Origin of the sequence: Shinella yambaruensis (assembly GCF_050859155.1) — a bacterium.
GTDB lineage: Bacteria > Pseudomonadota > Alphaproteobacteria > Rhizobiales > Rhizobiaceae > Shinella > Shinella yambaruensis.
On sequence record NZ_CP150638.1, the window covers coordinates 3,940,203 to 3,995,501 of the forward strand.

A 55,299-nucleotide genomic window follows, 5' to 3' on the forward strand; every position below is an offset into this window, starting at 1 on the left:
TGGGCCTGCGAGGGCATGGCGAACAGAACGATGCCGGCGCCGCGGATCGCTTCCGCATCGGCGCTGAAGGAAAGGGTCGGCGGCAGGTCGATGCCGGGAAGCGCCTTTTCGTTGCGCCGCGAGGCGCGCATCAGGTCGACAGCCGTCGCATCGCGGCCGATCAGCGTGACATCGCCGCCGCTTGCCGCGGCCACGCTCGCCAGCGCCGTGCCGAAGGCACCCGCGCCGATGACGGCGATCCTCGGAGTGGTGCTCATGCCTTGGCTCCCCGCTTGCCGGATCCCAGAACCGTCGCCGCCTCGCGGTCGAGCGGCCAGCGCGAGCGCGGCGCGACGGCAAGGTCATCGGGCGCAAAGCCGGCCGCCATGCGCTCCAGCCCCGCCCAGGCGATCATGGACGCATTGTCGGTGCACAGCGCCAGCGGCGGAGCGATGAAGCGGAATTTCTGCTTGTCGCACAGCACCTGCAGGATCGCGCGCAGCTCCGCATTGGCCGCCACCCCGCCGGCAACGACCAGCGCCGGCGTCTCGACATCCGGGAAAAGCGTGCGGAACCGTTCGAGGCCGCGGCCGATGCGATCCTTCAGCGTGCGAGAGACGGCGCGCTGGAAGGAGGCGCAGATATCGGCGATGTCCTGCTCCGTCACCGGCTCGATCGACTGCGCGGCCTGCCGCACCGCCGTCTTGAGGCCGGAAAAGGAGAAATCGAGCCGCGCCTCGCCGACGAGCGGCCGCGGGAAGGTGAACCGCTCGGGGTTGCCCGTCTTCGCCATGCGCTCCACCGCCGGGCCGCCGGGATAGGGCAGGCCGAGCAGCTTGGCCGTCTTGTCGAAGGCTTCGCCAAGGGCGTCGTCGATCGTCGTGCCCCAGCGCTCGTAGTCGTCGATGCCGCGCACCAGGACGAGCTGGGTATGGCCGCCGGAGACGAGCAGCATGAGATAGGGAAAGGAGAGCCCGTCCGTCAGCCGCGCCGTCAGCGCATGGCCTTCCAGATGGTTGACGGCATAGAGCGGCTTGCCCGTCGCCCGGGCGATCGCCTTGCCGGTCATCAGCCCGACGATGAGCCCGCCGATCAGCCCCGGCCCGCTCGTCGCGGCAATGGCATCGACATCGTCAAGTGAGCGCCCCGCCCGCAGCAGCGCCTCGGAAATCAGGCTGTCGAGCGCTTCCACATGGGCGCGTGCGGCGATCTCCGGCACCACGCCGCCATAGGCGCTGTGCTCTTCGAGCTGGCTCAGCACCACCTCGCCGAGGATCTCGCCCCGGCCCTCCGCATCGCGCGCGACCACGGCCGCGGCGGTCTCGTCGCAGCTCGTTTCGATGCCCAGGATGGTCAGATGGGACGACATGTAGCACTTGGGAATTGATTGCGATGGGCCGGAAACCCGGTTACGAGACATCCCGGTAACAACGGATCAAGGCGGATGCAAACAAAACCTTTCAGGATCGGCACGCGGGGCAGCCCGCTGGCGCTCGCCCAGGCCTACGAGACCCGTTCGCGCCTGATGGCGGCGCATGGCCTGCCGGAAGACATGTTCGAGATTGTCGTGCTCTCGACCAAGGGCGACCGCATCACCGACCGCTCGCTGGCGCTGATCGGCGGCAAGGGCCTGTTCACCGAGGAGATCGAGGCGCAGCTTTCCTCCGGCGAGCTCGATTTTGCCGTGCACTCCTCAAAGGACATGCCGACGAAGCTGCCGGAAGGTCTGCACCTCTCCGCCTTCCTGCCGCGCGAGGACGTGCGCGACGCGTTCATCGGCCGCAGCGTCGCCCGCCTCCTTGACCTGCCGCAGGGCGCGACCGTCGGCTCCGCCTCGCTGCGTCGCCAGGCACTCATCCGGCGTCTTCGGCCCGATCTCAACGTCATCGTCTTCCGCGGCCAGGTCGATACCCGCCTTGGCAAGCTCGCCGAGGGCCAGGCGGATGCGACGCTGCTCGCCTATGCCGGCCTGAAGCGCCTCGGCAAGCTCGACGTGCCGACGGAAATCCTCGATCCCGTCTCCTTCCCGCCCGCCCCGGCGCAGGGCGCGATCTGTATCGAGAGCCGCGTCGGCGACAAGGGCACGCAAGACCTGCTCGCCGCCATCGACGACCGGGTGACGCGCGCGGCGGTCACTTGCGAGCGCGGCTTCCTTGCCACGCTCGACGGCTCCTGTCGCACGCCGATCGCCGGCTATGCGACGGTCGAGGGTAAGCATCTCCAGTTCCACGGCATGATCCTGACGCCGGACGGGAGCCGGTTCCACGAGATCGAGGCGAGCGGCCCGGCAGGCGAGGCCGGCCGGCTCGGCAAGGCGGCGGGACAGGCGATCCGCGAGAAGGCGGGAGCGGGCTTCTTCGAAAGCTGGGGCTGAACCGCGTGCGTGTCCTCATCCTTCGCCCGGAACAGACGGCGGCCCGCACCGCCCGCAAGCTCGCGGCGCTGGGCCACGAGACCGCCCGCCTGCCGCTGTCGAGGCCCCAGCACGATCTTGACGCGGTGAAGGCGGCGCTCGCGGAGCGGCATTCGGCCATCGCCATCACCAGTGCGGAGGTGGCGCGTCTCTTCGGCCATCTTGGCGATACGCTCGACCGCCACCTCCTGACCACGGTCTTCTCGGTCGGACAGGCCTCGGCGAACGCCGCCAGTGCGGCAGGCTTCCGCACCGTGCTCACCCCGGGCGGCAACGGCAGGGACCTCGCCGACATGATCGTGGCGCATTGCCGGGATTTCGGCATGCCGGCCGAACCGATCCTCTATCTCGCCGGCGTGCCGCGTGCGCGCGGCTTCGAAACGCGCCTCGCCGAAGCCGGCATTCCGCTGCGCACAGTGGAAGCCTACCGCATGGTGCCCGTCGTTCCCCGGCGCACGGAGACGGAGACCGCGCTTCTCAAGCCGGTGCCGGACGCCGTGCTGTTCTATTCCGGCGAAAGCGCGCGGGCCTTCTTCAAGCTTTCCCCGCTCGTGGAGATTCCCGAGCGCTTCCTGTCGACGCTGATGCTCTGCATGAGCGCGAATGTCGCCAAAGCCGTGCCGCAGCGCTTTGCCGCATCCACCGTCGTCGCCTCCGCCCCCAACGAGGAAAGCCTGCTGGACCTGCTCTAGGGGCAGGCTACGGCGGATGAATTTGCCGCAAGGGTCTTTCCCTCGCTGGCTTCGCTGTCTAGGTTTAGTGCAATGCACATGAATGCGAGGAGGTCGCCATGGAACCGGAAACCCCGTCCCGTCGCAAGAAGACCGGTGAAGAACCCGTGACGATCGACCTGGAGGCGACCCCCGCCTCCGTCAGCGACGAGGCGCTGGCGACCGAGGAAGCGGCAAAAGCCGAAACGCCGGAAAGCCAGGCCTCGGAAGCCTCCGAAACCGTGACGGCGGAACCCGCGGCAGCCGAAACCGCCGCCGAGCCCGCCGAGGAAAAGGCCGAGCCGGTCGAGCCCGCACGCACGACCTATGAGGAACCGGTGCGCGCCGAAACGCCGCCGGCACCGCAACGCAGCAATGCGGGTACGCTGGCGGCCGGCATCCTTGGCGGCCTGATCGCGCTCCTGGGCGCCGGAAGCCTGCAATATGGCGGCTACCTGCCGACGCTGGGGCCTGACCGCGCGGGCGAATCCGACGCCGTTTCCACCCTGACGAACGAGGTGGAGGCGTTGAAGACGCGGCTGTCCGAGACCTTGGCCGAAACCCCGGCCGCAAGCCCGGTCGACCTCCAGCCGATCGAGACGCGGATCGCCGCGCTGGAAAAATCGGCAGGCGAAAGCGCGGGCGCCACCGCTGCAAACCCGGAAGCCGTCAGCAAGCTCGAAGGCGACGTGGCGCGACTGACCACGGAACTTGCGGCGCTGCGCGAGGCCATCGCGCGCACCACCGAGGCGGTCAGCACGACGGAAAGCCAGCTCACCGAGCGCATTGCCGCCGCCGAGCAGAAGCTCGACGAGCCGCGCAGCGACATCGAAATGGCGCGGGCCGTGGCCGCCAGCGCGCTGAAGACGGCGATCGACCGCGGCGGCCCCTATCTCGCCGAACTGGAAGCCTTTGCCAGCATTTCGCCGGAGGATCCTTCCCTCCCGGGCCTGCGGGAACACGCCGCCGTCGGCGTGCCGTCGCGCTCCGATCTCGTGCGCGATTTCCAGGCGACGGCCGACGCCATTCTCGACGCCGTGCACCAGCCGGAGGGCGACCAGGGCATCTTCAACCGCCTGATGGCGAGCGCCGCCTCGGCGATCCGCGTGCGCCCTGTCGGCAGCATCGAGGGCGATACGCCGGAAGCGGTGGTCGCGCGCATCGAGAACAAGCTGCAGAACGGCGATTTCAAGGGCGCGCAGATCGAATGGCAGACCCTGCCGGAGAAAGGCCAGGCCGCCGCGGCGGACTACAAGCGCAAGCTCGACGAACGTGTCAGCGTGGAAGACCTGATCGGCGCCGTCGTTTCCGGCGCCTTGAGCGGCCCGACCGGCGGCACCACGACCGGCACCGCCGGCAACCAGGGCTGAGGAGAGAGGCTTCATGATTCGCATACTGGTCTTCGCCCTCTTCGTCCTCGCGCTTGCCGCCGGCTTCGCCTGGCTTGCCGATCGTCCCGGCGAGCTCTCCATCATCTGGCAGGGCCAGCGGGCCGACATGAGCCTGATGGTCGCCGCCACGCTCGTCGTCTCGCTGGTCGCCGCCGTGATGTTCTCCTGGTGGATCGTGCGCGTCGTCTGGACCTCGCCGCACTCGATCCAGCGCTATTTCCGCGCCCGCAAGCGCGACCGCGGCTACCAGGCGCTCTCCACCGGCCTGATCGCCGCCGGCGCCGGCGATGCCGCCGGCGCGCGGAAGATGCTGGGCCGCACCAAGGGGCTTCTGAGCGCCGACCAGGAGCCGCTCATCCACCTGCTCGAAGCGCAGGCGGCGATGATCGAGGGCCGCTACGACGACGCGCGCCGGAAATTCGAGCTGATGGCGGACGATCCGGAAACGCGCGAACTCGGCCTGCGCGGCCTCTATCTGGAGGCCCGCCGGCTCGGCGCCAACGAGGCGGCCCGGCAATATGCCGAACGCGCAGCGGAAAAAGCGCCGCAGCTTCCCTGGGCAGCGGAAGCCGCATTGGAATACCGCTCCGAGGCCGGAGACTGGGACGAGGCGCTGAAGCTTCTCGGCGACGGCCGCTCCGGCTCGACCGAGGAGAAGAAGACGCATGCCCGCCGCAAGGTCGTGCTGCTCACCGCCCGCGCCGCCGCAAGGCTCGACGCCGACCCGAAGGGCGCGCGCGAGGACGCCCAGCAGGCGCTGAAGCTCGACGAGACCTTCGTGCCCGCCGGCCTCATCGCGGCCAAGGCCTATCTGCGCGAGGACAACCTGCGCAAGGCCGCCGCCATCCTGGAAAAACTCTGGAAGGCGACCGCCCATGGCGATGTCGCGAAGCTCTATGTCCGCGCGCGCAGCGGCGATTCGGCGACCGACCGCCTGAAGCGGGCGGAAAAGCTCGAGGCGATGCGCCCGAACAATGCCGAAGCGCTCTATGCCGTGGCGGAAGCCGCACTGGAAACGCGCGACTTCGCGCTTGCCCGCAGCAAGGCCGAGGCCGCCGCGCGCCTGTCGCCCCGCGAAAGCACGTTCCTGCTGCTCGCCGACGTCGAGGATGCCGAGACGGGCGACCAGGGCCGCATCCGCCACTGGATGAACCAGGCGCTGAAGGCACCGCGCGATCCGGCCTGGACGGCCGACGGCATCACGGCGCCGGAATGGCGGGCCGTCTCGCCGGTCACCGGCCGTCTCGACGCCTTCGAGTGGAAGACGCCCGTCAGCCCGCTCGACGGGCCGATCGAGGAAGGCTCGACCGCCGCCGTCGACGAGGCCATCCGCACCCTGCCGCCGCTCGCCATCGAAAGCAGGCCCGCCACGCCGGTTGAAGAGGTGGCCAAGGTCGAGACGGTGGAAGTCGCGCAAAAGCCCGTTGTCGTCGCCACGGTGGTGGAGGCCGCGCCGGTGAAGGACGTAACGCCGGAAACGATCAAGGAGGCGGTGGTCCCGGAGGAAGAGGAGCGTCCCTTCTTCGGCCTGCCCGACGATCCGGGCGTCAAGGAAGGCGCGGTCAAACGGGACGGGACAAGCGGCTTCCGCTTGTTCTAGAGCATTTCCAGCTGAAGCGAAGTCGCTTCGGCGTCGGTTTCAAAGATCGGAAAGAAACGGCAATATTCCAGGGCTTGAGGAACGGGGCGACACTGAATGTTCGAACGCTTGCAGCAGTTTCTGGCGAGCCTTTCCGGTGGTGACAGACCGGCCTTTGCCGCCGACGATCCGCGGGTCGCCGTCATGGCGCTCTGCATCCAGGTGATGGAAGCGGACGGCAAGATCCTCGACGTCGAGAAGAAGGCGCTGCGGGTCCGCCTGAAGGATTTCTACGGTCTCGACGAGACCGAGCTCGAGGCGCTGGTCGCCGCCGGCACCGATGCGGAGAGCGAGGCGATCGATTTCTTCCGCTTCACCTCGGAGCTGAAGCGCCAGCTTTCGGAGGAGCAGCGCGTCGATCTGATCGGCCTGCTCTGGGAGATCGTCTATGCGGACGGCGAGCGCAGCGAGATGGAGGACCACGCCATCTGGCGCATCGCGGACCTGCTCGGCGTCTCCGGCCGGGAGCGCATCATGAAGCGGCAGGAAGTGGCCGAGCGGGTGGGCGCCGCAACGGGCCCGGAGGAACCGGACGAAGGCTGAGCCATGCTCGATTTTCCCCGCAAGCCGCGCCTCAAGCGCCCCGTCCTGATCGTCCTGCACCAGGAGACCTCCAGTCCCGGCCGCGTCGGGCAGATCCTCCAGGCGATGGGCCATGCGCTGGATATCCGCCGTCCCGTGCTCGGCGATCCGCTGCCCGCCACGCTGTCCCACCATGCGGGCGCGGTCGTCTTCGGCGGGCCGATGAGCGCCAATGACGACGAGGCCTATGTGCGCGCGGAGATCGACTGGCTCTCCGTGCCGCTTTCCGAGAACCGCCCCTTCCTCGGCATCTGCCTCGGCGCGCAGATGCTGGTGAAGAACCTCGGCGGCACGGTTTTCGGCCATGCGGAGGGCTGGACGGAGATCGGCTGGTATCCGCTGACGGCGACGAAGGCAGGCACGGCGCTGATGCCCTGGCCGGACATGGTCTACCAGTTCCATCGCGAAGGCTTCGACCTGCCGCGGGACGCGACGCTGCTCGCCACCGGCCATCACTACGAGAACCAGGCCTTCCGCTACGGCGACAATGCCTGGGGCATCCAGTTCCACGGCGAACTGACGCTCGCCATGATGCACCGCTGGGTGGTGCGCGGCGCGCACCGTTTCGAATTGCCGGGCGCGCAGGTCGGCCGTGCCCATCTCGACGGGCGCCTCCTGCACGATGCGGCGCTCCGTCTCTGGATGACGTCCTTCCTCGAGCGCATCTTCCAAGAGGCGTAAGGACGCTTGCCGCGGCGGCGTCAGGCCCCGCGCCATTAAACATGTTGCGGCACCGCCCGGCGCCCGGCCTTGCTGGCAGGGCGCGCAATGGCTACATGTCGAGACGAAACCAATTGGAGACATCAATGATAGCGGTCATCAACACCCTATTGTTCATCATCAGCATAGCGTGGTTCCTGGTAATCGCCTCGGCGATCTTCTCCTGGCTCTATGCCTTCAACGTCATCAACGCGAACAATCAGGTGATCGCCACCATCGGCCGCTCGCTCTACCAGCTGACCGAGCCGATCTACCGCCCGATCCGCCGCGTCCTGCCGAATTTCGGCGGCGTCGACCTTTCGCCGCTCGTCGTGCTCGTCATCCTGTTCTTCCTGGAGCAGGTGATCCGCAGCGTGCTGGCACCGGCCCTCCTGGCGCCGTGACCGAGCAGGCAGGCGCCGCGCTCCGCCGCCATGGCGACCATGTGCGCCTGACGATGCGGCTGACGCCGAACGGCGGCCGCGATGCGATCGACGGCTGGGAAACCGGCGCCGACGGCGAACGCTACCTCAAGGCCCGCGTCAGCGACCCGCCGGACAAGGGCAAGGCGAACAAGGCGCTGGTGGCGCTGATCGCCAAGGCTGCCGGCGTTGCAAAGTCCGCCGTGAGCCTTGTCAGCGGCGACACCCAGAGAAAGAAAATCCTCCGGATCGACGGCGACCCGGAGGATATCGTTTCAAGGCTCGAGCGCGCCGGAGCGCATTGAAGCGCCTACTTCTTGCTCGCCTGATAGCGCTCGACGGCCTCCAGGATCATCTTCTTGGCAACGGTAACGTCCTGCCAGCCGGCGATCTTCACCCACTTTCCGGGCTCCAGATCCTTGTAGTGCTCGAAGAAGTGCTCGATCTGCTTCAGCGTGATCTCCGGCAGGTCGGTGTAGTTCTCGACCTTGTCGTAGCGGCGCGTCAGCTTCGGCACCGGAACGGCGATGATCTTCTCGTCCTTGCCGCCATCGTCTTCCATGACCATGACGCCGATCGGGCGCACATTGATGACGCAGCCCGGAACGAGCGGGCGGGTGTTGGCGATCAGGACGTCGATCGGGTCGCCGTCTTCCGAGAGCGTGTGCGGCACGAAGCCGTAGTTGCCGGGATAGGTCATCGGCGTGTAGAGGAAACGGTCGACGACGAGCGCGCCGGCTTCCTTGTCCATCTCGTACTTGATCGGATGGCCGCCGACCGGCACCTCGACAATGACGTTCACGTCATCCGGCGGGTTCTTGCCAACGGAAATCGCATCGATACGCATGGGGGGCTCCCTCAGGTGGAATGGTTCTGTTCGCGGGCTTCCTAATGCGAATCCCATTGCAGCGCAACATGACTTTCGCCGGAGGCGAATAGACGGCGCGCCTTCCCCGTCTCCTTGAAGACCGGAGGATGATCATGCGCCTGATGCCCCTTCTCTTTGCCGCCGCCCTCGCCGCCTCGGCCGCCAAGGCCAACGAGAGCGCCTATTCCGAGCGTAACCTCGATGCCTGCAAGACGCTTTCGCAGGAGGACGAGGGCCCGAGCGTCACCCTTGAATGCGCCGGCTACAAGGATCTCGCGGTCTATTTCAAGGAAGGCGACCTCCGCCAGAGCCAGGCCTACGGCCCGATCAGCAAGGCCTGGCTCGACGAGGCCTTCGAGAGCTTCGGCCCGTTCAACCACACCAACGCCAAGATCGAATGGCGCATCGCGGCGGGAAAGCCGGTGGCGACCATCGTGCGCTGGTTCGTCTCCGACCCGGAAACGACGAGCGACACCGACACGCGCTACGGCCAGGTCCTTGTCGTCTCGACGATCGCGACGGCGGAAAACCCGACGAGCTGCGTCGTCGGCTATATCGACGCCCTGGAGAACAAGGACGCCAACACGCTCGCCCGCAAGGTGGCGGACGAAGAGGCACACGATTTCGCCTGCGGCCTGAACGAGCCGCAATGGCATGGACTGCGGGGGAAACTGGCCGGCGAGCCGGTGCGCCACCTGCCTGCCGCTGTCGAATAGGCGTGCACGAAATCCGCTAAGGCCAGATGAAGCCGAGCTTCTTCAGCTCCTTGTCGCCGAAATTCTCCATGCCCTCGGCAATGTCGCGCCCGCCGGCGGAGCGGAAGAAGCGTTCGGCGTGCTCGCTGTCCTCCAGGCACCAGACGATCAGGCCCTCGCAGCCGAGCGACTTCAGGAGCCGCCGCGCCTCGCCGAAGAGCAGGCGGCCAAGACCGATGCCCTGGTATTCCGGGCGCAGGTACAGTTCGTAGATCTCGCCCTCCTGCGGCAGCGCCCGGGCGCGGTTGAGGCCGAGCGTGGCATAACCCGCCACCGTGCCGGCGACGTCGAGCACCAGCAAGGTCGCGGGACCGCGCGTTGCCTTGCGCCACCAGCTCTCGCCCCGGCGGTCGACCATCTGGATAAGCGGCTTGTGCGGAATGAGGCCGCCATAGGCCTGCAGCCACGATACCCGATGCGTCTCGGATATCGCGCGTGCGTCCTGCGGCTCGGCGCGCCGCACATCGATCGACAGTGTCTTCATAACACGACTCATATTCCGGCGCCGATTCCACCGGAATCCCGCAAGGGCGCGGAGGCTTCCCTTGCCCACAGGCGAGTTCCGGGCGGCGCACGGAAAAGTTAACGCTTTTTTAACAAACGTCACAAGTCGTAAAACGATGACACACACATGAAAAACCCCGGCGCCCATTGTGAGGGGACCGGGGTTCGAAAATATTCCGCTTCGGATGCGTTTCGCTTATGCCGCGCCGGCCGAGCGCTGCTTTTCGAATCGCTTGCGGTCGTTCGGGTCGAGATAGAGCTTGCGCAGGCGGATGGACTTCGGCGTGACTTCGACGAGTTCGTCGTCCTGGATCCAGGAGAGCGCGCGCTCCAGCGTCATCTTGATCGGCGGCGTCAGGCGGACGGCTTCGTCCTTGCCGGCGGCGCGGATGTTGGTGAGCTTCTTGCCCTTCAGCACGTTCACTTCAAGGTCGTTGTCGCGCGTGTGGATGCCGACGATCATGCCCATATAGACCTTCTCGCCCGCGTCGATGACCATCGGGCCGCGGTCTTCGAGGTTGAACAGCGCGTAGGCGACGGCCTCGCCCGCTTCGTTGGCGAGCAGCACGCCGTTGACGCGGCCGCCGATCTCGCCCTTGTAGGGCTGGTAGTCGTGGAACAGGCGGTTCATGATCGCCGTACCGCGCGTGTCGGTCAGAAGCTCCGACTGGTAGCCGATAAGGCCGCGGGTCGGCGCGAAGAAGACGAGGCGGACGCGGTTGCCGCCGGAGGGGCGCAGTTCGACCATCTCGGCCTTGCGCTCCGACATCTTCTGCACGACGACACCGGAATGCTCTTCATCGACGTCGATGACGACTTCCTCGATCGGCTCCAGCATCTGGCCGGTCGCCTCGTCCTTGTGCATGACGACGCGCGGACGCGACACGGCAAGCTCGAAGCCTTCGCGGCGCATGGTCTCGATGAGCACGGCAAGCTGCAATTCGCCGCGGCCGGAGACGAAGAACGAATCCTTGTCGCCCGACTCTTCGATCTTCAGCGCGACATTGCCTTCGGCTTCCTTGAACAGGCGGTCGCGGATGACGCGGCTCGTCACCTTGTCGCCCTCGGTGCCGGCGAGCGGCGAATCGTTGACGATGAAGGACATGGTGACGGTCGGCGGGTCGATCGGCTGCGCCTTCAAGGCTTCGGAAACCGAGGGATCGCAGAACGTGTCGGCGACGGTGCCCTTGGTGAGGCCGGCGATGGCGACGATATCGCCGGCATGGGCTTCTTCGATCGCCGTGCGCTCGATGCCGCGGAAGGCGAGGATCTTCGAGATGCGGCCGTTTTCGATGAGCTGGCCGTCCTGGCCGAGAACCTTGACGGTCTGGTTCGGCTTGATCGAGCCCGAATGGATGCGGCCGGTGATGATGCGGCCGAGGAAGGGGTTGGCTTCGAGGATCGTGCCGATCATGCGGAACGGGCCTTCGGCGACCGTCGGCTCCGGCACATGCTTCAGGACGAGGTCGAGCAGCGGGGCCATGCCTTCGTCGGTCGGGCCCTCCGGGTTGACGTTCATCCAGCCGTTGCGGCCCGAACCGTAGAGGATCGGGAAGTCGAGCTGCTCGTCGGTGGCGTCGAGATTGGCGAAGAGGTCGAACACCTCGTTCAGCACTTCCTCGTGGCGGCCGTCCGGGCGGTCGATCTTGTTGATCGCGACGATCGGCTTGAGGCCAACCTTGAGAGCCTTGCCGACGACGAACTTCGTCTGCGGCATCGGGCCTTCCGACGAGTCGACGAGGACGATCGCGCCGTCCACCATCGAGAGGATTCGTTCCACCTCGCCGCCGAAGTCGGCGTGGCCGGGTGTGTCGACGATGTTGATGCGGTGACCTTTCCACTCGACCGAGGTGGCCTTGGCGAGAATGGTGATGCCGCGTTCCTTTTCGAGATCGTTCGAGTCCATCACGCGTTCGGCGACGCGCTGGTTTTCACGGAACGAGCCGGACTGTTTCAGGAGCTCGTCGACAAGCGTGGTCTTGCCATGGTCGACGTGCGCGATGATCGCGATATTGCGGATGGACATGGTTTAATCTCTGAGGTTCGGGGCGCGCGGTATAGGGGGGCGCCGTCTTCAATGGCCGGGCTCTTACATGTTTTTCCGCAAATGCGAAAGAGGCGGGGCGCAACTCTGTTGCCCGCGCCGCACAGGGCCCGGCCTCACGAGGCGCGCACCGGCGGCAGCGTGATGTTCCAGAGTTCCTGGTCCTCCCTGTCCATCAGGCGCACTGTCATCTCCTCGCTCGTCCCGTTGATGTCGACGAGGCCGAAGAATTGCAGGCCGGCCGAGGGCGGCAGGTTGCTGTCGATGCCGCCCTTGGACGACTTGATGAACCGCACCTCCGGCCCGAAGGTCATGTCGAGCGGTTTCGGCCCGTAGGTGCCGGAATGCAGCGGCCCCGAGACGAATTCCCAGAACGGATGGAACTCCTGGAATTTCGCCCGCGACGGATCGTAGTGGTGCGCGGCCGTATAGTGCACGTCCGCCGTCAGCCAGACGACATTGTGGACCGCATTGTCGCGCAGGAAGGAGAGGAGGTCGGCGATTTCCCGCTCGCGCGCTGCCGGCGGGCCGTTGAGGCCGTCGGCGACACCCTCGTAACCGAGGCTGTTGGCATAGTCGTCCCAGATGACGAGGCCGAGCGGCATGTCGCAGGCGATGACCTTCCACACGGCGCGCGAAGCCGCCAGTTCCCGCCGCAGCCAATCCGCCTGCCGCCAGCCGAACAGGCCGTTTTCCGTGCCGCCCTGGTTCGGGCTGCGATAGGAGCGCAGGTCGACGAAGAAGACATCGAGCAGCGGCCCGTAGGCGATCTTGCGGAAGATGCGGCCGGGCTCGGTAGGAAAATAGCGGATCGGCGTCATCTCGTGGAAGGCGCGCCGGGCGCGGGCCTCGTAGACGCCGATCTCCTTTTCCGGATAACGCCGGTCGCCGGAAAGGTTACTCGATTCCGACCAGTTGTTGAGCACCTCGTGGTCATCCCACTGGAAAAAGGTCGGGCATTGCGTGTTGAAAGACAGAAGGTGCTCGTCGAGCAGGTTGTATTTCCACTGGCCGCGAAACTCGTCCAGCGTGCGCGCCACGTTGCGCTTCTCGTCGGTGACGATGCGGTTCTTCCAGATCCCGCCATCCCGCAGCCGGATCTCGTCGGGGATCGGGCCGTCGGCATAGACAGTGTCGCCGGAATGGATGAAGAAATCCGGCTCGTGCCGCAGCATGGTCGAATAGGTCTTCATGCCGACATCGTCGATGCCCCAGCCCTGCCCGGCGGTGTCGCCCGACCAGACGAAACGCACCGAGCGCCTGCGCATCGGCGCGGTGCGGAAGCGCCCGACGACCGGCTCGGAGACGAGATGGCTGGAATAGGGATCGCTGGCGGTGAAGCGATAGAAGATGTCCTGGTCCGGCAAGAGACCCTGCAGCATCGCCTTGACCGTGTTGTCGGACGCGATCGTCGCCTTCCCGACAGGCAGGCGGGAGGCATTCAGGAAGCTCTCGGTGGTCGAATATTCCAGCGTCACCTCGGCCGGCCGGTCCACCCGCGCCCAGACCATGCCGGAGGAGCAATCGACATCGCCCGACTGCACGCCGTGCGAAAAGACCGGGCTGCCATGGCGCCGCGCATAGTAGGGAACGGCCAGCGCCGAGGAGGCCGCGAGCGCGCCTGCCCCTGCGGTGAGAAGGAACGAGCGCCGTGTCAGCGTCTCGGGAACAATCGCCATGCCACCTCCGGCCAAGCCCGCGAATCGACGGGCAGACCATGAGTCCCGGGCATGTCAGTCCGGTAACGGGAGGATGACGGTTCACCCAAGATTCGGTGACAGGACGATGACGCGCCTCAGGGCACCTTGCCCTCTTCCGGCTGCTCGACGGAGTGGCGCATGATCAGCGGCATCTGCGACAGCGTGAAGAGAATGGTGATGGGCATGGTGCCCCAGACCTTGAAGGCCACCCAGAAATCCGTCGAGAAGGAGCGCCACACCACCTCGTTCAGCACCGCGAGGAAGACGAAGAACAGGCCCCAGCGCAGCGTGAGCTTGCGCCAGCCCTCGTCGGTGAGCCTGAAGGCGGCGTGGAAGACGTAGCCGAGCAGCGACTTGCCGAAGAGAAGGCCGCCGAGCAGGATCACGCCGAACAGCGAATTGACGATGGTCGGCTTCATCTTGATGAAGGTATCGTTCTGCAGCCAGAGCGTCAGCGCGCCGAAGACGAAGACGACGATGCCGGAGATCAGCGGCATCATCGGCAGGGTGCGCGTCAGGATCCAGGAGACGACGAGGGCGATCGCCGTCGCCGCCATGAAGAGGCCCGTAGCGATGAAGATCGGTCCGCCCATTTCGGCCAGAACCGGAAACTGCGCGGCCAGCCACTCGCCGCGGGAATTGGCGAAGAAAAAGACGACGAGGGGCCCGAGCTCCAGCACCATCTTGAGGAGCGGGCTGATCTTCTCCTCCGCCTTGGCCGGGGCGTCCAGCGTTGCCTTGCTCATGCCTCAACTCCTGCGATCGCTTCCGCGAAATCCTTCGCCTCGAAGGGTTCGAGATCGTCGATCCCCTCCCCGACGCCGATGAAATAGACCGGCAGCTTGTGCTTGGCGGCAATCGCCACAAGGATGCCGCCGCGGGCCGTACCGTCCAATTTTGTCATGATCAGGCCGGTCACGCCCGCGACATTGCGGAAAATCTCCACCTGGTTCATGGCATTCTGCCCGGTCGTCGCATCGAGCGTCTGGAGCACCGTGTGCGGGGCATCCGGATCGAGCTTGCCGAGCACGCGCACGATCTTCTCCAGCTCCGCCATCAGCTCCGTCTTGTTCTGCAGGCGGCCGGCCGTGTCGATGATCAAGACGTCGCTCTTCTTCAGCTTCGCCTGCTCATAGGCTTCATAGGCGAGCCCCGCCGCATCCGCGCCGAGCTTCGAGGAGACGATGTCGGAGCCCGTGCGCTCCGCCCAGATCTTCAGCTGCTCGATGGCCGCCGCACGGAACGTATCGCCCGCCGCCATCATCACCTTCAGGCCCGCGCCCGAGAGCTTGGCCGCGAGCTTGCCGATCGTCGTCGTCTTGCCGGTGCCGTTGACGCCGACGACGAGGATGACATGCGGCTTGTGGTTGAGGTCGAGCGCCAGCGGCTTGGCGACGGGACCGAGGACCTTGGTGATCTCGCTCGCCATGATGCGCGACACATCCGCGCCCGTGACGTCCTTGCCATAGCGCTCGGAGGCGAGCGTGTCGGTGATGCGCAGCGCCGTCTCCACGCCGAGATCGGCCTGGATCAGCAGGTCCTCGAGGTCCTGCAGCGTATCGTCGTCGAGCTTGCGCTTGGTGAAGAGGCTGGTGATCTGGCCGGTGAGCTGCGAGGAGGTGCGGGCAAGCCCCTCGCGCAGGCGCTGGAACCAGGTGCGCTTGACCTGCGGCGCCGGGACGTCCAAGACAGGTTCGCGCGCTGCCGTCGCAAACCCTTTCGGCAGGGCGGGCGCCTCGGCCTTCGGCTCGCTGCGGATCGCCTCTTCGAGGACCGGGTCCTCCGCCTCGGCAGGCGCCGCTTCTTCGGCCGGAACGAATTCGTCCTCCGGCTCGGCAACCTCTTCCACCGCCGCTACGGGCTGCGCCTCGACGATCTCCTCGACGGGAGCGGCGGGCTCTTCCTCGACAACATCCTCCGCCATCTCGGACGCCGGCACGTCATCCGCCGGACCACCGGCAGTCTCCATCTCGGCGGGCGCGACCGGGTCTTCCGCAACGGGCAGATCCGGAGCGTGCGGCAGCGGATAGATGTCCGGCTCGGCTTCGTCGGGCACATGTTGCGCGGCTTCGGGATTGGCGGCCTCCGCCTCGTCGAGCAGCGCGTCCCGCTCCCCCACGACGGCAGGTTCCGGGCTTTCCGCGACCGGTTCAGGCACGACCTCGGCGACCTTCGGCTCGACGGCCGGCGCTTCCGCCTCCGGCTTCTGCTCGGGGGCGGTGTCTTTTCCGAAGGTGAAGATCTTCTTGATGAAGCCGAGGGCCATGAAGGATGTGTCCGCTAGTTATGCGAGAGGGCGGTTTCGGGCCGCATCGTCAGGTGTTTTCCATTGTGGCCGGTGATCGTGACCGGCACAAGGTCGCGGGGCTTGAGGCCCGCGGCATCGACGAGCGTGAAGTTTTCCGTGTGGGCAAGGCCGTTGTTCTCGACGAGGATCATCTCCCGCTTTCCGATCATGGAATCGAGATGGGCCTCGGCGAGCCGTTTTCCAGTCTCGCGCAGGCGGCTGGCGCGGTCCTTGACCAAAGCGCGATCGAGCTGCGGCATGCGCGCGGCCGGCGTGCCGGGGCGCGGGCTGTAGGGAAAGACGTGCAGATGGGCGATGCCGCAGTCTTCCGCAAGCCGCGCCGCATTGGCGAACATGTCTTCCGTCTCGGTCGGGAAACCGGCGATCATGTCCGCGCCGAAACTGGCATCCGGGCGAAGCGCGCGCGCCCGCCCGCAGAAGGCCCGCGCGTCGGCGCTGGAATGGCGGCGCTTCATGCGCTTGAGGATCAGGTCGTCGCCATGCTGGAGCGACAGATGCAGATGCGGCATGAAGCGCGGCTCGTCGGCGACGAGGTCCCAGAGGTGGTCGTCCGCCTCGATGCTGTCGATCGAGGAGAGGCGAAGACGCCGGATGTCCGGCACCTGCTTCAGCAGCGTCTTGGCGAGAGAGCCGAGGCTCGGCCGGCCCGGCAGGTCCGCGCCGTAGCTGGTGGCGTCGACGCCGGTCAGCACGATCTCGCAGTAGCCGCTCTCGGTGAGTTTTCGCGCCTGTTCGACCACCGCGCCCATCGGCACGGAGCGGGAATTGCCCCGGCCATAGGGGATGATGCAGAAGGTGCAGCGGTGGTCGCAGCCGTTCTGCACCTGCACGAAGGCGCGCACATGGCCGTCGATCAGCTTCACCATCTGCGGCGCGGTCTCGCGCACGCTCATGATGTCGTTGACGCGCAGCTTCTCTTCCGCCGAAACGCCGAAATCCGGCAGCGCGCGGTAGGCGGCGCTTTTCAGCTTCTCCTCATTGCCGAGCACCGCATCGACTTCCGGCATGTCGGCAAAGGTGTGCTTCTCCGTCTGCGCCGCGCAGCCGGTGACGATGATGCGGGCATGCGGATTGTCCCGCCGGGCCCGGCGGATCGCCTGGCGCGCCTGGCGCACGGCCTCGCCCGTCACGGCGCAGGTGTTCACCAGTACGGCGTTGTTCAGCCCCGCCTTCTCGGCCTCGGCGCGCATCACTTCCGATTCGTAGGTGTTGAGCCGACAGCCGAAGGTTATGACCGCAACGCCGCTCAAAGGGCGGCCGCCTCGGCGTCATCCCGGCGGAAGGCGCCGGTCGAAGGATCGAGCATGCCCGACCACTCCCATTCGGCCGGCCCGGTCATGACGACGTGATCGTCCCCGCGCCATTCGATGGTGAGCACGCCGCGGTTCGGGCTGCTGGCGACGGTTATCGCGACCTTGCGACCCGTGCGGCCCGTGCGCGCGCCGGAAACGCCGGCAGCACAGGCGGCCGAGCCGCAGGCGAGCGTCAGGCCGGCGCCGCGCTCCCAGGTGCGGGTCGTCATGGCAGTGGGGGACGTCACCTGCGCCAGCGTGATATTCGCCTTTTCGGGGAACATCGGATGGTTTTCCAGCAGGGGGCCGAAGCGTTCGAGTTCGAAGCTCATCGGATCGCGGTCGACCCAGAAGACGGCATGCGGATTGCCCATCGACATGGCGGCCGGCGAATGCAGCACGGGCGCATCGATCGGCCCGATCTGCAGTTCGATCCGGCTCGTTTCGAAGAATTCTTCAGCGAGCGGGATGCGGTTCCAGTCGAAGACCGGCCTGCCCATGTCGACGGAAATCGTGCCGTCCTCGTGCTCTACGGCATTCAGGATGCCGGCGACGGTCTGGAAGGTGAAGACCTTCTTGCCCGTTTCGGCGGCGAGCGCCTGCACGACGCAGCGCGTACCGTTGCCGCAGGCCTGCGCCTTGGAGCCATCGCAATTGAGGATGTCGATGAAGGCATCCGTTCCATCGACCCGCGGATCGTGGATCGCCATGATCTGGTCGAAGCGGGTGGCGGGATCGGCGTTGAGCGCGATCGCCGCTTCCGGCGTCACGACGTCGCTGCGGCCGCGCATGTCCACGACCAGGATCATGTTTCCCAGTCCGTTCATCTTCGCGAAATCGACCGTCTTTGTCATTACACTCTGCCCATCCGGGCCGAACGCGCCCGTTGCGGCCGTATATGGCGGAAAGTCCCACGGATTTCCAGTGCCTTGCTCAGACCGCGACAGCGGGAACATCGAACACTTCGCCCGGCCGCAGCGCGCGAAACCGTTCGCGGGCGATGCCGGCCGCATCGAGCGCCGTTTCCAGCGCGGCGAGCGGTTCGTCGATCGCCTCGTTCGTCAGCCGGAAGGTGCCCCAATGGTGGCCGGCCACATAGGCCGCACCGGAGGCCACCATGCCCTGAACCGCCTCGTCCGGGTTCTGGTGTTGCGGACGCATGAACCAGCGCGGCTCATAGGCACCGAACGGCAGGTTGGCGAGGCGGATCGGCCCATGTTTCTCGCGGATTGCCCGGTAGTTGATGCCCTGGTGAAAACCCGTATCGCCGACATGGTAGATCTTTCCGCCCGGCGTCTCGATGAGAAAGGCGGACCAGAGCGCCAAGCGCCGGTCGCCGAGCCCGCGCGCCGACCAGTGGTGGCAGGGCTCGCAATGGAGCGTCACCCCGTCAGCCACCGTCAGCGCGCTACCCCAGTCCATGGTCGTTATGCGCGCCCTGTCGACCGTCGGCACGATGATGCGATCATTGCCGAGCGGCGTGACGATCCGGCAATCGTCCCGTTCGGCGAGCGCTTTCAGCGTCGCAAGGTCAAGATGGTCGTAATGATTGTGCGTGACGAGCACGAGGTCGATCTTCGGCAGGTCGACAAGGCGGATGCCCGGTGGATTGACCCGCTTGGGCCCGGCGAAGGTGAACGGGCTTGCGCGGTCGCTCCAGACCGGATCGGTCAGGATATTGAGGCCGGCGGTCTGGATGAGCAGCGCCGCATGGCCCGCCAGCGTGACGACGAGGCGATCGCCGGCGATACGCGGTTCCGGCACGGCTGATGGAAAGGGGCTCGGCCAGTCGAGCGGCCAGGCGGAGCGCCCGCCCCCGAACTGCCAGCGCATCAGCTCGAAAAAGCTGTTCGGCTCCTCGCCGCTCGGGTTGAAGAAATGCGTGCCGTCGAAATGGTCGCTGAGCGGCCCGTCATAATAGCGCTTGGCCGCAAGGCTGCGGCTCGCAAAGCCCCCGCCGGCGAGCGTCGCCAGCGCACCGATGCCCGACCATTTGAGGAACGTCCGACGGTTCATCGGTGAAAGATAGGTCGCGCCCCGTCGCACTGCAATGCGCCGGCGCAGACTCGCGTGAATTTTACGTCCGGCCCATCGTATGGATCGGCGCAAAGCAGCCGAGGATCAGGCGCCTTGAATCGAAGGGAACGTCCGCCGGTATCGCTTTCGTACGCGGGTCGGTGCGCATCCTCGCCTCGGCGGCATCGAGCGTCGCCTTGTCGGGCCAGACCTGCCAGGTGAAGACGATCTCTTCGCCCGGCTTCGCGTCGACGGCGCGGCGGAAATCGGTGTGAGCGCCATCGGGCACGTTGTCCTCCCAGGATTCGACGATCTCCAGGCATCCATAATCCTTGAGGATCGCCGCGCTGTTTTCCGCCCACCGGAGATAGGCCTGCCTGTTTTCCGCGGGCACGGGGATTACCAAGCCTGCAATGTACATGAGCGAAACTCCTCTCGAGCACTGCACGCCGGCATGATCCGGTGCGTCCTTGACTTTCCGGCCCCTTTGCTGTTTAAGCCGCCGCATCCGCGACAAGTTACGATGCTTGAAGCCGCCGACCGGGACCCATTGAGGTATAAAGAGATCCCGGAGGTCAACACCCGACAGCGCGATGCGCCCTCGGGTGCTTTTCGGCTTTGCGTCTTGTTTTTGGCGCGGATGGAACCGATGTTTCCGCCAGACGTGGAAACAAGAAGGAAGACGTGATGTTTGAAACACTCCAGGACCGCCTTGGCTCCATTCTCAATGGACTGACAGGCCGTGGCGCGCTCTCCGAGGCCGATGTCTCGGCGGCGCTGCGCGAGGTCCGCCGTGCGCTTCTCGAAGCGGACGTGGCGCTGGAAGTGGTGCGCTCCTTCACCGATGCCGTGCGCGAAAAGGCCGTCGGCGCGGAAATCCTGAAGTCGATCAAGCCCGGCCAGATGGTCGTCAAGCTCGTGCATGACGAGCTGGTCTCGATGCTCGGCTCCGAAGGCGTCTCCATCGACCTCAACGCCGCCGCCCCCGTCGTCATCATGATGGTGGGCCTGCAGGGCTCCGGCAAGACGACGACGTCCGGCAAGATCGCCAACCGGCTGAAGACGCGCGACAAGAAGAAGGTCCTGATGGCCTCGCTCGACACGCGCCGCCCGGCCGCGCAGGAGCAGCTTCGCCAGCTCGGCGTACAGACCGGCATCGATACCCTGCCGATCATCGCCGGCCAGTCGCCGACCGATATCGCCGCCCGCGCCGTGCAGGCCGCAAAGCTCGGCGGCCATGACGTCGTCATCCTCGACACCGCTGGCCGCACCCATATCGACGAGCCGCTGATGATCGAGATGGCGGAGATCAAGCGGAAGTCCAATCCGCACGAGATCCTGCTCGTCGCCGACGCGCTGACCGGCCAGGACGCCGTCAACCTCGCCCGCAATTTCGACGACCGGGTCGGCATCACCGGCCTCGTCCTCACCCGCATGGACGGCGACGGCCGCGGCGGCGCGGCGCTTTCCATGCGCGCCGTCACCGGCAAGCCGATCAAGTTGATCGGCGTCGGCGAGAAGATGGGCGAGCTGGAGGAATTCCACCCCCGCCGCGTCGCCGACCGCATCCTCGGCATGGGCGACATCGTCTCGCTCGTCGAGAAGGCGGCGGAGAACATCGACGCCGAGAAGGCGGCCGCCATGGCCGCCAAGATGGCCAAGGGCAAGTTCGACCTCAACGACCTTGCCGACCAGCTGCGCCAGATGCAGAAGATGGGCGGCATGGGCGGCATCATGGGGCTGATGCCCGGCATGGCCGGCATGAAGGACAAGATGTCCGCCGCCGGTCTCGACGACAAGCTTTTCGGCCGCCAGATCGCCATCATCAACTCGATGACCAAGGCCGAGCGCGCCAATCCCGACATGCTCAAGCATTCCCGCAAGAAGCGCATCGCCGCCGGCTCCGGCACCGATGCCAGCGACATCAACAAGCTTCTGAAGATGCACCGCCAGATGGCGGACATGATGAAGATGATGGGCGGCAAGAAGGGCGGCATGATGAAGCAGATGATGGGCGGCCTTGCCAGCAAGATGGGCCTTGGCGGCGGCATGCCCGACCTGTCCAAGATGGATCCGAAGCAGCTCGAGGCGCTCGCCAAGCAGGCGGAAGCGGCCGGCATCAAGCCGGGCAGTCTGCCGGGCCTTGGCGGTGGCGGCCTTCCGGGCCTCGGTGGCGGACTCCTGCCCGGTCTCGGCGGCCTTCCGGGTCTTCCCGGCCTGCCGAAGAAGAAGTGAGGGGACGCGGCATGACGATCGATCCGAAGGTCAAGCAGCAATTGGGGGAATACCGGCAGTCGATCGACAATATCGACGCTGCCCTTGTGCATATGCTCGCCGAACGCTTCCGCTGTACCCAGGCGGTGGGCGTTCTCAAGGCGACGCATGAACTGCCGCCGGCCGACCCGGCGCGCGAGGAATACCAGATCGAACGCCTTCGCCGCCTGGCGAAGGATGCCAATCTGGATCCGGATTTCGCGGAGAAGTTCCTGAACTTCATCATCCGCGAGGTGATCCGGCACCATGAAGCCATTGCCGCTGAGCACAGCGGCGCAAACCAGAACACCGCTTGAAAGAAGCGGCTCACGTCACATCCAAGGAGTAATGACATGTCCCTGAAAATCCGTCTCGCCCGCGGTGGCTCCAAGAAGCGCCCGTACTACCAGATCGTCGTTGCCGACGCCCGTTCGCCGCGTGACGGCCGCTTTCTGGAAAAGCTCGGTTCCTGGAACCCGATGCTCGGCAAGGACGACGCGGGCCGCGTCCAGATCGACGCCGACCGCGCCAAGGAATGGCTCGCCAAGGGCGCCCAGCCGACCGACCGCGTTGCCCGCTTCCTCGATGAGGCCGGCGTCGTGAAGCGCGAAGCCCGCAACAACCCGGACAAGGCAAAGCCGGGCAAGAAGGCGCTCGAACGCGCTGCCGAGAAGAAGCAGAAGGAAGAAGACGCCGCTGCTGCTGCCGCCGGCGAATAATCCTTCGCGGCTTTTCCAGAAAACGGGCGGCGTGCTTCATGCCGCCCGTTTTCATTTGGAGCCTTGGCATGAACATAATAAAGCCTAGGCGTCCCGAAACACACGGAACCGAACCATGGCGAAACTGGAAAATCCCGTCCTCATGGGCACCGTCGGCGCGGCACAGGGCCTGCGCGGCGAGGTCCGCGTGAAATCCTATACGATCGACCCGACGGCGATCGGCGACTATGGCCATCTCCATACCGAGGACGGCCGCTCCTTCGAGGTGCTCGAAGTGCGCGAGGCGAAGAATGTCGTCGTGGTGCGCTTTCGCGGCATCAACGACCGCAATGCCGCCGAGGCGCTTACCGGCACCGACCTCTATATCGAGCGTGACAACCTGCCGGACGAGGAACTGGACGAGGACGAATTCTTCTATGCCGACCTCGAAGGGCTGGAAGCGGTCGATACCGCCGGCCGCAGCCACGGCAAGGTGACGGGCATCTTCGATTTCGGCGCGGGCGACCTTCTCGAACTCAAGGGGCCGGGCAAGCGGCCCGTGCTCATTCCCTTCTCCGAAGCGGCCGTGCTGGAGATCGACCTCGAAGGCGGGCGCCTTCTGATCGACGCCGTCGCCGCCGGCCTGGAGGATGACGGGAACGACGGCCCGGGCAGCCGGCGCCGCCGTCCGCCGCAAGACGACGACGGAGAGTGACGTGGCTTTCCGCGCCACCATCCTGACGCTCTATCCGGAGATGTTCCCGGGGTTTCTCGGGCAGTCGCTCTCCGGCAAGGCGCTCGCGCGCGGCGACTGGACGCTCGACTGCGTGCAGATCCGCGATTTCACCACCGATCGCCACCGCACGGTGGACGACACGCCGGCCGGCGGCGGCGCCGGCATGGTGCTGAAGCCGGACGTGCTTGCCCGCGCCATCGACCACGCGTCTGAAGGCGACAGCCGCCCGCGCCTCCTGATGAGCCCACGCGGCCGCCCGTTGACGCAGGCCCGCGTCCGGGAGCTGGCGGCAGGCGACGGCGCCGTCATCGTCTGCGGCCGCTTCGAGGGCGTCGACCAGCGCGTCATCGACGGGCGGCAGCTCGAAGAGGTCTCGATTGGCGATTACATCCTCTCCGGCGGCGAGCCGGCGGCGATGATCCTGCTCGACGCCGTGGTGCGCATCTTGCCGGGCGTCATGGGCAATGCGCTTTCGGGCGAGCATGAGAGCTTCGAGGGCGGGCTGCTGGAGCACCCGCACTATACCCGCCCGCAGGTCTGGGAAGGCATGGAGATCCCTGGCATTCTCACCTCCGGCCACCACGCGGCGATCGAGAAATGGCGGCGCGAGGAGGCGGAACAGTTGACGCGCGCGCGTCGGCCCGACCTTCTCCCCGCTCAGCCCGTCACGAAATAATAGACCGTCAGCGCGAGGCCGACCGCGACCACTAGGCCGCGGATGACCGGCTGCGGCACGCGCCGCGCCGCCCAGACGCCGGCATAGCCGCCGATCGCGCCCGCCGGCACCATGACCGCCGCCTGCGGCCAGCCGACCACGCCGCCGCTGGCGAAGACGACGATCGCCATGGCCGCGATGACGACGGCGACGAAATTCTTCAGCGCGTTCAGCCGGTGATAGTCGCCGCCCTTGGTGAGGCCCAGCACGGCGAGCGTCATGATGCCCATGCCCGCACCGAAAAAGCCGCCATAGATCGAGGTGATGCACTGGAGGGCAAGGCCGAGCGGCGAGATCGGCTTTTCCGGGCTCAGCGTCTTGGGCTTGAGATAGGGTCCGGCCGCGAAGATCGCGGTCGCCGCCAGCAGGAGCCACGGCACCAGCGCGCGAAACGAGGGATTGGAGAGCGAGAGCAGCAGCATGGCCCCGGCAAGGCCGCCGACAAGCGACAGCGCGCCGAGCAGCAGCGCTTCCTTCCAGTCGGCGCGGATTTCCTTGGCATAGGCGAGCGTCGAGGTGACGTAGCCGGGAAACTGGGTGATCGAGGAGGTGGCGTTGGCAACGATCGGCGGCAGGCCGGTCAGAGTCATCGCGCCGAAGGTCAGGAACGTGCCGCCGCCGGCGATGGCGTTTACCACGCCGGAGAGGAAGCCCGCGATGAACAGAAAGATGGCGTCGACAACGGTCATGATGCTCCCCCGGCACGGCGGCTCTGGCCGCGCCCTCCTCAAGCGCGTGATAGCGTGGCGCCGGAAGGGCGGCAAGGCCCGAAGAACCGCCCTTCCGGCACGGTTTCTTTTGCCGCTGCGGCATGTCGCGCAAAATGCGCAGCGGTTTTGCGACATCGGCATGCGCAAAACCAGCGCTTTGAAGCACAAGGAGGGCATCGGAAAGCTCGCGATGTGCTTTAGGGGATGACAAGCCGGTTCGTTTGGTGTATTGGCCCGCACGGATTTGGGATTACTCCCGCCGACCTGCAATCAAAGAATGGCGAATCCGCTCCGTCCGGCAACGGACTAACCTTAGAGGCCATGGCCCAGAAGGTGACCGTCGAGCGCTCTGGCTGTTTCAGAAGAACCAGAAGGTTAGACCGATGAACATCATCCAGCAGCTCGAAGCCGAACAGGCCGCGAAGATCGAAGCCAAGCGCACCCTCCCGGAATTCTCCCCGGGCGACACCGTCCGCGTCAACGTGCGCGTCACGGAAGGTTCGCGTACCCGCGTGCAGGCCTATGAAGGCGTCTGCATCGCCCGTTCCGGCGGCGGCCTCAACGAGAGCTTCACCGTTCGCAAGATCTCCTACGGCGAAGGCGTCGAGCGCGTCTTCCCGGTTTACTCGCCGCTCGTCGAAAGCGTCGACGTCGTGCGCCGCGGCAAGGTCCGCCGCGCCAAGCTCTACTACCTGCGCGATCGCCGCGGCAAGTCGGCTCGTATCGTCGAGAACACCGGCACGCGCGCCCGCAAGCTGAACGACGCCGAGCGCCAGGCCATTGCCGAGGAAAAGGCACGTCTCGAGGCCGAGAAGGTGGCAGCCGCCCAGGCGCTCGCCGCTGAGAAGGCCGCAGCAGAAGCTGCCGAAGCCGCGAAGGCCGCGGAAGCCGCCGCCGAATAATCCGGCAGCCGCATCCATTGGAAGGAGCCGTCGGCCTTGCCGGCGGCTTTTTTGTTTTACGGAAAAGCCTTTGCACGCAAGCGCCGTGCTTGCCTCCCTGCCTGAACCTGTGAGAGTGTTCCGCCGCCACAATTTCAGGAGCCTGTTTCGATGTTTTCCCGCCGCGCCGTTCTCGCAGGCCTTGCCGCCGCCGCCCTCATGCCCGCTCTCGCCTTCGCCACGGACCTGCCCGACCTCGGCGGCAAGACCGTCGTCGTCGTCACGGAGAACGCTTACCCGCCGCTGCAGTTCGTCGATCCGAAGTCGGGCGAGCAGATCGGCTGGGAATATGACGCGATGAACGAGATCGCCAAGCGGCTGAACTTCAAGGTCGAATACCAGAACGCCAGCTGGGACACGATGATCCAGGCGGTCTCCGACAACCAGTACAATATCGGCATGACCGGCATCACCATCAAGGACGACCGCAAGGAGAAGGTCGACTTCTCCGACCCCTACATGCGTTCGCAGCAGTTCATGCTGGTGCGTGGCGACGAGGAACGCTTCAACGACGCGAAATCCTTCGCGGCGCTAAACGACGGCCTGATCGCCGCCCAGCCCGGCACCTCGCCCTTCTACACCGCCGTCTATGAAATCCTCGACGGCAACGAGCAGAACCCGCGCATCAAGCTGTTCGAGACCTTCGGCGCGACCGTGCAGGCGCTGCAGGCCGGCGATGTCGACCTGGTGCTTACCGACAGCGTCGCGGCCAAGGGCTATGTCGACGCCTCGGGCGGCAAGCTCAAGGTGGTCGGCGGGCCGCTCGGCACCGAGGACTTCGGCTTCATCTTCCCGAAGGGCTCCGATCTCGTCGCCCCGGTCAACGCGGCGATCGCGGCATTGACGGCGGACGGCACGCTGGAAAGCCTCAACAAGAAGTGGTTCCTCGACTACAAGATGGGTGAGTGACGGGCAGCCATGGCTCCCGCTTCCCCTGATACGGCGAAGGGCGACTATCCCTGGTGGCTGGTCGCCCTCGGTGTCATCGCGCTGGCGCTTGCCGGCGTCATCATTGCCAATGACCTCTACAGCCAGGTGTTCAGCGTCGTGCTGAAGGGACTGTGGGTGACGATCTTCGTGACCCTCGTCGCCTTCCTGCTCGCCACCCTGCTCGGCCTCGCCGTCGCCCTGATGGCGCTCTCCGAAAGCAAGGTGCTGCGCCAGATCGCGCGCTTCTACACGGAGGTGATCCGGGGCGTGCCGGTGCTCGTCCTGCTCTTCTACATCGCCTTCGTCGGCGCCCCGGCGCTGGTGGCGGTGATCAACTTCGCGATCGGCCCGCTCCTTGCCGCCGGCTACCTGGAGCCGGTGCAGGTGCGCGACCTCTCGCTGATGTGGCGGGCGATCATCGCGCTGATGATCGGCTATTCCGCCTTCATCGCCGAGGTCTTTCGCGCGGGCATCCAGTCTGTCGACAAGGGGCAGATCGAGGCCGCGAAGGCGCTTGGCCTGTCGCGTTTCCAGCGCTTCCGGCTCGTCGTCTTTCCGCAGGCCGTGCGCGTCATCCTGCCGCCGCTCGGCAATGACTTCGTGGCGATGGTGAAGGATTCCTCGCTCGTCTCCGTGCTCGGCGTCGCGGACATCACCCAGATGGGCAAGGTCTACGCGTCGGGCTCGTTCCGCTTCTTCGAGACCTATTCCATCGTCGCCTATGTCTACCTCATCCTGACCATCGGCCTTTCCCTGGCCCTGCGGGCGCTGGAAAGACGTCTCCGGCGGACATGATCCCTGCGCGCGCGGATGATCAGACGGTCGCCGCGCATCAACTTGCCGTGCCGTCAAAAAATCGTTATATGCGGGGCATGGAATCCAAGTTCGGATGCACGGAAAAGCATGTCGTCGTGCTGCAGGATCACAAGCGCCTGCCGGCACGCTTCTTTGCGCGTGTCTTCGGCGCGCTTATCAGCCGCCTATCCTGATCGCTCTCGATCCTGCGAGCCACCGGCTCGCCAAATTCCTGTACCCTAAACATGCCAAGCGGATGAAGAGCCATGAGCGCACCCCGTACCCTCTATGACAAGATTTTCGACGACCATATCGTCAGCCGCCAGGAAGACGGAACCTGTCTTCTCTACATCGACCGTCACCTCGTTCACGAAGTGACGTCGCCGCAGGCCTTCGAGGGCCTGCGCATGGCCGGGCGCAAGGTGCGCGCGCCGGAAAAGACGCTCGCCGTCGTCGACCACAACGTTCCCACCTCGCCGGATCGCCACCAGGGCATCAAGAACGAGGAAAGCCGGATCCAGGTCGAGGCGCTCGCCAAGAACGCCGCCGATTTCGGCGTGGAATACTATTCCGAAAAGGACGTGCGCCAGGGCATCGTGCACATCGTCGGCCCCGAGCAGGGCTTTACCCTGCCGGGCATGACCATCGTCTGCGGCGACAGCCACACCTCCACGCACGGCGCGTTCGGCGCCCTGGCGCACGGTATCGGCACCTCCGAGGTGGAGCATGTCCTCGCCACCCAGACGCTGATCCAGAAGAAGGCGAAGAACATGCTGGTGCGCGTCGACGGGAAGCTTCCCGAAGGCGTGACGGCCAAGGACATCATCCTTGCCATCATCGGCGAGATCGGCACCGCCGGCGGCACCGGCCACGTCATCGAGTTCGCCGGCGAGGCGATCCGCTCGCTCTCGATGGAAGGCCGCATGACGATCTGCAACATGACGATCGAAGGCGGCGCCCGCGCCGGCCTCATCGCGCCGGACGAGACCACCTTCGAATACATCAAGGACAAGCCGCGCGCGCCCAAGGGCAAGGCGCTGGAAATGGCGCTCGACTACTGGAAGACGCTCTACACCGAGGAAGGCGCGCATTTCGACCGCGTCGTCGTGCTCGACGCCGCCAACCTGCCGCCGATCGTCTCCTGGGGCTCCTCGCCGGAGGACGTCGTCTCCGTCGAAGGCGTCGTGCCGAACCCCGATGATATCGAGGACGAGACCAAGCGCTCCTCCAAGTGGCGCGCGCTCGACTATATGGGCCTGAAGCCGGGCACGAAGATCACCGACATCGCCATCGACCGTGTCTTCATCGGCTCGTGCACCAACGGCCGCATCGAGGACCTGCGCGCCGTCGCCGCCGTCGTCGAGGGCAGGAAGGTCGCCTCCACCGTCGACGCCATGATCGTCCCGGGCTCCGGCCTCGTGAAGGAGCAGGCGGAAGCCGAAGGCCTCGACAAGATCTTCAAGGAAGCCGGTTTCGACTGGCGCGAGCCGGGCTGCTCCATGTGCCTCGCCATGAACGACGACCGCCTGAAGCCGGGCGAGCGCTGCGCCTCCACCTCGAACCGCAACTTCGAGGGCCGCCAAGGCTTCAAGGGCCGCACGCATCTCGTCTCGCCCGCCATGGCCGCGGCAGCCGCGATCGCCGGCCACTTCGTCGACATCCGCGACTGGAAGTGATCACGGCTTCATCGCCATCGTGATAGAAGGCCGGGAGCATGCTCCCGGCCTTCTCGTTTGAAGGAGAGATTCCCGTGAAACGCCTCCTCCTCCTCCGCCACGCCAAGTCCGCCTGGCCCGAGGGCGTCGAAGACCACGCCCGCCCCCTCGCCGATCGCGGCCGCCGCGGTGCCCCGCGCATGGGGGCCTATATTGCGTCGGAAGGCCTCGAGCCGGATTTCGCGCTGGTCTCCTCGGCCCGGCGCACGCAGGAAACCTGGGCCCTCGTCTCGCCGGCCCTCGCAAAGCCTTGCCCGTCCCGCACGGTGGCGTCGATCTACGAAGCCGAACCGGCGGCCATCCTCGCGGCGATCCGGCAAGCGCCGCCGGAGAGCGAGACGCTGCTCGTCATCGGTCACAATCCGGGTTTCGAGGATGTGGCGGCCTTGCTCGCACCACAGGGCGAGGCAACGGCACTGGCGCGGCTACGGACAAAATTCCCGACGGCGGGGCTTGCCGTTGTCGCTTTCGACATCGAGACATGGACGGACATTGCGCCCGGAGCAGGCCGGCTCGAAAGCTTCGTGACGCCGAGGACGCTGCCATAGACGAAACGGGCGGCCAAGCCGCCCCAATGCAGCCATCAGCGCGTATCAGCGACGCCCGTCACCCCACCCTCCACGTCATGCTCGGGTCAAGCCCGAGCATGACGGAGGAGAGGTTTTGCGGTTTGGCTGGCTTAGAACGTCGCCGTCATCGGATCGGGACCGATGCGCTTGCCGTCCTTTTCGAGGCTCGCGAAGGTCGCCATGTCCTCGTCGTCAAGCTTGAAGTCGAACACCTTGAAATTCTCCACGATGCGCGACGGCGTCACGGACTTCGGGATCACCACCAGCCCGTTGTCGATGTGCCAGCGGGTGATGGCCTGCGCCGGCGTGCGGCCGTGTTTTGCCGCGACCTTGGCGACGACCGGGTTTTCCAGCAGCGTGCCCTGGCCGAGCGGGCTCCAGGACTGGGTGACGATCCGGTGCTTGTCGTGATAGGCGCGGGCCTCCTTCTGGGGGAAGTCCGGATGCAACTCGATCTGGTTGATCACCGGGGTGATGCCGGTCTCGTCGATCAGGCGCTGCAGGTGCTCCGGATAGAAGTTGGACACGCCGATCGAGCGGGCGCGGCCTTCCTTCTGGAGCTGGATGAAGGCCTTCCAGCTGTCGACATACTGATCGCGCTTCGGCGCCGGCCAGTGGATGAGGTAGAGATCGACATAGTCGGTGCCGAGCCGCTTCAGGCTGGCGTCGAAGGCCTTCAGCGTCGCATCGTAGCCCTGATCGGAATTCCAGAGCTTCGTGGTGAGAAAGATCTCCGAACGGGCAATGCCGGAGGCGCGGATGCCCTCGCCGACGCCCGCTTCGTTCTCATAGATCGCGGCCGTGTCGATATGGCGATAGCCGGCGTCAAGCGCGGCCTTGACCGCGGTCACGGCCGTGTCGTTCGGGGTCTGCCAGACGCCGAGGCCGACCTGGGGAATGCTGTTGCCATCGTGAAACAGGATTGTCGGTTGATCGCTCATCAGAATCTCTCCGTGAAAAAATGGCGTGCTTGAACCCGGGCGGGTTTCCCGTGGCGCCTTGAAGCCCGGCGACGGTCGAGGCTGATATAGGTTCCGCATCGCAGCATTTCAGCCTCCCTCGGTAAAATCCTCAGAGCACCCGCACGACCGTGCCGCGCCGCAGATGCGGCAGGATGCGCAGCATGTCACGTTGTGCAAGGGCGATGCAGCCGGCCGTCGGCTCATAGCCGGGGCGGATGAGGTGGAAGAAGATCGCCGAGCCGGCATGGCGGCGGCGCGCGGTCACGTTCCAGTCGAGCACCAGGCAGATGTCATAGAGCTCGTCCTTGCGCTGCATTTCCTCATGGCTCGGCTTGAAGGGCGCGCGGACGAGACGGTTGTAGGACGGATGCTTCGGCGCGTCGCACCACAGCATGGCGGGCCGGATGCGCCGGAGCGGCAAGGCGCTTTGCGGCTGGGGCAGCCGGTCGCCGCGCAGGAAGCCGGAGAGAAGCGGCATGGCGGCGATCGGCGTCGCGCCGTCGCCCTCGCGCTTGCGGCTGGTCCGCCCGGAGCGGCCGATGGCGGCGGGCAGGCGCAGGGGGCCGACCTGGACGATGGCGCGGCTCTTCCTGCCTGGCGCCGGGCGCACCAGGATCGTCTTCACGCAATGTTCAGCAGATGTGATCCGGCTCATGTCGCTCCGCCATATTCGCGCCTTGTGGTAACCTGACTGGCTAAGCCATGGGCGGGCTTGCCAAAAGTCCCAATTCCCTTACTTTCCAGAGGAATGCCGAGAGGTAAAGCATGACATCCCGCACAATCCTTCTTGTCGATGACGACAACGACCTGCGCGAGACGCTTGTCGAGCAGCTTTCGCTCTACGAGGAGTTCTCCACGCTCGAGGAAACCACCGCCGGCAAGGGCATCCAGACCGCCCGCGCCAATCAGATCGACCTCCTGATCATGGATGTCGGCCTGCCGGACATGGACGGTCGCGAAGCCGTGAAGCTGCTGCGCAAGGGCGGCTTCAAGGCGCCGATCATCATGCTGACCGGGCACGACACCGATTCGGACACGATCCTCGGCCTCGAGGCCGGGGCGAACGACTACGTGACCAAGCCCTTCCGCTTTGCCGTGCTGCTTGCGCGCATCCGCGCCCAGCTGCGCCAGCACGAGAGCAGCGAGGACGCCACCTTCACCGTCGGCCCCTATACGTTCAAGCCCGGCCAGAAGCTGCTGACGCTGGAAAACGGCCAGAAGATCCGCCTGACGGAGAAGGAGGCGGCGATCATCCGCTACCTCTACCGCGCCGACCAGAAGGTGGTGACGCGCGACGTGCTGCTCGAAGAGGTCTGGGGCTACAATTCCGGCGTCACGACCCACACGCTGGAGACCCATGTCTATCGCCTGCGCCAGAAGATCGAGCGGGACCCTTCCAATGCGGAGATTCTCGTGACAGAGAACGGCGGTTACAAGATCGTACCTTAGCTTTTCACGCAACTCCGGACGGAAAACCGCTTTACACTTTTCCTGGACGTGCTTTTGAGGAACGCCCGCCGTGGGTCTCAGCGACGACATCGCCCTTCTTTCCCGCGTGCCGCTCTTCGCCGGCCTCGCCGACGACAAGCTGCGGCTGATGGCCTTCGGCGCCGAGCGCCGGCGGCTGGTGGAGGGGCAGACGCTGTTTCGCGAGGGCACCTCGGCCGATTGCGGCTTCGTCGTCGCCTATGGGTCGTTCCGGCTCACCTCGACGCTCCGGGACGGAACGACGCGCGACGAAGGCACGGCCGGCGCCGGCACGCTGCTTTCCGAACTCGCGATGATTTCCGCCGTGGAGCGCAAATATACGGCCGTGGCGACGGAAGACAGCGAGGTCATCCGTATCAACCGCCCGCTCTTCCGCCGCATGCTGGAGGAATATCCCGACGTTGCCGTTCTCGTGGACGCGCGCATCCGCGAAAACCTTTCGGCGATGATCAGCCAGATGCGGGGGCTTGCCGGGCGGTTTGCCTGAGGCAGACCCCTCATCCGGCCTGCCGGCCACCTTCTCCCCGTAAACGGGGCGAAGGAGATATGCCGCGCGCTTTTCCCCAACCAGAAGCCGTTCGCGGGGCACGTCCCCTCTCCCCGCCTGCGGGGAGAGGGTGAGGGGCAATCCCTTAAAAATCGAATTCCGCAATCACCGGCACATGGTCGGACGGCCGTTCCCAGCCGCGGGCTTCGCGGATGACCGCGATGTTGCTGAGATGCGGCTCCAGATCGGCGGAAGACCAGATGTGGTCGAGGCGGCGTCCCTTGTTGGCGGCGACCCAGTCGGCCGAGCGGTAGCTCCACCACGTATAGAGCTTTTCGTGGGCCGGCACCTTGCGGCGCATGAGGTCGACCCAGGCACCCTTGGTCATGACGTCGATGAGGCCTTCCGTCTCGATCGGCGTGTGGCTGACGATCCTGAGAAGCTGCTTGTGCGACCAGACGTCGTGCTCCAGCGGGGCGATGTTGAGGTCGCCGACGAGGATCGAGGAAATGCCGGCCTCGGCCTCAGCGTGCAGCAGTTTCATCTCCTCGATAAAATCGAGCTTGTGGCCGAATTTCGGGTTGATCAAACGATCCGGCTCGTCGCCGCCAGCCGGCACATAGAAATTGTGAAGGCGGATCGACTTGCCCCGGTGATGGAAGAGCACCGAGACATGGCGTGCATCGCCGACGCCGCAATAGTCGCGCCGCTCGACGAGTTCGGTCAGCGGCAGGCGGGAGACGGTAGCGACGCCGTGATAGCCCTTCTGGCCATGCATGACGATATGCTCGTAGCCCAGCGCCTTCAGCGGCTTGGACGGAAAGAGATCGTTCGGACACTTGGTTTCCTGCAGGCACAGGATGTCCGGCGAGAAGGTCTTCAGGAAATGCTCGACGAGCGGCATGCGCAGCCGCACGGAGTTGATGTTCCAGGTCGCAATCGAAAGTGCCATGCCATCGCCCTCAAAAACACCCGGCCCGTTTTCACGGGCCGGTCGGGGCGTCTTAGCGCATGAAGGGCGAAACGGAAAAGGCCCCTGGACCGAATTAACCGCCCTTGTTGCGCACTTCGTCATAAGGAATGGAAAAGACCTTGTCGTCGAGCTTCACGCCGGTCTTGACGTTGAAGATCATCACGGAGGTGTCCTTGCCCTGCGCGTCGGTGATCGTCCACTGGCGCAGGTCGTAGGTCTTGGGATCGAACATCATGGTGATGGTCGAATCGCCGAACATGTTCCTGTCGCCGAGCACGATCGTCGTCAGGTCCGATTCCTCCTTCACGCTGCGCACCATCTTGGCGGAAAGGTCGATCCTCTCGCCGAGCAGCAGGTTGAGCGGCGTCTTGGAGAGCGGGTAGAGGTCCCAGGTCTTCAGCTTGCGATTGCCGATGACGACGGCCTTGCCGTCGGCGATGACGCGCATCGGCGAGGGCTCCTCGTAGTTGAAGCGGATCTTGCCGGGACGGTAGATGTAGAACTTGCCGCCGGTCTGCTCACCGCGCGGGCCAAACTGCACGAACTCGCCCATCATCGTCTTCACTGAGGCGAAGTGATCGGCGATCTTCTGGGCGGCGCCGCTCGCCTGCGCGGAGGCGTCGGTGGGGGCAAGCGCCGAAAGGCCGGCGGCCAGCGTGAAGGCCATCAGGCAGGTGAAGCTACGGCGCGTCAGCGTTCCGGTCGCGCGGCCGTTCTCGGATCGGATCATGTCGGTCTCCTTCATGCGTTTCTCATGCGGGCCAAACGCGGCGCCATAATGGCGTTTCGCCCTGACGCGAGACTTGCCGGTGAAAACGCCGCAGGAGGCGCGCCCGTTCCCCGTCAGCGTCCCGAAATTTCATCCTCCGTCGGCACGAGGATCTCGCGCTTTCCGGCGTGGTTGGCCGGGCCGATCAGCCCTTCCTTCTCCATGCGCTCGATCAGCGAGGCGGCGCGGTTGTAGCCGATGCCGAGGCGGCGCTGGATATAGGAGGTCGACGCCTTGCCATCGCGCAGCACGACAGCCACCGCCTGGTCGTAGGGATCGTCCGAATCGTCGAGATTGGCGGTTCCGGCCGGGCCATGGCCCCCCTCGCCGTCATCGTCGTCGTCCTCGGTGATCGCGTCAAGATATTGCGGCGCGCCTTGCGTCTTCAGATGCGCGACGACGGCTTCCACCTCGCCATCCGAGACGAAGGGGCCGTGCACGCGCTGGATGCGCCCGCCGCCGGCCATGTAGAGCATGTCGCCCATGCCGAGCAGCTGTTCGGCGCCCTGTTCGCCGAGAATGGTGCGGCTGTCGATCTTCGACGTCACCTGGAAGGAGATGCGCGTCGGGAAGTTGGCCTTGATCGTGCCGGTGATGACGTCGACGGAGGGGCGCTGCGTCGCCATGATGACATGGATGCCGGCGGCACGCGCCATCTGGGCAAGCCGCTGCACGGCGCCTTCAATGTCCTTGCCGGCGACCATCATCAGGTCGGCCATCTCGTCGATGATGACGACGATATAGGGCATCGGCTGGAGGTCGAACTCCTCCGTCTCGTACATCGCCTCGCCGGTCTGGCGGTCGAAGCCGGTCTGCACCGTGCGGCTGATCTGCTCGCCCTTGGCCAGCGCCTGCTCGACGCGGCTGTTGAAGCCGTCGATATTGCGCACGCCGATCTTCGACATCTTCTTGTAGCGCTCCTCCATCTCGCGCACCGTCCACTTCAGGGCGACGACGGCCTTCTTCGGATCGGTGACGACGGGGGAGAGGAGATGCGGGATGCCGTCGTAGACGGAGAGTTCCAGCATCTTCGGATCGATCATGATCAGACGGCACTGTTCCGGCTTCAGCCGGTAGAGCAGCGACAGGATCATGGTGTTGATGGCGACGGACTTGCCCGAGCCGGTGGTGCCGGCGACAAGCAGGTGCGGCATCTTGGCGATGTCGGAGATGACCGGCTCGCCGCCGATCGTCTTGCCGAGCGCCATGGCGAGCTTGGCCTTCGAGGTCTCGAAATCGCGGCTGGCGATGAGTTCGCGCAGGAAGACCGTCTCGCGGCTCTGGTTCGGCAGTTCGATGCCGATGGCGTTGCGGCCCGGCACGACCGCGACGCGGGCGGCGATCGCGCTCATCGAGCGGGCGATGTCGTCGGCAAGGCCGATGACGCGGGAGGACTTGATGCCGGGTGCCGGCTCCAGCTCGTAGAGCGTGACGACCGGGCCGGGACGGACATGGATGATCTCGCCCTTGACGCCGAAATCCTCCAGCACGCCCTCCAGCATGCGGGCATTCTGCTCCAGCGCGTCGGCCGAAAGGGTCATGTCGCGCACCTGGCCCTTCGGCTCGGCGAGCAGATGGATCGGCGGCAGGGCGAAGCCATCGGGACCGACGAAAGAGGTCTGCGCCTCGCGTTCGATGCGCTGGCCGGGCTTCGGCCGGGCGGCGGCGGGAACGACGCGCGCGGTCGTTGCCGGCATGGGCGGGCGGGCCGGCGCGCGGCGCGGCGCCCAGTCGGCGGCGATGTCGTCCATGTCGTCGTCCGGCAGGAGACCGTTCGGGCGGGCGATCGGTTCGTCCATGTCGAAGGGCAGGTCGTCGTCATCGTCAACCATCGGCGGCGCGGCGACGGCGCGGCGGCCATCGAGGGAAGGCTCGACGCGATCGGCGGAGCGGGAGAGCGTGCGGGCGCGGGCCGGCTCGTTCAGCGTGCCGAACTCGTCCTCGTTGAAATCGTAGGGCTGCTCGATGCCGCGCGCCTTGCGGCGCTGGTTGGCAAGGCCGAAGACGCGACGGAACCGCGCCTGGCCGGTGTACCAGGCATGGGTCATGGCGCCGGCAAGGACGGTGAGCGGGCCTTCCCGCTCGTCGTCGTCCTCTTCCTCGGCGATGGTCCGGGCACGGCTCGGCGTGGGGACGGGCGCGAAATCCTCCTCGTCGTCGATCGCCACCGAGCCGATCAGGCCGGCGGAAAAGACCATCAGCCAGGCGGCGGGAATGGCGATGATGCCGCCGAGGATGCTGGCGAAGAGGCCGGTCGGATAAGCGCCGGTGAAGAGCGCGGGAAAGCGCAGGATCATGTCGCCGAAGACGCCGCCGAGGCCGGTCGGCAGCGGCCAGGTGACAGGCCCGGGCACGCAGGCGAGCGCCGCGGAGGCGAGGATCGCCCCCCCGAGCCAGGCGCCGGCGCGCTGCGGCACCCGGTTGAAGCGTCGGCCGCTGATCAGCGCCAGGCCCCAGGCGACGACCGGCAGCAGCGCGATGACGCTGGCAAGCCCGAAGAACTGCATGAAGATATCGGCGAAGACGGCGCCCGGATAGCCGAGGATATTGGCCGGCTCGCCGCTGGAGGCATAGGAGAGGCTGGGGTCGGAGACGTTCCAGGTGGAGAGCGCGGCAATGGCGAAGGCAAGGCCGAGGAAGACGCAGATCCCGAGGAGGATCTGCACCTGCCGCCAGACGAATGCCGACAGAACGAAGCGGTCGTGACGGTTGTCCAGTCCTGCCGAAATGCTTCTGCTCATGGTTACAGCCTATGGTCCACGCAAGAAATCGCACCTTTTCCGCCGAATCGCGGACTGTGCCTGACTGCGAACCCTACGAAGGAAGCCTTAATGGCGTGTTAACCATGCAGCCCCGCGGCATGGTTTCTGCCCGGTAAACGAAAAGGGCCCGGACACGCAGGTCCGGGCCAGGAGCGGCATAGATTTCCTATGGCCGCGACGGGATGTTTGGCGGCGGCCGCTGGGAGCCGCCGTAGGCAGCTTAGGAGTGGTAGGCCGCTTCGCCGTGGGACGAGAGGTCGAGGCCTTCGCGTTCGGATTCGACGGTGACGCGCAGGCCGACGATCATGTCGACGATCTTGTAGAGGATCGCCGAGCCGATGCCGCACCACAGGATGGTGACGATGACGGACTTGATCTGGATCCAGACCTGGCCGCCCATGCCGATGCCTTCCGCGTAGCCGACGCCGCCGAGCGAGGAGGCCGCGAAGATGCCCGAACCGATGGCGCCGACGATGCCGCCGATGCCATGGACGCCGAAGACGTCCGCGGTGTCGTCATAGCCGAACTTGTTCTTGACGACGGAGACGAAGAAGTAGCAAAGCGCCGAGGCGATCGCGCCGAGGAAGATGGCGCCGATCGGGCCGACGGCACCGGCGGCCGGCGTGACGGCGACGAGGCCGGCGATGACGCCCGATGCCGCACCCAGCATGGAGGCCTTGCCGCGGCCGAAGGTTTCGATCACGCACCAGGCGACGACCGCGCCGGCGGTGGCGGTGAAGGTGTTGATCATCGCAAGGCCGGCAACGCCGTTTGCCGCGGCTGCCGAGCCGGCGTTGAAGCCGTACCAGCCGACCCACAGCATGGAAGCGCCGACCATGGTCAGCGTCATCGAGTGCGGCGCCATCATATCCTTGCCGAAGCCGGTACGCTTGCCGACCATGATCGCGCCGACGAGGCCCGCCACGCCGGCATTGATGTGAACGACGGTGCCGCCCGCAAAGTCGATCGCACCCCAGTCCCACATCAGGGCGCCGTCACCCGACCAGACCATGTGTGCCATCGGGAAGTAGACGAAGGTCACCCACAGGATGCAGAACAGCACGACGGCAGAGAACTTGATGCGCTCGGCGAAGGCGCCGACGATCAGCGCCGGCGTGATGCAGGCAAACGTCATCTGGAAGGCGATGAAGACATATTCCGGGATCGAGCCGGAGACGCTGTCGGCCGTCACGCCGGAAAGGAACAGCTTCTCGAAGCCGCCGATGAAGGTGTTGAGGCCGCCGCCATTGGAGAAGGCGAGGCTGTAGCCGTAGACCACCCAGACGATCATGATCGCGGCGGAGACGACCAGGCACTGCATGAGGACGGATAGCATGTTCTTGCTGCGCACCAGGCCGCCGTAGAAGAGGGCGAGGCCCGGCAGGATCATGAAGAGGACGAGAACGGTCGAGGTCAGCATCCAGGCGGTATCGCCGGAGTTGATCGCGGCCTCGGCTGCGGCCGGCGCGGCTTCGGTTGCTGCTTCCGTCGCTTCCTGGGCAAGGGCCGTCACCGGCGCCAGCAGGCCTGCCGCGACGGCGCCGACGCGGGCGAATGTGTTGAGGATCGAATTAGACGACATGTAAGAATGCTCCCTGATCTGCCGTTTGCTTAGAGCGCTTCGGAATCGGTTTCGCCGGTGCGGATGCGCACGGCATGGTCGATCGAGTAGACAAAGATCTTGCCGTCGCCGATCTGGCCGGTCTTGGCGGCGGACGCGATCGCCTCGACGGCCTTGTCGACGACATCGCCAGGCACGGCGATCTCGATCTTCAGTTTCGGCAGGAAGCTGACGGCATATTCGGTGCCGCGGTAGATTTCCGTATGCCCCTTCTGGCGCCCGTACCCCTTCACCTCGGTCACGGTCAGGCCCTGGATGCCGACAGCGGTGAGGGCTTCTCGCACCTCATCGAGTTTGAACGGCTTGATAATGGCCATCACAATTTTCATCTGGTTTCCCATCCTTCGTGCTTGTCCCCAACCGGGGCCATCTCTCCTCATCGTTGGCGACATCACGTCCACCACGACTGGGAACTACACATTCAAGGGGCGTGCCAGATTCGAACGGATCGGCTAAGCTTCTGAAAGAAAAAGGATAAAAATGGCGCTTATGCTGCGGTGCAAAAAATCATCACCGCACATGATCAAAAAATAGGCGACAATAAAATATTGGGCAAAAATTAGACAATTGCCTTTTTCCGAATCAGCCCTTCCTGGGCGACGGAGGCAATGAGGGTGCCGCTGCGGGTGAAAATCGCGCCACGGGTCATGCCGCGCCCGCCAAAGGCCGAAGGGCTGTCCTGGCTGTAGAGCAGCCAGTCGTCGAGAACCGGCGGGCGATGGAACCACATGGCATGGTCGAGGCTCGCGACCTGCAGCGAGCGGTCGAGCACCGAGGTGCCGTGTGCGAAGAGCGAGGTATCGAGCAGCGTCATGTCCGAGAGATAGGCGAGCACGGCGGCCTGCAAGTGACGCTCGGCCGGCACCGGGCCGGTGGTGCGCACCCAGATGTTCTGCCGCGGCTCCAGCTTATCCCCCGAAAAATAATGGGTCAGCGAAACCGGCCGCAGCTCGATCGGCCGCGGGCGCTGCCAGTAGGCGCGGATATGCTCCGGCGCCTCGGTCATGAAGCGCTCCTTCAGCTCGGCCTCGCCGAGCAGGTCTTCCGGCTGCGGCACGTCGGGCATCGGTGTCTGGTGCTCAAAACCGCCCTCCTCGTCCTGGAAGGATGCCGTCATGAAATAGATCGGCTTGTCGTGCTGGATGGCGACGACGCGGCGCGTTGCGAAGGAGCCGCCGTCACGGATGTTTTCCACATCGTAGATGATCGGCACGGAGGGATCGCCCGGCCGCACGAAATAGGCGTGCAGCGAATGCACGAAACGCTCCGGCTTCTCCACCGTCCGGGTCGCCGCGACCAGCGCCTGGCCGATCACCTGCCCGCCGAACACCCGCTGCCAGCCGACCTGCGGGCTCTTGCCGCGGAACAGCCGGCTTTCCAGCCGCTCCAGGTCCAATGTCTCCAGAAGGACATCCATGGCGGGGTTCTTCGCAGGTTGACGCGACATTTGGACGTGGCTCCGACGGTAGGAATACGGTTCCTCCTCCTCTATATAGAGGGGCAGAAGACCTCAAGCGGCCAGGAGTGCACCATGCCCGAAGCAACCATGCTCGACGTTCTTGTCGCCGGCGGTGGTTATGTCGGCCTGTCGCTGGCCGTCGCCATCAAGAAGGCCTCCCCGCACCTCGCCGTCACCGTGGTCGACAGCGCGCCGGAAACGGCCTGGCAGAGGGACGAACGCGCCTTCGCGATCGTGGCGGCCGCCCGCAACCTGCTCGATGTCGTCGGCGTCTGGAACGAGATCGCGCCCGAGGCGGAGCCGATCCGTCGCATGGTCATCACCGATTCACGCACGGCCGATCCCGTGCGCCCCGTCTTCCTCACCTTCGAGGGCGCCGGCTCCGGTGACGACGGCCAGCCCTTCGCCCATATGGTGCCCAACCGCGCGGTGACGAGCAGCCTGCTGCGCCAGGCCGAGGCGCTCGGCATTCCCGTGCGCTGGGCGACGTCGGCGGAGGGTTTCGTGACCGGCCAGCACGCCACGACGGTCCACCTCTCCGACGGAACCGAATGCCGGACCCGCCTCCTCGTCGCCTGCGACGGCGTACGCTCGAAACTGCGCGACATGGCCGGCATCAAGACCGTGCGCTTCGACTACGGCCAGTCCGGCATCGTCACGACGGTGGAACACGAACGCCCGCATGAAGGCACGGCGGAGGAGCATTTCCTGCCCGCCGGCCCCTTCGCCACCCTGCCGCTGGCCGGCAACCGGTCCTCGCTCGTCTGGACAGAACGCACGGAGGATGCCCGTCGCCTCGTCGAAAGCGACGATCTCGTCTTCGAGGAGGAGCTGGAGCGCCGCTTCGGCCACAAGCTGGGCGCGCTGAAGGTCGTCGGCGGCCGCCGTGCCTTCCCGCTCGGCCTGACGCTCGCCCGCGCCTTCGTCGCGCCGCGCTTCGCGCTCGCAGGGGACGCCGCGCACGGCATCCACCCGATTTCCGGCCAGGGCCTCAATCTCGGCTTCAAGGACGTGGCGGCGCTTGCCGAAACCATCGTCGAGGCCGACCGCCTCGGCCTCGATATCGGCGCGATCTCCGTGCTCGAACGCTACGAGCGCTGGCGCCGCTTCGACACGGTGCGCATGGGCATCACCACGGATGTGCTGAACCGCCTGTTCTCCAACGATGCGACGCCGCTGCGCGTGCTGCGCGATGTCGGCCTCGGCGTCGTCGATCGCCTGCCGGGGTTGAAGTCCTTCTTCATCCGCCAGGCGGAAGGCACCGCCGGCAGCGGGCATCCGCGCATGCTGGTCGGGCAGCCGATCTGATTGGCAAGGCACGGCGAAGTTGTGCCCCATCCTCGCTCAGCTCAAATGTTTACGCTTTGCAGGCAGGCCGCAGCCTAGTCCTTGATTTCGCGCGCCTCGGAAATCAGCATGATCGGGATGCCGTCGCGGATCGGATAGGCGAGCCTGGCCTTTTCCGAAACGAGTTCGCCCGCGGCCGCGTCATAGGTCAGCCGCCCCTTGGTCAGCGGGCAGACGAGGAGTTCGAGCAGCTTGGGATCGACGCGGCTGGTGCTGGAGTTCATCACGCCCGCCCTATTGCAGCATCGTGTCGACGTCGCCATAGCCGCGCGCCAGCACGATCTCGGTAATGGCGATCAGCGTTTCCGCCCGCGTCTTGAGATCCGGCGCCTCCAGCAGCGCCTGCTTTTCCGCCGGACCATAGGGCGACATCATCGCCATGGAGTTGACGAGCGTCGCATTGCTGGCACGCTCCACGCTCTCCCAGTCGGCCTCCAGCTTGTTGGCGTCGAGATAGGCCTTGAAGGCGGCGAGCAGCGCCTCGCGGTCGACGCTCTGCTCGTCGTCGCGTGCCGAAAGGTCGGTAATGAAGGGAGCGATGCGGAAACTGCGATAGGACTTGTCGCCACCGATCTCCTCGAGCAGGCGATAGCGGCAGACGCCCGTGAGCGAGACGATATAGCGCCCGTCCCCGGTCTCGGCGAAGGAGGTGATGCGGCCGATGCAGCCGACCTGGCAGAGGGTCGGTGTTTCGGTCGCGGCATCATCCACCCGGTCGGCGCCGAACACGGGTTGCACCATGCCGATCAGCCGGTGCGTGGCGAGCGCATCGTCGAACATGGAAAGGTAGCGCGGCTCGAAGATGTTGAGCGGCAGTTGCCCGCCGGGCAAGAGGAGGGCGCCCGTCAGCGGAAAGACGGGGATGGCCTCAGGCAGGTCCTCCGGCTTCAGATAACGCGCATTTCCCACATGCATGACAGTGCCTTCCCATTGCGCAAGGCGCGGCGATCCGTCTCCCGCCCCGCGTCAACGCGCTTCCCCTCGAATGTGGGGTAGGCGCGGCATTTCTCAAGGGATGCCGCGCCGTTCTCCCGGAAAAAGGCTCAGGAGAACAGGATCGACGACAGCTTGCGCCGCGCGGCGATCGTCGCCGGATCCTTCGGACCCCAGACGTCGAAGAACTGCAGAAGCTCGCGGCGCGCGCCATCGTCGTCGAAGGCGCGGTCGCGCTTCATGATGAAGAGCAGGTGATCGGCTGCCGCCTGCCGGTCGCCCTCGACATTGCGGATCTTTGCGAGCTTCAGCCGCGCCGCATGATCGTCCGGATCGAGCGCCAGCGCCTGTTCGAGCGCCGCGGGATCGCCGAGCTTGCGCGCCTCCTCGATCTGGTCGAGCTTCTTCAGCACCGCCGCGACGGCCGGGTCGGCCGCAACGGGGCCTTGCAGGTTGCCGAGGATCTGGCGGGCATTTTCCGGCTGGCCGGCGGCGATCATGCATTCGGCAATGCCGGCAAGGGCCTGCGGATTTTCCGGATCGGCCTGCAGCAGCGCGCCGTAGAGGTCGGCCGCCCCGGCAAGGTCGCCGGCATCGAACAGGGTCTTCGCCTCGGCAAGCAGCGCCTCGGTCTCGGCCTTCTCGTCGGCGCCGGCGGGACCTGCGACCTTGTCGATGAAGTCGCGGATCTGGCTTTCCGGCACCGCGCCCATGAAGCCGTCGACCGGCCGGCCGCCGACGAAGGCGACGACCGCGGGGATGGACTGGATGCCGAGCTGGCCGGGAATGGAGGGATGGTCGTCGATGTTGAGCTTGACGAGCTTCACGCGGCCCGCGCTTTCACGCACGACCTTCTCGATGATCGGCTGGAGCTGCTTGCAGGGGCCGCACCAGGGCGCCCAGAAATCGACGAGCACGGGCTGCTGGCGCGAGGCCTCCAGCACATCGCGGGAAAAATTCGCCGTCGTCGTGTCCTTGATGAGATCATCCGCCGGTGCCGCGCCGCCAAAGCTCGCCGAGACGTTCATCTGGCCGCCATAGGACGATGCGTAGGGATTGTCGCCTGCACTCATGGGTCTCTCCTGTGGCGCCAAGCGCCTCGATGTCGTGTCTGTGCCCCAGATCGTATGTCAGGCCGTGACTTTCAAGACAAGCGGCTCGTGGCCGGTCGCCTCGATGAAGCGCAGGAGATCCTTCGAACCGATCGAGGTCGTCGCATCGTTGCGCAGCGGGTGGCCGTTGATCGTGTCGAAGGCCATCAGGTCCGAATCGACGATGATCTTCACCTTGCCCGCCGTGTCGTTGATCACCCCGAAGGCGGTGACGGCGCCGGGAATGACCCCGAGATACTCCATCAGCTTCTCCGGCTTGCCGAAGGAGACGCGGCTCGCGGCACCGATGACCGAATGCACGGTCTTCAGGTCCACCGTCGCATGCTCCTCGACGGTTATCAGGAAATAATTGTCCTTCTTGTCCTTCACGAAGAGGTTTTTCGTATGGCCGCCGGGAATCTCGTCGCGCAGCGCCACCGATTCGGCGACGGTGAAGACCGGCGCATGCTCCTTCGTGCTGTGGGCGATGCCCAGATCGTCGAGAAACTGGAAGAGATCCCTGTCGGTCTTCGGCTGCGCTTCGGTCATTTTCCTGCTTGTCCCGGCTCAATTGACGTCCATCCGCTGATAGGGCTTCGACCGCACAAGCGCAACCGCCTGAAAATCCGGGACTTTGAAAGTCTCCGGATTTTTTTCTCCAAAATCTGACATTTCCCTGTTGCATTTGAAAAAGCCTTGGGCCATATACCGCCCGTCGCCGCAACGCAGCGACCTTCGGCCACCGACTACCCCAGGCCGTCGACGATGAGCGGGTGTAGCTCAGGGGTAGAGCACAACCTTGCCAAGGTTGGGGTCGAGCGTTCGAATCGCTTCACCCGCTCCATTCTTCCAAAACGTCGTAAGCCTCGGTTCGCCGGGGCTTTTGTGTTTTCTGCGGCAGGGATTCCCACTCATGACCGGGGCGAGCGGTTTTCGGCGCGCCAGGTTGCGGGGCTCATGGCGTTGACCCGGCGGAATTCGCGGTTGAAGTTCGATTTGGTCTGGAAGCCGGATTCGAGCATGGCCGAGGTCACGGGCATGTCGGTGTCGCACAGCAGCCGGCAGGCCTCCGCGATGCGGAAATCATTGATATATTGCGAGACGTTCCTGCCGGTCAGGCGGTTGATCGCGCCGGAAATCTGCCGGGCCGGCACGCCTGCCCGCCGGGCGAGGCGCGCGAGCGTCAGGTTTTCGTCGCGGAAGAGTTTCTGGTCGGCAAGGAGCCGGTCGACCCGCTCCAGCACGTCGCGATCCCGTTCCGCCATCGAATCATCCCGGTCGCCCTCCTCCGGCGGAGCAGGCAAGGCGCGGGCGCGCGCGGCGACCGCCGCGGTGAGGCCGGCCAGGAAGAGGCTGAGCAGGTTGGCGTTGCTGACGATCATCGGCACGTTCTCGCCCCGGCTCCACTCGAAATCCAGCGCGATGGCGATGTCGAGGGACGCCGAGAGGCAGAGCGAGCCGGCGGCGATGAGCAGCGCCTTGTGCGCGCCCGCGGCGCCGTCGAGCCGGGCCTCGTCCAGCCCATCGGGGCCGGCATTGGCGAGCCGCAGGAGGATGACGGCGTAGCCGACGAAGATGACGACGAGCGCACCGTCGATGAGATCGGGCGCCAGCACCAGAAGGGCGAGGATCGCCACCGGCGGCGCGGCGTTCAGCCAGGGAAGATCCGCCCGGTCGCGATGCATGAGGCTCTGGAAGCTCGCCAGCACCAGCGGCGGCAGGCCGCCCGCCAGCACGGGCAGGACATAACGCACTGCCGTCACGTCGTAGCCCCAGCGCAGGCCGACGGCGATCGATTGCAGGATGCAGAGCCCGATCAAGGCGAGGAACGGCCGGTTGCCGCCTTCCTGCTGGCGCAGGAGCGCGACGAAACGCAGGAGCAGCAGGAGGGCGACGACGAAAGGCAGGGGAACGAAGAGCACGGGGCAGCACGGATCGGTTGGCGTTGGCCGGCATCATGATCCCGATCGCGATCAAGGGCGACCTCAAACACGATCGAGGACGCGACGAAGGGCAGGTCGCGGCGAGGATCTGCCGGTCAAGTCCTACCGAACGAGGTTCCGATGTCCATCCTTTCCCTGTTTTTTGCCTTCCTCCTTGCCAGTGCGGCTGCCACACCCGCCCATGCCGCCGAGGTCGGCGTCCGCACGATCACCGTCTTTGCACCGGAGCGCGGGCGCGATATCGACGTCACGGTCTGGTATCCGGCCAAGGCCGGCGGCGCGCCGCTGCTCACCGGCGACAACCGGCTGTTCAAGGGCGCACCGGCGCATGGCGACGCGCCCGTCGCCGAAGGGCGTTTTCCGCTCGTGCTGCTCTCGCATGGCTCGGGCAGCCGGGTGGAGGGCATGAGCTGGCTTGCGACGGCGCTGGCCGAGGCCGGCTTCGTCGTCGCCGGGCCGAACCATCCCGGCACGACGAGCGGCGATTCGACGCCCGCCGCAACGCCAAGACTCTGGGAGCGCACCGCCGACCTCTCCGCCCTGATCGACGCCTTTTCGCAGGACGCCGCCTGGCGGGCGACGATCGACCCGGCACGCGTGGGCGTCGTCGGCTTCTCGCTCGGCGGCGCGGCGGCGATGGAGATCGCCGGCGCACGGGCGGATCTCGAAGCCTATGCCCGCTATTGCGACGAATACGGCAAGTGGGACTGCGCCTGGTTCGCCGGCGGCCGGGGATATGTCGACGACAAGCCGGTGGCGGTGGAGAAGGTCGACCTGCGCAGGCTCGACAAGGCCCGCTTCGAGCAGTCGAACCGGGATGCGCGGGTGCGCGCAGTGGTCGCGGTGGACCCGGGGCTGGCCCAGGCCTATGCCGCGGACAGCCTGAAGGCGATCGACATCCCGCTCGCCTTCATCAATCTCGGCAATGCGGACGCGATCCCCGAAGCGGTGATCGCGGACAGGCTGGCGGCGCTGGTGCCGCAGGCCTCCTATACGGCGGTGGCGGAAGCCGTGCACTTCAGCTTCCTGCCGGAATGCAAGGAGGGCGGCGCCGACCTGCTGAAATCCTTGGGTGAAGTGGACCCGATCTGCGACGACCCCGGCAGCCGCACCCGGGCGGACATCCATGCCGAGCTGAAACAGCGGATCATCGATGCCCTCCAGAGCAGCCTGAAGGGCTCGTTCTGATCAAAGGAAGAAGGGCCAGCGGCCGGTTCCGGTCGCTGGCCCTTCGCCATGCGGTATAAATGTGCCCTACGCGGCCCGGCGCTGGTAGGCGGTGCTGCCGCGCTCCTCGCCGATATGGAACTGCGACAGCGCGGCCTGGAGCTGGGCGGCCTCGCTGGCGAGCACCTGGCTGGCAGCCGTCGTCTCCTCCACCATGGCGGCGTTCTGCTGGGTCATCTGGTCCATCTGGTTGACGGCCGTGTTGATCTCGCCGAGCGCTGCGGACTGTTCCTGTGCCGCGCGGGTGATCGAGACGACGTGGTCGTTGACGCGGTTGACGAGGTCCTTGATCTCCGAGAGCACGTCGCCGGTCGACAGCACCAGCGCGACCCCGCCCTTCACCTCGCCCGCCGAAGCGTTGATCAGCGTCTTGATCTCCTTGGCGGCATTGGCCGAGCGCTGGGCGAGCTCGCGCACCTCCTGGGCGACGACCGCAAAGCCGCGGCCGGCTTCGCCCGCACGGGCGGCCTCGACACCGGCATTCAGCGCCAGGAGGTTCGTCTGGAAGGCGATCTCGTCGATGACCGAGATGATCTGGTTGATCTTCTGCGAGGACTGCTCGATGCGGCCCATGGCGTCGATGGCGTTCTGGACGATGTCGCCGGACTTCTCGGCGCTGTCCTTCGCCTCGCGCACGATCTCGGAGGCTTCGAGCGCGCGGGTCGTCGAGGTCTTCACCGTGGTGGTGATTTCCTCGAGCGCGGCGGCGGTTTCCTCCAGCGAGGCAGCCTGCTGCTCCGTGCGGTGGGCGAGCTGGTCGGCGGCGGCGGAAAGCTCGCGCGAATTGCCGGTGATGGTGCCGGCGGTGGAAAGAATGCCGGTCATGGTGCTGCGCAGCGTCAGCATGGCGCCGTTGACGTTCGCCTGGAGCTCGGCGAAGTCGCCCTGGAAGTGGCCGGCCATTTCCTGCGTCAGGTCGGCATGGGAGAGCGAGGCGATCACGCGGCGCACCTCGCTGACGCCCCGGTCGACATTCTCGACAAGCTCGTTGACGCTCGTGGCGAAGCGGCGCAGGTCCTCGTCCTCGTAGGCCTTGGTGATGCGGCGGGAGAAGTCACCGGCGGCAGCGGCCGCCACGATCGAGCTGATGTTCGTCTGCAGATCCTTGCTCTGCGCCTGAAGGGCCGCTTCCTGCGCCTCCATCTCGCGCATCTGCATCTCGTTGGCGCGGAAGACGTCGAGGGTGCGCGCCATGGCGCCGATCTCGTCCTTGCGCTCGGTATAGGGGATCGCGTCATCGAGCTTGCCGGCGGCAAGGTTGGACATCACGCCGGTCAGGCGCTGGATCGGGCGTACGATACCGTTGCGCGCCAGCAGCATGCTGAGCAGCATGCCCGCGACGATGCAGGTGAAGGCGGTCGCCAGCAGCACGGCCTGCGTCGTCGTCGAGCGCGAGATGGCGACGGCGCGCGACTGCGACAGCGTTTCGGCAGAGTAGGTCGTATATTCCTTGAGCGCGGCGGTAACGGCCTTCTGGCCCTCCAGAGCCTTGTCGAGCGCCGCGAGGATCACGGCGCGGTCCTGGCCCTGCGATGAGCCAGCAATCGCCACCATGGCGCGGATATCCTCGAAATAGGGCGTCAGCGACGCGCGGACACCGTCGAGCAACTTCTGCTCGTTGGCATCGGCCGTCGAGGCGATCTTCGGCAGGCGATCGAGCATTTCCTTGGCACGCTTTTCCGTCTCGACGGCAAAGTCGGCGGCCTTTTCCGGCGCGATCGCCAGTTGGTAGGTCATGCGGCTGATGGCGATGACATCGATGCGCAGGTCCATGGCCTCGCGGGCCACCTCCTCGCGCGCGCCGGTATCCTGAAGCGCCGAGCCGAGTGAACTGAGCCCGCCCCCGCCGACGACGGCGATAGTGCCGGCGGCAATGCCCATCAGGAACACGAGAAGGCCGACTTTCCGGGAAATGGAGAGATCCGAAATTTTCATGGACAGGTCCCACTAGAGCAATTCCGGCAAAGGCGCGAAGCGGTTTTGCATGCGGAATTGCGACAAACAAAAGGTTGGAGCGTTTTCGCGATTCAAAGAAAGGCGGATACGCTCCTGGGCGACCGGCGCTGTCCTGGCGCGTTCGCTCCCGCACGTCCCGGTATCATTCCAGGCTCATGGAACAGTTTGTCCACTACAAAGGTTTCGATTCTGTTGCGTTGCGGCAATGCCGTTCGCGAAGGTCAGCCCTTGCGGAAGGCGTAGTCCGTTTCCTGCCGCAGCGTTTCGCCGGGACGCAGCACCGCAGCGGGGAAATCGCCGTGGTTGACGGCATCGGGCCAGACCTGCGTTTCCAGGCAAAAGCCGGCAAAGGCGCCATAGCTGCGGCCGTCGAGCCCCGGGACCGGCGGCCTGACCTTCGCGCCGGTGTAGAACTGTACGCCCGGCTCCGTGGTCGACACCTCCAGCGAGACCCCCGAAAGCGGGCTACGGACCTCGACGACCGGGCGTTTGGCCTGCCGGCCCGGCGAGAGGCAGAAATTGTGATCGAAGGCGATCCCGCCCTCCTCCGTCTGCCGGCGCAGCGGCGTCCATTGCCGAAGATCGAAGGGGGTTCCGTCGACGGGCCGGATTTCGCCGGTCGGGATCAGGTTCCCGTCGACGGGCAGGTAGTGCTCCGCCCTGAGGCGAATCTCATGGCCGAGGGCATCGGCGCTGCCATCGAGGTTGAAATAGCTGTGCTGGCAAAGGTTGACGGGGGTCGGCGCATCCGTGACGGCTTCGTAGAGGACGGACAGGATCCCGTCGCCGGGCAGCCGATAGGTGCAGGTCAGGGCGCAATTGCCGGGATACCCCGCGCGGCCTGCGGGATCGGTCAGCGTCAGGGTGACGAAGTCGGCGCCCTGCGCGGCGATCCGCCAGTTCTGCCGGCCGACGCCGTCGCTGCCTCCGTGCAGGTGCGTGACACCGCGCTCGTTGCATTCGAGCTGGAAATCCGCGCCGTCGATCGAGAAACGGCCGCCGGCGATGCGGTTGGCGCAACGACCCGGCGTCGCTCCGAAATAGGGGGAGTGGTCGAGATAGGACGGAAGATCCTCGAAGCCGAGCACGAGCGGCGCATCATGCCCCTCGAGCCGCAGGTCCTGGATGACGGCACCCCAGGTGAGCACCCGGGCAGTCAGCCCGCCGCCGGCGATCGTGACGCGCTCGACCGCTTCGCCGGTCCCCAGACGGCCGAACACTTCATTTTCCGCACCCACGCTCCACTCCTCCGTCGGCCGATCTTTCCGGGCAACCTGCTGCAATTCCTCGTCACTCGCAACAGGAAAAGTCATACTTTTTCGAAATCCGAACTCAGAAGGATTTCTGGTAGATGATGAAGGGGGTCTCGTCGGCGATGCGGTCGTAGAGCCGGCGCGCCGTCGCGTTGAACGCCTGCGTCATCCAGTAGACCTCCGGCGCGCCCGCCTCCCTCGCCTTGGCATAGACGCCCTCGATCAGCGCCCGGCCGATGCCGGAACCGCGCACGTCGGGATCGGCAAAGAGATCCTGCAGGTAGCAGACATTGCCGATCGTCCAGCAGGAACGGTGGAAGAGGTAGTGCGCAAGGCCGACGGGCTTGCCGTCGAGCGTGGCGAGGAGGCCGCGATATTCGCCCTCCGCGGCCTCGCCCGTCAGCCGGGCGAAGGTGGTGGCATAGACCTCCTCCGGCAGCACCGTCTCGTAGAAGGCGAGATAGGCGGTCCACAGGCGGCGCCATTCGCCTTCATCATCTTCATGCAGCGGGCGAATGACGACACGGCTCACGGGTCAGGCTCCTGTTCCGATCTTTTCCAGATCATAGGGGGTGGTCTGGTAGATCTCGTTGATCCAGTTGCCGAAGAGCAGATGCGCATGGCCGCGCCAGCGGTTCTGCGGCGGCAGCGACGGATCGTTGTGCGGGAAATAGTTCTTCGGCAGCTTGATCGGCACGCCGGCCGAGACATCGCGGAAATATTCGTCGGCAAGCGAGGTGGAATCATATTCCACGTGGTTGAAAATATAGAGGCGGTTACCGGCCTTCTCCTGCACGAGGCAGACGCCGGTCTCGTCGGAATCGAGCAGGATATCGAGTTCCGGCACGGCCCGGATGTCCTCGATGCGGATCTCCGTCCAGCGCGAGACCGGCACCTCGAAATTGTCGGAGAAGCCGTTGAGGTAGACCGACGAAGGCTTGCGGTTGTGGTGGCGGTAGACGCCGAAGGCCTTTTCCTCCAGCGTGTGCTTCGGCACGCCGTGGAAATGGTAGATCGCCGCCATCGCGCCCCAGCAGACATTCAGCGTCGAATGCACGTTGGTCTCGGTCCAGTCGAGGATCTGCTTCATCTCGTCCCAGTAGGTGACGTCCTCGTAGTCGAGCGTCTCCACCGGCGCGCCGGTGATGATGAAACCGTCGAACTTGCGGTGCCGCACCTCCTCCCACGTATCGTAGAAGGCAAGCAGGTGCTCTTCCGACGTGTTCTTCGCCCGGTGGCCGCCGACGCGCACCAGCGACAGCTCGACCTGCAGCGGCGAGGCGCCGACGAGGCGGGCCATCTGCACTTCCGTCTTGATCTTGTTCGGCATGAGGTTGAGCAACCCGATCTGCAAGGGGCGGATGTCCTGCCGGATCGCTACCGTCTCGGTCATCACCCGCACGCCCTCGTGAACGAGGGTTTCGAAGGCGGGAAGCGTATCGGGAATCTTGATGGGCATGTCTCACTCGATCGAAAAAACAAAACCGGCCGCAACAGTGTCGCAACCGGTCCACGGAAGGTTTTTCCTCGCGCGGCCCTTTAGCGACTTGTTTAACGTGGCTGCAAGCCGGCCGGCCAAATCACCACGAGCGATTTAAATAGCGCTCCTTGCACCACGAATCAATCCACCGCCGGAAACGGGCAAGGCCCGGATGCGACAGGCATCCGGGCCTTGCTTCCTGAAGGAAGACGGCTGCTCAGTAGTAGCTGTAGTAGCGCTTCTTGTAGTACACCTTGCCGCCCCAATGGCCGCCCCAACGATGGCCGTAGTGACCATGGTGGCGCTTGACGCGGTAATGCTTCTTGTAGCCGTGATGGCCGTGGCCGTAGCTCTTCCAGCCGTAGCTCTTGTGGCCGTAACCGTAATAGCCGGCCTGCGACGGGGCGGCGAAGGAAACAGCGGCGACGATGGCGACGACGGCGGAAATGACGAACTTGCGCATGGGACTCTCCTGATCTCTTCCGGGTTACAGGATGAGCTCCTCTCATCCAGTGATCAGACTGTCCCATATTGCCGGGCGCGGCGCTGTTTCGGATGGAACACCCGCTGAACCCGGCGCCCCCGGGCTTTTCAGCCTTCCAGTTCCTCGCGCAGCATCTCCAGTTCCAGCCATTCCTCTTCCATCGCCGTCAGGGAATGGCGCAGCTTTTCCATCTCCGCCGCCAGCCTGTTGAAGGTGACGGGATCCTTGGTGAAGAGGGCGGGATCGGCCATCTTCGCCTCGCGGGCGGCGATCTCCTTCTCCGCCTTCTCCATTTCCTTCGGCAGGTTTTCCAGGGCGAACTTCTGCTTGTAGGAGAGCTTCGCCTTGCCCTTGTTCTCCGCCGGGACCGCGGCGGACGTTTCGGCCGCCTTCGCCTTCTCGGCCTTTTCCGCCTTGCGCTTCTCCTCGATCGCGCCGCGGCGCTGCGCCATCATGTCGGAATAGCCGCCGGCATATTCGATCCAGCGACCGTCGGGGTTTTCCGGGTCGGCGGGCGCGATGGTCGAGGTGACGGTGCGGTCGAGGAAGTCGCGGTCGTGGCTGACGAGCAGCACGGTGCCGGCAAAGCCCGCGACGATCTCCTGCAGGAGGTCGAGCGTCTCGATGTCGAGGTCGTTGGTCGGCTCGTCGAGGATGAGGAGGTTCGTCGGCCGCGACAGGATGCGCGCCAGCATCAGCCGGGCGCGCTCACCACCCGAGAGGTTGCGGATCGGCGTGCGGGCCTGCTCGGGCTGGAACAGGAACTCCTTCATGTAGCCGGTGACGTGCCGCTGCTCGCCGTTGACGAGCAGCGTCTCGCCGCGCCCGTCGGTGAGGTAATGGGCGAGCGTGTCGTCGAGGTTGAGGTCCTCGCGGCGCTGGTCGAGCGTGGCGATCTCCAGGTTCGTGCCGAGCTTGACGGTGCCGCTGTCGGGCGCCAGCTGCCCGGTCAGCATCTTGAGCAGCGTCGTCTTGCCGGCGCCGTTCGGGCCGACGAGGCCGATGCAATCGCCGCGGTGGACGCGGATCGAGAACGGCGCGACGATGGTGCGCTCGCCATAGGCCTTGGTGATCTTCTCCGCCTCGATCACCAGCTTGCCGGATTCCTGCGCATCGGAGGCGCTGGCCTGCACGCTGCCCTGCGGCCCCTTGTGGCCGCGATAGCGGGCGCGCAGATCATGCAGTGCGCCGAGGCGGCGCATGTTGCGCTTGCGGCGGGCGGTGACGCCGTAACGCAGCCAGTGCTCCTCGCGCTCGATCGCCTTGCCGAGCTTGTGCTGCTCCAGCTCCTCGGCCTCCAGCACCTCGTCGCGCCAGGTCTCGAAATGGCCGAAGCCGCGGTTGAGCCGCCGCGACTGGCCGCGATCGAGCCAGACGGTTGCGTTCGACACCTTTTCGAGGAAGCGGCGGTCGTGCGAGATGACGACGAGGGCCGAGCGGGTGGACTGCAGCTCGCCTTCCAGCCATTCGATGGTCGGAAGGTCGAGATGGTTGGTCGGCTCGTCGAGGAGAAGGATGTCCGGCTCCGGCGCCATCACCCGGGCCAGCGCCGCCCGGCGCGCCTCGCCGCCCGACAGCGATTTCGGATCCTCGCTGCCGGTGAGCCCGAGATGTTCGAGCAGGTAGGTGACGCGATAGGGATCGTCGCTCGGCCCGAGGCCCGCCTCCGCATAGGCCGCGACCGTGTCGTAGCCGTCGAAATCCGGCGCCTGGTGCAGGTAGCGGATCGTCGCGGAAGGATGACGGAAGACCTCGCCGGACTGCGCCTCGGCAAGGCCGGCGGCGATCTTCATCAGCGTCGACTTGCCCGAGCCGTTGCGGCCGACGAGCGAGATGCGGTCGCCCGGCTCCACCTGCAGGCTGGCGCCGGCAAGCAGCGGCGTACCGCCGAAGCTGAGGAAGATGTCATCGAGTTTGAGAATGGGCGGTGCCAAGGGTCAGGCTCCTGAAAGGTCGTAGGGCCGGGCGATGAGAATGGCGCGGCCGGCGGCGAGCGAAAGGCGGATCGGGCCTTCCGCCACGTTGGAAATGGTGCGCGAGGAGCCGAAGGGCAGCGAAAAGTCTTTCAGCGGATAGCGCGCATTGTCGATGGTGAGACCGGAAAGGGGCGCAAGGCCGAGAACGGAGAAAAGGCTCCCCTTCGGCAGGTCGATGTCGCGACGGCCCGGCAGCAATGGCCAGGCCTCCTCCTCCCCGGAGGTGAGCTTCACGGTAAACCCCTGCTCTTCCAGCGAGACGGCATGGAGGAGATGCATCAGCGCATGGTCGCTGCGCTCCCCGCCGAGCGCGCCGGCGAGCAGGATGGCGCGTGCCCCGCGCTCGGCCGCGACCGAAACGGCAAGCGCCCCGTCGGTCTCGTTCTTGGCGGCGGGATAGGGCTGGCGCTCGACCTGCGGCCAGGCGGCGACAAGCTCCGGCGGGGTCGAATCGAAATCGCCCACCCAGAGTTCCGGCAGGGTGCCGAGGCTTGCCGCATGCCGCATGCCGCCATCCGCCGCAACGACGCGCGCGCCAGCCATGTCCGCGCGAAGACGCGGCGTCACGATGAGCGCGCCCCCGAGAAGGACGACGAATTTCGGGTCTGTCGATACCGGCATGGTCATGGCTGATGCCCTTAGCGCATGTTCTGCGGAAAGGGAAAGATTTTGCGGCCGAAGGCAAGGCGTGGCCGGCGGAAGGGCATGAAACGCAAGAAGCGCGGGCAGAGCCCGCGCTTCGTTCTCGTCAGGACCGGAACCGGCCTCAGGCGGCCTTGCTTGCCGCGGCACCCCGCGGCGAGAAGAGCAGCCGGTCGGAACCGGCGGTCACCTTGACGGTCGAGCCGTCCGGGATCTCGCCGGCAAGGATCTTCTCCGCCATCGGATCCTGAAGGTGCTTCTGGATCGCCCGCTTGAGGGGACGCGCGCCATAGACCGGGTCGTAGCCCTTCTCGGCCAGCCAGTGCACGGCGTCCTCGTCGAGGTCGAGCACGATCTTGCGATCTTCCAGCAGCTTGCGCAGACGCGTGAGCTGGATATCGACGATCGCGCCCATTTCCGACCGCCGGAGGCGATGGAACAGGATGATCTCGTCCACCCGGTTCAGGAACTCCGGCCGGAACGCCATCTTGACGACGTCCATGACCTGGTCGCGGACGCTGTCGCTGTCCTCGTTCTCGCCCAGCGCCGTCAGATATTCGGCGCCGAGGTTCGAGGTCATGATGATCATCGTGTTGCGGAAGTCCACGGTACGGCCCTGACCGTCGGTCAGGCGGCCGTCGTCGAGGACCTGCAGGAGCACGTTGAAGACATCCGGATGCGCCTTCTCGATCTCGTCGAACAGCACGACCTGATAGGGCCGGCGGCGGACGGATTCGGTGAGCGCACCGCCTTCCTCATAGCCGACATAGCCGGGAGGCGCGCCGATCAGCCGGGCCACGGAGTGCTTCTCCATGTATTCCGACATGTCCATGCGCTGGATCGCCGTCTCGTCGTCGAAGAGGAAGCGGGCAAGCGCCTTGGTCAGCTCCGTCTTGCCGACACCGGTGGGCCCGAGGAAGATGAACGAGCCGATCGGCCGGTTCGGATCCTGCAGGCCGGCACGCGCGCGGCGGACGGCGCGGGAGACCGCCTGGACGGCATCCCCCTGACCGACGACCCACTTGCCGAGCTCGTCTTCCATGCGCAGGAGCTTGTCGCGCT

59 protein-coding genes, 1 tRNA gene and 1 riboswitch (2 of these 61 running past the window's edge) are annotated in these 55,299 nt (G+C 65.9%); of the genes, 26 read left to right on the forward strand and 34 right to left on the reverse strand.

All coding sequences use genetic code 11. From position 1 onward, the window contains the following. Both WMC41_RS19255 and tsaD read right to left on the reverse strand, forming a co-directional pair. Positions 1-257: the beginning of an NAD(P)H-dependent glycerol-3-phosphate dehydrogenase gene (locus WMC41_RS19255; RefSeq protein ID WP_432345752.1), read on the reverse strand. 730 nt of this gene lie to the left of the window's left edge; only the first 257 of its 987 coding nucleotides appear in the window; its start codon is at positions 255-257; the stop codon falls past the left edge of the window. After that, positions 254-1,348, reverse strand: coding sequence for a tRNA (adenosine(37)-N6)-threonylcarbamoyltransferase complex transferase subunit TsaD (gene tsaD, locus WMC41_RS19260; protein WP_432345754.1), 1,095 nt, complete (start codon positions 1,346-1,348; stop codon positions 254-256). Before tsaD ends, WMC41_RS19255 begins: the two co-directional genes overlap by 4 nt. 75 nt (positions 1,349-1,423) lie before the next feature. On the opposite strand from tsaD, the gene hemC reads away from it, so the two are divergent. The 8 genes from hemC (at position 1,424) to WMC41_RS19300 (ending at position 8,140) form a co-directional block, all read left to right on the forward strand. Then, positions 1,424-2,353 (forward strand): hydroxymethylbilane synthase, encoded by a 930-nt coding sequence (gene hemC, locus WMC41_RS19265; RefSeq protein ID WP_432345756.1) that lies wholly within the window; start codon positions 1,424-1,426, stop codon positions 2,351-2,353. 5 nt (positions 2,354-2,358) lie between these two features. Next, entirely contained in the window at positions 2,359-3,084 is a 726-nt protein-coding gene (locus WMC41_RS19270; RefSeq protein ID WP_432345758.1) for a uroporphyrinogen-III synthase, read from the forward strand. 98 nt (positions 3,085-3,182) lie between these two features. Then, complete coding sequence (locus tag WMC41_RS19275) at positions 3,183-4,472, forward strand: COG4223 family protein (RefSeq protein ID WP_432345760.1); 1,290 nt, start codon at positions 3,183-3,185, stop codon at positions 4,470-4,472. 13 nt (positions 4,473-4,485) lie between these two features. After that, entirely contained in the window at positions 4,486-6,093 is a 1,608-nt protein-coding gene (locus tag WMC41_RS19280; protein ID WP_432345762.1) for a heme biosynthesis protein HemY, read from the forward strand. Between the two features lie 96 nt (positions 6,094-6,189). Further along, on the forward strand, positions 6,190-6,675 hold the full coding sequence (locus WMC41_RS19285; protein ID WP_244769305.1) for a TerB family tellurite resistance protein: 486 nt from the start codon (positions 6,190-6,192) through the stop codon (positions 6,673-6,675). 3 nt (positions 6,676-6,678) lie between these two features. Beyond that, complete coding sequence (locus WMC41_RS19290) at positions 6,679-7,395, forward strand: glutamine amidotransferase (RefSeq protein WP_432345764.1); 717 nt, start codon at positions 6,679-6,681, stop codon at positions 7,393-7,395. 125 nt (positions 7,396-7,520) lie between these two features. Beyond that, positions 7,521-7,817 (forward strand): YggT family protein, encoded by a 297-nt coding sequence (locus tag WMC41_RS19295; protein WP_133034532.1) that lies wholly within the window; start codon positions 7,521-7,523, stop codon positions 7,815-7,817. A 53-nt stretch (positions 7,818-7,870) separates the two neighbouring features. Further along, positions 7,871-8,140, forward strand: a complete 270-nt coding sequence (locus WMC41_RS19300) for a DUF167 family protein (RefSeq protein ID WP_432348377.1) — start codon at positions 7,871-7,873, stop codon at positions 8,138-8,140. Between the two features lie 5 nt (positions 8,141-8,145). Here the strand turns inward: WMC41_RS19300 and ppa are convergent, their stop codons facing one another. Further along, complete coding sequence (gene ppa, locus WMC41_RS19305) at positions 8,146-8,682, reverse strand: inorganic diphosphatase (protein WP_064331766.1); 537 nt, start codon at positions 8,680-8,682, stop codon at positions 8,146-8,148. 134 nt (positions 8,683-8,816) lie between these two features. On the opposite strand from ppa, the gene WMC41_RS19310 reads away from it, so the two are divergent. Beyond that, on the forward strand, positions 8,817-9,419 hold the full coding sequence (locus tag WMC41_RS19310) for a hypothetical protein (protein WP_432345767.1): 603 nt from the start codon (positions 8,817-8,819) through the stop codon (positions 9,417-9,419). 16 nt (positions 9,420-9,435) lie between these two features. On the opposite strand, the gene WMC41_RS19315 is transcribed toward WMC41_RS19310, so the two are convergent. From WMC41_RS19315 to WMC41_RS19355, 9 genes are all read right to left on the reverse strand, one after another. Next, a complete protein-coding gene (locus tag WMC41_RS19315) occupies positions 9,436-9,942 on the reverse strand; it encodes a GNAT family N-acetyltransferase (protein WP_244769301.1) in 507 nt (168 codons plus the stop codon). A gap of 216 nt (positions 9,943-10,158) precedes the next feature. Beyond that, positions 10,159-11,988, reverse strand: a complete 1,830-nt coding sequence (gene typA, locus WMC41_RS19320) for a translational GTPase TypA (protein WP_272806943.1) — start codon at positions 11,986-11,988, stop codon at positions 10,159-10,161. A 134-nt stretch (positions 11,989-12,122) separates the two neighbouring features. Beyond that, the gene (locus WMC41_RS19325) at positions 12,123-13,685 is read right to left on the reverse strand and encodes an alkaline phosphatase D family protein (protein ID WP_432345770.1); all 1,563 of its coding nucleotides are present in this window, start codon (positions 13,683-13,685) and stop codon (positions 12,123-12,125) included. A gap of 116 nt (positions 13,686-13,801) precedes the next feature. Next, the gene (locus tag WMC41_RS19330) at positions 13,802-14,452 is read right to left on the reverse strand and encodes a septation protein A (RefSeq protein ID WP_272806945.1); all 651 of its coding nucleotides are present in this window, start codon (positions 14,450-14,452) and stop codon (positions 13,802-13,804) included. Next, positions 14,449-15,972 carry a signal recognition particle-docking protein FtsY gene (gene ftsY / locus WMC41_RS19335; protein WP_272806946.1) on the reverse strand — a complete coding sequence of 508 codons (1,524 nt, stop codon included), beginning with the start codon at positions 15,970-15,972 and terminating at the stop codon, positions 14,449-14,451. The genes WMC41_RS19330 and ftsY overlap by 4 nt, the downstream gene beginning before the upstream one ends. A gap of 14 nt (positions 15,973-15,986) precedes the next feature. Then, a complete protein-coding gene (gene mtaB / locus WMC41_RS19340) occupies positions 15,987-17,264 on the reverse strand; it encodes a tRNA (N(6)-L-threonylcarbamoyladenosine(37)-C(2))-methylthiotransferase MtaB (protein ID WP_432345772.1) in 1,278 nt (425 codons plus the stop codon). Further along, entirely contained in the window at positions 17,261-18,160 is a 900-nt protein-coding gene (dapF, locus tag WMC41_RS19345; protein ID WP_432345774.1) for a diaminopimelate epimerase, read from the reverse strand. The genes mtaB and dapF overlap by 4 nt, the downstream gene beginning before the upstream one ends. Positions 18,161-18,239: 79 nt before the next feature. Further along, entirely contained in the window at positions 18,240-19,322 is a 1,083-nt protein-coding gene (locus WMC41_RS19350; RefSeq protein ID WP_432345776.1) for an MBL fold metallo-hydrolase, read from the reverse strand. Positions 19,323-19,383: 61 nt separating this feature from the next. Beyond that, the gene (locus WMC41_RS19355) at positions 19,384-19,743 is read right to left on the reverse strand and encodes a DUF1428 domain-containing protein (protein WP_432345778.1); all 360 of its coding nucleotides are present in this window, start codon (positions 19,741-19,743) and stop codon (positions 19,384-19,386) included. 266 nt (positions 19,744-20,009) lie between these two features. Between WMC41_RS19355 and ffh the strand changes: the two genes are divergently transcribed. The 5 genes from ffh to trmD all read left to right on the forward strand — a co-directional run bounded on the left by ffh (position 20,010) and on the right by trmD (position 23,685). Further along, positions 20,010-21,557 (forward strand): signal recognition particle protein, encoded by a 1,548-nt coding sequence (gene ffh / locus WMC41_RS19360; RefSeq protein WP_432345780.1) that lies wholly within the window; start codon positions 20,010-20,012, stop codon positions 21,555-21,557. Between the two features lie 11 nt (positions 21,558-21,568). Further along, positions 21,569-21,892 carry a chorismate mutase gene (locus tag WMC41_RS19365; protein ID WP_064331777.1) on the forward strand — a complete coding sequence of 108 codons (324 nt, stop codon included), beginning with the start codon at positions 21,569-21,571 and terminating at the stop codon, positions 21,890-21,892. Positions 21,893-21,928: 36 nt separating this feature from the next. Next, positions 21,929-22,294, forward strand: coding sequence for a 30S ribosomal protein S16 (gene rpsP, locus WMC41_RS19370; protein WP_244769292.1), 366 nt, complete (start codon positions 21,929-21,931; stop codon positions 22,292-22,294). Positions 22,295-22,409: 115 nt separating this feature from the next. Continuing rightward, entirely contained in the window at positions 22,410-22,988 is a 579-nt protein-coding gene (gene rimM, locus WMC41_RS19375) for a ribosome maturation factor RimM (protein ID WP_244769291.1), read from the forward strand. 1 nt (position 22,989) lies between these two features. Continuing rightward, positions 22,990-23,685 carry a tRNA (guanosine(37)-N1)-methyltransferase TrmD gene (trmD, locus tag WMC41_RS19380; protein WP_432345783.1) on the forward strand — a complete coding sequence of 232 codons (696 nt, stop codon included), beginning with the start codon at positions 22,990-22,992 and terminating at the stop codon, positions 23,683-23,685. Here trmD and WMC41_RS19385 read toward each other — a convergent pair. Then, positions 23,667-24,413 carry a sulfite exporter TauE/SafE family protein gene (locus WMC41_RS19385; RefSeq protein WP_432345785.1) on the reverse strand — a complete coding sequence of 249 codons (747 nt, stop codon included), beginning with the start codon at positions 24,411-24,413 and terminating at the stop codon, positions 23,667-23,669. The two genes, trmD and WMC41_RS19385, sit on opposite strands and share 19 nt — an antisense overlap. Between WMC41_RS19385 and WMC41_RS19390 the strand changes: the two genes are divergently transcribed. The 7 genes from WMC41_RS19390 (at position 24,382) to WMC41_RS19420 (ending at position 29,363) form a co-directional block, all read left to right on the forward strand. Then, the gene (locus tag WMC41_RS19390; protein ID WP_432345787.1) at positions 24,382-24,642 is read left to right on the forward strand and encodes a hypothetical protein; all 261 of its coding nucleotides are present in this window, start codon (positions 24,382-24,384) and stop codon (positions 24,640-24,642) included. The two genes, WMC41_RS19385 and WMC41_RS19390, sit on opposite strands and share 32 nt — an antisense overlap. Before the next feature lie 175 nt (positions 24,643-24,817). Continuing rightward, positions 24,818-25,336 carry a 50S ribosomal protein L19 gene (rplS, locus tag WMC41_RS19395; RefSeq protein WP_064331782.1) on the forward strand — a complete coding sequence of 173 codons (519 nt, stop codon included), beginning with the start codon at positions 24,818-24,820 and terminating at the stop codon, positions 25,334-25,336. Positions 25,337-25,486: 150 nt separating this feature from the next. Beyond that, positions 25,487-26,284 (forward strand): transporter substrate-binding domain-containing protein, encoded by a 798-nt coding sequence (locus tag WMC41_RS19400; RefSeq protein WP_272806954.1) that lies wholly within the window; start codon positions 25,487-25,489, stop codon positions 26,282-26,284. A 9-nt stretch (positions 26,285-26,293) separates the two neighbouring features. Beyond that, positions 26,294-27,100 carry an amino acid ABC transporter permease gene (locus tag WMC41_RS19405; protein WP_432345789.1) on the forward strand — a complete coding sequence of 269 codons (807 nt, stop codon included), beginning with the start codon at positions 26,294-26,296 and terminating at the stop codon, positions 27,098-27,100. Then, on the forward strand, positions 27,097-27,294 hold the full coding sequence (locus WMC41_RS19410) for a hypothetical protein (RefSeq protein ID WP_244769423.1): 198 nt from the start codon (positions 27,097-27,099) through the stop codon (positions 27,292-27,294). Before WMC41_RS19405 ends, WMC41_RS19410 begins: the two co-directional genes overlap by 4 nt. 72 nt (positions 27,295-27,366) lie before the next feature. Further along, the gene (leuC, locus tag WMC41_RS19415) at positions 27,367-28,776 is read left to right on the forward strand and encodes a 3-isopropylmalate dehydratase large subunit (RefSeq protein WP_432345791.1); all 1,410 of its coding nucleotides are present in this window, start codon (positions 27,367-27,369) and stop codon (positions 28,774-28,776) included. A 38-nt stretch (positions 28,777-28,814) separates the two neighbouring features. Continuing rightward, the gene (locus WMC41_RS19420; RefSeq protein WP_432345793.1) at positions 28,815-29,363 is read left to right on the forward strand and encodes a SixA phosphatase family protein; all 549 of its coding nucleotides are present in this window, start codon (positions 28,815-28,817) and stop codon (positions 29,361-29,363) included. Positions 29,364-29,494: 131 nt separating this feature from the next. Here WMC41_RS19420 and WMC41_RS19425 read toward each other — a convergent pair whose 3' ends face one another. Further along, positions 29,495-30,325 (reverse strand): aldo/keto reductase, encoded by an 831-nt coding sequence (locus WMC41_RS19425; RefSeq protein WP_244769283.1) that lies wholly within the window; start codon positions 30,323-30,325, stop codon positions 29,495-29,497. A gap of 130 nt (positions 30,326-30,455) precedes the next feature. Beyond that, a complete protein-coding gene (locus WMC41_RS19430) occupies positions 30,456-31,001 on the reverse strand; it encodes a L,D-transpeptidase family protein (protein WP_272806959.1) in 546 nt (181 codons plus the stop codon). Between the two features lie 110 nt (positions 31,002-31,111). Between WMC41_RS19430 and WMC41_RS19435 the strand changes: the two genes are divergently transcribed. Both WMC41_RS19435 and WMC41_RS19440 read left to right on the forward strand, forming a co-directional pair. Then, complete coding sequence (locus WMC41_RS19435) at positions 31,112-31,795, forward strand: response regulator transcription factor (RefSeq protein ID WP_024271121.1); 684 nt, start codon at positions 31,112-31,114, stop codon at positions 31,793-31,795. Between the two features lie 70 nt (positions 31,796-31,865). Continuing rightward, a complete protein-coding gene (locus tag WMC41_RS19440; protein WP_432345796.1) occupies positions 31,866-32,321 on the forward strand; it encodes a cyclic nucleotide-binding domain-containing protein in 456 nt (151 codons plus the stop codon). A gap of 145 nt (positions 32,322-32,466) precedes the next feature. Here WMC41_RS19440 and WMC41_RS19445 read toward each other — a convergent pair whose 3' ends face one another. The 6 genes from WMC41_RS19445 to tesB all read right to left on the reverse strand — a co-directional run bounded on the left by WMC41_RS19445 (position 32,467) and on the right by tesB (position 39,893). Beyond that, on the reverse strand, positions 32,467-33,273 hold the full coding sequence (locus WMC41_RS19445; protein ID WP_272806961.1) for an exodeoxyribonuclease III: 807 nt from the start codon (positions 33,271-33,273) through the stop codon (positions 32,467-32,469). 94 nt (positions 33,274-33,367) lie between these two features. Beyond that, positions 33,368-34,024, reverse strand: coding sequence for an outer membrane lipoprotein carrier protein LolA (locus WMC41_RS19450; RefSeq protein ID WP_432345798.1), 657 nt, complete (start codon positions 34,022-34,024; stop codon positions 33,368-33,370). 113 nt (positions 34,025-34,137) lie between these two features. Beyond that, entirely contained in the window at positions 34,138-36,804 is a 2,667-nt protein-coding gene (locus WMC41_RS19455) for a DNA translocase FtsK (RefSeq protein WP_432345800.1), read from the reverse strand. 241 nt (positions 36,805-37,045) lie between these two features. Then, complete coding sequence (locus WMC41_RS19460) at positions 37,046-38,407, reverse strand: ammonium transporter (protein WP_272806963.1); 1,362 nt, start codon at positions 38,405-38,407, stop codon at positions 37,046-37,048. A 29-nt stretch (positions 38,408-38,436) separates the two neighbouring features. Then, positions 38,437-38,787 (reverse strand): P-II family nitrogen regulator, encoded by a 351-nt coding sequence (locus tag WMC41_RS19465; protein ID WP_064331794.1) that lies wholly within the window; start codon positions 38,785-38,787, stop codon positions 38,437-38,439. A 218-nt stretch (positions 38,788-39,005) separates the two neighbouring features. Continuing rightward, positions 39,006-39,893: an acyl-CoA thioesterase II gene (gene tesB / locus WMC41_RS19470; protein ID WP_432345803.1), complete on the reverse strand. Its 888-nt coding sequence runs from the start codon at positions 39,891-39,893 to the stop codon at positions 39,006-39,008. A gap of 99 nt (positions 39,894-39,992) precedes the next feature. Here tesB and WMC41_RS19475 point away from each other — a divergent pair, with 99 nt between their 5' ends. Then, on the forward strand, positions 39,993-41,213 hold the full coding sequence (locus tag WMC41_RS19475) for a ubiquinone biosynthesis hydroxylase (protein ID WP_432348379.1): 1,221 nt from the start codon (positions 39,993-39,995) through the stop codon (positions 41,211-41,213). A gap of 74 nt (positions 41,214-41,287) precedes the next feature. Here WMC41_RS19475 and WMC41_RS19480 read toward each other — a convergent pair whose 3' ends face one another. From WMC41_RS19480 to WMC41_RS19495, 4 genes are all read right to left on the reverse strand, one after another. After that, positions 41,288-41,476 carry a Trm112 family protein gene (locus WMC41_RS19480; RefSeq protein ID WP_064331796.1) on the reverse strand — a complete coding sequence of 63 codons (189 nt, stop codon included), beginning with the start codon at positions 41,474-41,476 and terminating at the stop codon, positions 41,288-41,290. A gap of 10 nt (positions 41,477-41,486) precedes the next feature. Next, complete coding sequence (locus WMC41_RS19485) at positions 41,487-42,167, reverse strand: LON peptidase substrate-binding domain-containing protein (RefSeq protein WP_432345805.1); 681 nt, start codon at positions 42,165-42,167, stop codon at positions 41,487-41,489. 128 nt (positions 42,168-42,295) lie between these two features. Further along, positions 42,296-43,258, reverse strand: a complete 963-nt coding sequence (gene trxA, locus WMC41_RS19490; protein WP_244769275.1) for a thioredoxin — start codon at positions 43,256-43,258, stop codon at positions 42,296-42,298. A gap of 57 nt (positions 43,259-43,315) precedes the next feature. Then, complete coding sequence (locus WMC41_RS19495; RefSeq protein ID WP_244769274.1) at positions 43,316-43,825, reverse strand: prolyl-tRNA synthetase associated domain-containing protein; 510 nt, start codon at positions 43,823-43,825, stop codon at positions 43,316-43,318. Between the two features lie 220 nt (positions 43,826-44,045). Between WMC41_RS19495 and WMC41_RS19500 the strand changes: the two genes are divergently transcribed. Then, positions 44,046-44,120 (forward strand) — tRNA-Gly (locus WMC41_RS19500). A 67-nt stretch (positions 44,121-44,187) separates the two neighbouring features. On the opposite strand, the gene WMC41_RS19505 is transcribed toward WMC41_RS19500, so the two are convergent. Then, a complete protein-coding gene (locus tag WMC41_RS19505; protein WP_432345808.1) occupies positions 44,188-45,198 on the reverse strand; it encodes a helix-turn-helix domain-containing protein in 1,011 nt (336 codons plus the stop codon). Positions 45,199-45,339: 141 nt separating this feature from the next. Between WMC41_RS19505 and WMC41_RS19510 the strand changes: the two genes are divergently transcribed. Next, positions 45,340-46,407, forward strand: coding sequence for an alpha/beta hydrolase family protein (locus tag WMC41_RS19510; RefSeq protein ID WP_432345810.1), 1,068 nt, complete (start codon positions 45,340-45,342; stop codon positions 46,405-46,407). 66 nt (positions 46,408-46,473) lie between these two features. On the opposite strand, the gene WMC41_RS19515 is transcribed toward WMC41_RS19510, so the two are convergent. From WMC41_RS19515 to clpB, 8 genes are all read right to left on the reverse strand, one after another. Next, the gene (locus WMC41_RS19515) at positions 46,474-48,381 is read right to left on the reverse strand and encodes a methyl-accepting chemotaxis protein (protein ID WP_432345812.1); all 1,908 of its coding nucleotides are present in this window, start codon (positions 48,379-48,381) and stop codon (positions 46,474-46,476) included. Positions 48,382-48,623: 242 nt separating this feature from the next. Then, complete coding sequence (locus WMC41_RS19520) at positions 48,624-49,640, reverse strand: aldose epimerase family protein (RefSeq protein WP_432345814.1); 1,017 nt, start codon at positions 49,638-49,640, stop codon at positions 48,624-48,626. Between the two features lie 94 nt (positions 49,641-49,734). Next, positions 49,735-50,187, reverse strand: a complete 453-nt coding sequence (locus WMC41_RS19525; RefSeq protein WP_244769255.1) for a GNAT family N-acetyltransferase — start codon at positions 50,185-50,187, stop codon at positions 49,735-49,737. Positions 50,188-50,190: 3 nt separating this feature from the next. Then, positions 50,191-51,114: a homoserine O-acetyltransferase MetA gene (metA, locus tag WMC41_RS19530; protein WP_272807003.1), complete on the reverse strand. Its 924-nt coding sequence runs from the start codon at positions 51,112-51,114 to the stop codon at positions 50,191-50,193. Between the two features lie 60 nt (positions 51,115-51,174). Beyond that, a riboswitch (SAM riboswitch) is annotated at positions 51,175-51,252 on the reverse strand. Positions 51,253-51,352: 100 nt separating this feature from the next. After that, complete coding sequence (locus WMC41_RS19535) at positions 51,353-51,598, reverse strand: hypothetical protein (RefSeq protein WP_432345817.1); 246 nt, start codon at positions 51,596-51,598, stop codon at positions 51,353-51,355. 128 nt (positions 51,599-51,726) lie between these two features. Beyond that, the gene (locus WMC41_RS19540) at positions 51,727-53,553 is read right to left on the reverse strand and encodes an ABC-F family ATP-binding cassette domain-containing protein (RefSeq protein WP_432345819.1); all 1,827 of its coding nucleotides are present in this window, start codon (positions 53,551-53,553) and stop codon (positions 51,727-51,729) included. A gap of 3 nt (positions 53,554-53,556) precedes the next feature. Then, a complete protein-coding gene (locus tag WMC41_RS19545) occupies positions 53,557-54,216 on the reverse strand; it encodes a thiamine diphosphokinase (protein WP_244769420.1) in 660 nt (219 codons plus the stop codon). A gap of 145 nt (positions 54,217-54,361) precedes the next feature. After that, on the reverse strand, positions 54,362-55,299 hold the 3' end of the coding sequence (gene clpB, locus WMC41_RS19550) for an ATP-dependent chaperone ClpB (RefSeq protein ID WP_432345821.1). It continues 1,669 nt past the right edge of the window; 938 of the gene's 2,607 nt are visible here — the last part of the coding sequence; the start codon falls outside the window, past its right edge; the stop codon is at positions 54,362-54,364.

Coding starts and splice junctions, on each gene's coding strand:
- tsaD (WP_432345754.1), bottom strand. CDS start 1,348: ATGTCGTCCCATCTGACCATCCTGGGCATCGAAACGAGCTGCGACGAG.
- hemC (WP_432345756.1), top strand. CDS start 1,424: ATGCAAACAAAACCTTTCAGGATCGGCACGCGGGGCAGCCCGCTGGCG.
- WMC41_RS19275 (WP_432345760.1), top strand. CDS start 3,183: ATGGAACCGGAAACCCCGTCCCGTCGCAAGAAGACCGGTGAAGAACCC.
- WMC41_RS19280 (WP_432345762.1), top strand. CDS start 4,486: ATGATTCGCATACTGGTCTTCGCCCTCTTCGTCCTCGCGCTTGCCGCC.
- WMC41_RS19285 (WP_244769305.1), top strand. CDS start 6,190: ATGTTCGAACGCTTGCAGCAGTTTCTGGCGAGCCTTTCCGGTGGTGAC.
- WMC41_RS19290 (WP_432345764.1), top strand. CDS start 6,679: ATGCTCGATTTTCCCCGCAAGCCGCGCCTCAAGCGCCCCGTCCTGATC.
- WMC41_RS19295 (WP_133034532.1), top strand. CDS start 7,521: ATGATAGCGGTCATCAACACCCTATTGTTCATCATCAGCATAGCGTGG.
- WMC41_RS19300 (WP_432348377.1), top strand. CDS start 7,871: ATGCGGCTGACGCCGAACGGCGGCCGCGATGCGATCGACGGCTGGGAA.
- ppa (WP_064331766.1), bottom strand. CDS start 8,682: ATGCGTATCGATGCGATTTCCGTTGGCAAGAACCCGCCGGATGACGTG.
- WMC41_RS19310 (WP_432345767.1), top strand. CDS start 8,817: ATGCGCCTGATGCCCCTTCTCTTTGCCGCCGCCCTCGCCGCCTCGGCC.
- WMC41_RS19315 (WP_244769301.1), bottom strand. CDS start 9,942: ATGAAGACACTGTCGATCGATGTGCGGCGCGCCGAGCCGCAGGACGCA.
- typA (WP_272806943.1), bottom strand. CDS start 11,988: ATGTCCATCCGCAATATCGCGATCATCGCGCACGTCGACCATGGCAAG.
- WMC41_RS19325 (WP_432345770.1), bottom strand. CDS start 13,685: ATGGCGATTGTTCCCGAGACGCTGACACGGCGCTCGTTCCTTCTCACC.
- WMC41_RS19330 (WP_272806945.1), bottom strand. CDS start 14,452: ATGAGCAAGGCAACGCTGGACGCCCCGGCCAAGGCGGAGGAGAAGATC.
- ftsY (WP_272806946.1), bottom strand. CDS start 15,972: ATGGCCCTCGGCTTCATCAAGAAGATCTTCACCTTCGGAAAAGACACC.
- dapF (WP_432345774.1), bottom strand. CDS start 18,160: ATGACAAAGACGGTCGATTTCGCGAAGATGAACGGACTGGGAAACATG.
- WMC41_RS19350 (WP_432345776.1), bottom strand. CDS start 19,322: ATGAACCGTCGGACGTTCCTCAAATGGTCGGGCATCGGTGCGCTGGCG.
- WMC41_RS19355 (WP_432345778.1), bottom strand. CDS start 19,743: ATGTACATTGCAGGCTTGGTAATCCCCGTGCCCGCGGAAAACAGGCAG.
- ffh (WP_432345780.1), top strand. CDS start 20,010: ATGTTTGAAACACTCCAGGACCGCCTTGGCTCCATTCTCAATGGACTG.
- WMC41_RS19365 (WP_064331777.1), top strand. CDS start 21,569: ATGACGATCGATCCGAAGGTCAAGCAGCAATTGGGGGAATACCGGCAG.
- rpsP (WP_244769292.1), top strand. CDS start 21,929: ATGTCCCTGAAAATCCGTCTCGCCCGCGGTGGCTCCAAGAAGCGCCCG.
- rimM (WP_244769291.1), top strand. CDS start 22,410: ATGGCGAAACTGGAAAATCCCGTCCTCATGGGCACCGTCGGCGCGGCA.
- WMC41_RS19390 (WP_432345787.1), top strand. CDS start 24,382: ATGAACAGAAAGATGGCGTCGACAACGGTCATGATGCTCCCCCGGCAC.
- WMC41_RS19385 (WP_432345785.1), bottom strand. CDS start 24,413: ATGACCGTTGTCGACGCCATCTTTCTGTTCATCGCGGGCTTCCTCTCC.
- rplS (WP_064331782.1), top strand. CDS start 24,818: ATGAACATCATCCAGCAGCTCGAAGCCGAACAGGCCGCGAAGATCGAA.
- WMC41_RS19400 (WP_272806954.1), top strand. CDS start 25,487: ATGTTTTCCCGCCGCGCCGTTCTCGCAGGCCTTGCCGCCGCCGCCCTC.
- WMC41_RS19405 (WP_432345789.1), top strand. CDS start 26,294: ATGGCTCCCGCTTCCCCTGATACGGCGAAGGGCGACTATCCCTGGTGG.
- WMC41_RS19410 (WP_244769423.1), top strand. CDS start 27,097: ATGATCCCTGCGCGCGCGGATGATCAGACGGTCGCCGCGCATCAACTT.
- leuC (WP_432345791.1), top strand. CDS start 27,367: ATGAGCGCACCCCGTACCCTCTATGACAAGATTTTCGACGACCATATC.
- WMC41_RS19420 (WP_432345793.1), top strand. CDS start 28,815: ATGCTCCCGGCCTTCTCGTTTGAAGGAGAGATTCCCGTGAAACGCCTC.
- WMC41_RS19425 (WP_244769283.1), bottom strand. CDS start 30,325: ATGAGCGATCAACCGACAATCCTGTTTCACGATGGCAACAGCATTCCC.
- WMC41_RS19430 (WP_272806959.1), bottom strand. CDS start 31,001: ATGAGCCGGATCACATCTGCTGAACATTGCGTGAAGACGATCCTGGTG.
- WMC41_RS19435 (WP_024271121.1), top strand. CDS start 31,112: ATGACATCCCGCACAATCCTTCTTGTCGATGACGACAACGACCTGCGC.
- WMC41_RS19445 (WP_272806961.1), bottom strand. CDS start 33,273: ATGGCACTTTCGATTGCGACCTGGAACATCAACTCCGTGCGGCTGCGC.
- WMC41_RS19450 (WP_432345798.1), bottom strand. CDS start 34,024: ATGATCCGATCCGAGAACGGCCGCGCGACCGGAACGCTGACGCGCCGT.
- WMC41_RS19455 (WP_432345800.1), bottom strand. CDS start 36,804: ATGAGCAGAAGCATTTCGGCAGGACTGGACAACCGTCACGACCGCTTC.
- WMC41_RS19460 (WP_272806963.1), bottom strand. CDS start 38,407: ATGTCGTCTAATTCGATCCTCAACACATTCGCCCGCGTCGGCGCCGTC.
- WMC41_RS19465 (WP_064331794.1), bottom strand. CDS start 38,787: ATGGGAAACCAGATGAAAATTGTGATGGCCATTATCAAGCCGTTCAAA.
- tesB (WP_432345803.1), bottom strand. CDS start 39,893: ATGTCGCGTCAACCTGCGAAGAACCCCGCCATGGATGTCCTTCTGGAG.
- WMC41_RS19475 (WP_432348379.1), top strand. CDS start 39,993: ATGCTCGACGTTCTTGTCGCCGGCGGTGGTTATGTCGGCCTGTCGCTG.
- WMC41_RS19480 (WP_064331796.1), bottom strand. CDS start 41,476: ATGAACTCCAGCACCAGCCGCGTCGATCCCAAGCTGCTCGAACTCCTC.
- WMC41_RS19485 (WP_432345805.1), bottom strand. CDS start 42,167: ATGCATGTGGGAAATGCGCGTTATCTGAAGCCGGAGGACCTGCCTGAG.
- trxA (WP_244769275.1), bottom strand. CDS start 43,258: ATGAGTGCAGGCGACAATCCCTACGCATCGTCCTATGGCGGCCAGATG.
- WMC41_RS19495 (WP_244769274.1), bottom strand. CDS start 43,825: ATGACCGAAGCGCAGCCGAAGACCGACAGGGATCTCTTCCAGTTTCTC.
- WMC41_RS19510 (WP_432345810.1), top strand. CDS start 45,340: ATGTCCATCCTTTCCCTGTTTTTTGCCTTCCTCCTTGCCAGTGCGGCT.
- WMC41_RS19515 (WP_432345812.1), bottom strand. CDS start 48,381: ATGAAAATTTCGGATCTCTCCATTTCCCGGAAAGTCGGCCTTCTCGTG.
- metA (WP_272807003.1), bottom strand. CDS start 51,114: ATGCCCATCAAGATTCCCGATACGCTTCCCGCCTTCGAAACCCTCGTT.
- WMC41_RS19535 (WP_432345817.1), bottom strand. CDS start 51,598: ATGCGCAAGTTCGTCATTTCCGCCGTCGTCGCCATCGTCGCCGCTGTT.
- WMC41_RS19545 (WP_244769420.1), bottom strand. CDS start 54,216: ATGCCGGTATCGACAGACCCGAAATTCGTCGTCCTTCTCGGGGGCGCG.